General features: G+C 65.1%; 57 protein-coding genes and 1 pseudogene (1 of these 58 only partly in view). 40 read left to right on the forward strand and 18 right to left on the reverse strand.

Annotated elements, in window-relative coordinates:
- From DTS01S_RS09955 to DTS01S_RS10000, 10 genes are all read left to right on the forward strand, one after another.
- Window positions 1-413, forward strand: partial view of a PDDEXK nuclease domain-containing protein gene (locus DTS01S_RS09955; protein WP_026062901.1) — the 3' portion only. 724 nt of this gene lie to the left of the window's left edge; only the last 413 of its 1,137 coding nucleotides appear in the window; its start codon lies off the left edge, out of view; its stop codon occupies window positions 411-413.
- Between the two features lie 231 nt (window positions 414-644).
- A complete protein-coding gene (locus tag DTS01S_RS09960) occupies window positions 645-968 on the forward strand; it encodes a HigA family addiction module antitoxin (RefSeq protein WP_043855156.1) in 324 nt (107 codons plus the stop codon).
- Window positions 969-1,040: 72 nt separating this feature from the next.
- Entirely contained in the window at window positions 1,041-2,036 is a 996-nt protein-coding gene (locus DTS01S_RS09965) for a restriction endonuclease (RefSeq protein ID WP_017407438.1), read from the forward strand.
- Entirely contained in the window at window positions 2,033-3,121 is a 1,089-nt protein-coding gene (locus DTS01S_RS09970; protein WP_017407439.1) for an ABC-three component system protein, read from the forward strand. The genes DTS01S_RS09965 and DTS01S_RS09970 overlap by 4 nt, the downstream gene beginning before the upstream one ends.
- The gene (locus DTS01S_RS09975) at window positions 3,118-3,615 is read left to right on the forward strand and encodes an ABC-three component system middle component 2 (RefSeq protein WP_026062902.1); all 498 of its coding nucleotides are present in this window, start codon (window positions 3,118-3,120) and stop codon (window positions 3,613-3,615) included. The genes DTS01S_RS09970 and DTS01S_RS09975 overlap by 4 nt, the downstream gene beginning before the upstream one ends.
- A complete protein-coding gene (locus tag DTS01S_RS09980) occupies window positions 3,612-5,489 on the forward strand; it encodes an ATP-binding protein (RefSeq protein ID WP_017407441.1) in 1,878 nt (625 codons plus the stop codon). The genes DTS01S_RS09975 and DTS01S_RS09980 overlap by 4 nt, the downstream gene beginning before the upstream one ends.
- Window positions 5,490-5,833: 344 nt before the next feature.
- A complete protein-coding gene (locus DTS01S_RS09985; RefSeq protein WP_017407442.1) occupies window positions 5,834-6,223 on the forward strand; it encodes a hypothetical protein in 390 nt (129 codons plus the stop codon).
- A gap of 793 nt (window positions 6,224-7,016) precedes the next feature.
- A complete protein-coding gene (locus tag DTS01S_RS09990; RefSeq protein ID WP_035884634.1) occupies window positions 7,017-7,841 on the forward strand; it encodes a DUF932 domain-containing protein in 825 nt (274 codons plus the stop codon).
- Window positions 7,842-7,916: 75 nt separating this feature from the next.
- Window positions 7,917-9,968, forward strand: coding sequence for a ParB/RepB/Spo0J family partition protein (locus DTS01S_RS09995; protein WP_035884633.1), 2,052 nt, complete (start codon window positions 7,917-7,919; stop codon window positions 9,966-9,968).
- A gap of 62 nt (window positions 9,969-10,030) precedes the next feature.
- The gene (locus tag DTS01S_RS10000) at window positions 10,031-10,240 is read left to right on the forward strand and encodes a hypothetical protein (protein WP_017407760.1); all 210 of its coding nucleotides are present in this window, start codon (window positions 10,031-10,033) and stop codon (window positions 10,238-10,240) included.
- Between the two features lie 129 nt (window positions 10,241-10,369).
- Here the strand turns inward: DTS01S_RS10000 and DTS01S_RS10005 are convergent, their stop codons facing one another.
- Window positions 10,370-10,888, reverse strand: a complete 519-nt coding sequence (locus DTS01S_RS10005) for a GNAT family N-acetyltransferase (RefSeq protein WP_017407759.1) — start codon at window positions 10,886-10,888, stop codon at window positions 10,370-10,372.
- Window positions 10,889-11,696: 808 nt separating this feature from the next.
- Here DTS01S_RS10005 and DTS01S_RS10010 point away from each other — a divergent pair.
- On the forward strand, window positions 11,697-12,017 hold the full coding sequence (locus DTS01S_RS10010) for a DUF736 domain-containing protein (RefSeq protein WP_017407758.1): 321 nt from the start codon (window positions 11,697-11,699) through the stop codon (window positions 12,015-12,017).
- A 367-nt stretch (window positions 12,018-12,384) separates the two neighbouring features.
- Here DTS01S_RS10010 and DTS01S_RS10015 read toward each other — a convergent pair whose 3' ends face one another.
- Window positions 12,385-12,678 carry a helix-turn-helix domain-containing protein gene (locus DTS01S_RS10015; protein ID WP_016452551.1) on the reverse strand — a complete coding sequence of 98 codons (294 nt, stop codon included), beginning with the start codon at window positions 12,676-12,678 and terminating at the stop codon, window positions 12,385-12,387.
- Between the two features lie 223 nt (window positions 12,679-12,901).
- Here DTS01S_RS10015 and DTS01S_RS10020 point away from each other — a divergent pair, with 223 nt between their 5' ends.
- The 9 genes from DTS01S_RS10020 (at window position 12,902) to DTS01S_RS10065 (ending at window position 20,346) form a co-directional block, all read left to right on the forward strand.
- The gene (locus DTS01S_RS10020; RefSeq protein ID WP_017407756.1) at window positions 12,902-13,249 is read left to right on the forward strand and encodes a DUF2958 domain-containing protein; all 348 of its coding nucleotides are present in this window, start codon (window positions 12,902-12,904) and stop codon (window positions 13,247-13,249) included.
- Window positions 13,250-13,594: 345 nt separating this feature from the next.
- Window positions 13,595-14,344 carry a DUF2285 domain-containing protein gene (locus DTS01S_RS10030; protein WP_035884631.1) on the forward strand — a complete coding sequence of 250 codons (750 nt, stop codon included), beginning with the start codon at window positions 13,595-13,597 and terminating at the stop codon, window positions 14,342-14,344.
- 83 nt (window positions 14,345-14,427) lie between these two features.
- Window positions 14,428-14,718 (forward strand): helix-turn-helix transcriptional regulator, encoded by a 291-nt coding sequence (locus DTS01S_RS10035; protein WP_026063033.1) that lies wholly within the window; start codon window positions 14,428-14,430, stop codon window positions 14,716-14,718.
- A gap of 26 nt (window positions 14,719-14,744) precedes the next feature.
- On the forward strand, window positions 14,745-15,605 hold the full coding sequence (locus tag DTS01S_RS10040) for a replication initiator protein A (RefSeq protein WP_017407915.1): 861 nt from the start codon (window positions 14,745-14,747) through the stop codon (window positions 15,603-15,605).
- Between the two features lie 265 nt (window positions 15,606-15,870).
- A complete protein-coding gene (gene parA, locus DTS01S_RS10045; RefSeq protein WP_035884630.1) occupies window positions 15,871-16,509 on the forward strand; it encodes a ParA family partition ATPase in 639 nt (212 codons plus the stop codon).
- The gene (locus DTS01S_RS10050; RefSeq protein WP_035884638.1) at window positions 16,506-16,769 is read left to right on the forward strand and encodes a hypothetical protein; all 264 of its coding nucleotides are present in this window, start codon (window positions 16,506-16,508) and stop codon (window positions 16,767-16,769) included. Before parA ends, DTS01S_RS10050 begins: the two co-directional genes overlap by 4 nt.
- Entirely contained in the window at window positions 16,766-17,290 is a 525-nt protein-coding gene (locus tag DTS01S_RS10055) for a DUF2840 domain-containing protein (RefSeq protein WP_026063021.1), read from the forward strand. Before DTS01S_RS10050 ends, DTS01S_RS10055 begins: the two co-directional genes overlap by 4 nt.
- A complete protein-coding gene (locus DTS01S_RS10060) occupies window positions 17,287-17,886 on the forward strand; it encodes a S26 family signal peptidase (RefSeq protein ID WP_035884629.1) in 600 nt (199 codons plus the stop codon). Before DTS01S_RS10055 ends, DTS01S_RS10060 begins: the two co-directional genes overlap by 4 nt.
- Before the next feature lie 477 nt (window positions 17,887-18,363).
- Window positions 18,364-20,346: a relaxase/mobilization nuclease domain-containing protein gene (locus tag DTS01S_RS10065; RefSeq protein ID WP_035884628.1), complete on the forward strand. Its 1,983-nt coding sequence runs from the start codon at window positions 18,364-18,366 to the stop codon at window positions 20,344-20,346.
- On the opposite strand, the gene DTS01S_RS10070 is transcribed toward DTS01S_RS10065, so the two are convergent.
- From DTS01S_RS10070 to DTS01S_RS10140, 15 genes are all read right to left on the reverse strand, one after another.
- Entirely contained in the window at window positions 20,339-20,644 is a 306-nt protein-coding gene (locus DTS01S_RS10070) for a thiolase family protein (protein ID WP_017405997.1), read from the reverse strand. The two genes, DTS01S_RS10065 and DTS01S_RS10070, sit on opposite strands and share 8 nt — an antisense overlap.
- A 9-nt stretch (window positions 20,645-20,653) precedes the next feature.
- Window positions 20,654-21,649 (reverse strand): branched-chain amino acid ABC transporter permease, encoded by a 996-nt coding sequence (locus DTS01S_RS10075; RefSeq protein ID WP_227472656.1) that lies wholly within the window; start codon window positions 21,647-21,649, stop codon window positions 20,654-20,656.
- 11 nt (window positions 21,650-21,660) lie between these two features.
- Window positions 21,661-22,533 (reverse strand): branched-chain amino acid ABC transporter permease, encoded by an 873-nt coding sequence (locus DTS01S_RS10080; RefSeq protein ID WP_016452539.1) that lies wholly within the window; start codon window positions 22,531-22,533, stop codon window positions 21,661-21,663.
- A 20-nt stretch (window positions 22,534-22,553) separates the two neighbouring features.
- The gene (locus tag DTS01S_RS10085; protein ID WP_026062538.1) at window positions 22,554-23,270 is read right to left on the reverse strand and encodes an ABC transporter ATP-binding protein; all 717 of its coding nucleotides are present in this window, start codon (window positions 23,268-23,270) and stop codon (window positions 22,554-22,556) included.
- Window positions 23,267-24,034, reverse strand: a complete 768-nt coding sequence (locus DTS01S_RS10090) for an ABC transporter ATP-binding protein (RefSeq protein ID WP_017405994.1) — start codon at window positions 24,032-24,034, stop codon at window positions 23,267-23,269. The genes DTS01S_RS10085 and DTS01S_RS10090 overlap by 4 nt, the downstream gene beginning before the upstream one ends.
- Before the next feature lie 16 nt (window positions 24,035-24,050).
- Window positions 24,051-25,217 carry an ABC transporter substrate-binding protein gene (locus tag DTS01S_RS10095; protein ID WP_227472655.1) on the reverse strand — a complete coding sequence of 389 codons (1,167 nt, stop codon included), beginning with the start codon at window positions 25,215-25,217 and terminating at the stop codon, window positions 24,051-24,053.
- Between the two features lie 84 nt (window positions 25,218-25,301).
- A complete protein-coding gene (locus DTS01S_RS10100; RefSeq protein ID WP_017405992.1) occupies window positions 25,302-25,910 on the reverse strand; it encodes a 2-hydroxychromene-2-carboxylate isomerase in 609 nt (202 codons plus the stop codon).
- A 45-nt stretch (window positions 25,911-25,955) separates the two neighbouring features.
- On the reverse strand, window positions 25,956-26,678 hold the full coding sequence (locus tag DTS01S_RS10105) for a glutathione binding-like protein (protein ID WP_017405991.1): 723 nt from the start codon (window positions 26,676-26,678) through the stop codon (window positions 25,956-25,958).
- A gap of 147 nt (window positions 26,679-26,825) precedes the next feature.
- On the reverse strand, window positions 26,826-27,608 hold the full coding sequence (locus DTS01S_RS10110) for an SDR family NAD(P)-dependent oxidoreductase (RefSeq protein WP_026062537.1): 783 nt from the start codon (window positions 27,606-27,608) through the stop codon (window positions 26,826-26,828).
- 29 nt (window positions 27,609-27,637) lie between these two features.
- The gene (locus DTS01S_RS10115) at window positions 27,638-28,423 is read right to left on the reverse strand and encodes an enoyl-CoA hydratase/isomerase family protein (protein ID WP_223301378.1); all 786 of its coding nucleotides are present in this window, start codon (window positions 28,421-28,423) and stop codon (window positions 27,638-27,640) included.
- 11 nt (window positions 28,424-28,434) lie between these two features.
- Window positions 28,435-29,616 carry a thiolase family protein gene (locus DTS01S_RS10120; protein WP_017405988.1) on the reverse strand — a complete coding sequence of 394 codons (1,182 nt, stop codon included), beginning with the start codon at window positions 29,614-29,616 and terminating at the stop codon, window positions 28,435-28,437.
- A gap of 44 nt (window positions 29,617-29,660) precedes the next feature.
- Window positions 29,661-31,328, reverse strand: a complete 1,668-nt coding sequence (locus tag DTS01S_RS10125) for a long-chain fatty acid--CoA ligase (RefSeq protein ID WP_017405987.1) — start codon at window positions 31,326-31,328, stop codon at window positions 29,661-29,663.
- 11 nt (window positions 31,329-31,339) lie between these two features.
- Complete coding sequence (locus tag DTS01S_RS10130; RefSeq protein ID WP_035884637.1) at window positions 31,340-32,392, reverse strand: CaiB/BaiF CoA transferase family protein; 1,053 nt, start codon at window positions 32,390-32,392, stop codon at window positions 31,340-31,342.
- 11 nt (window positions 32,393-32,403) lie between these two features.
- Window positions 32,404-33,549, reverse strand: a complete 1,146-nt coding sequence (locus DTS01S_RS10135; protein ID WP_016452528.1) for an acyl-CoA dehydrogenase family protein — start codon at window positions 33,547-33,549, stop codon at window positions 32,404-32,406.
- 147 nt (window positions 33,550-33,696) lie between these two features.
- Window positions 33,697-34,728, reverse strand: a complete 1,032-nt coding sequence (locus tag DTS01S_RS10140) for a helix-turn-helix domain-containing protein (RefSeq protein ID WP_017405984.1) — start codon at window positions 34,726-34,728, stop codon at window positions 33,697-33,699.
- Window positions 34,729-35,014: 286 nt separating this feature from the next.
- Between DTS01S_RS10140 and DTS01S_RS10145 the strand changes: the two genes are divergently transcribed.
- On the forward strand, window positions 35,015-35,785 hold the full coding sequence (locus DTS01S_RS10145; RefSeq protein WP_026062536.1) for an SDR family NAD(P)-dependent oxidoreductase: 771 nt from the start codon (window positions 35,015-35,017) through the stop codon (window positions 35,783-35,785).
- 22 nt (window positions 35,786-35,807) lie between these two features.
- Here the strand turns inward: DTS01S_RS10145 and DTS01S_RS10150 are convergent, their stop codons facing one another.
- Window positions 35,808-36,836 (reverse strand): AraC family transcriptional regulator, encoded by a 1,029-nt coding sequence (locus DTS01S_RS10150; RefSeq protein ID WP_016452525.1) that lies wholly within the window; start codon window positions 36,834-36,836, stop codon window positions 35,808-35,810.
- Between the two features lie 294 nt (window positions 36,837-37,130).
- Here DTS01S_RS10150 and DTS01S_RS10155 point away from each other — a divergent pair, with 294 nt between their 5' ends.
- The 19 genes and pseudogenes from DTS01S_RS10155 (at window position 37,131) to DTS01S_RS10245 (ending at window position 55,073) form a co-directional block, all read left to right on the forward strand.
- Complete coding sequence (locus DTS01S_RS10155) at window positions 37,131-37,832, forward strand: nitroreductase (RefSeq protein WP_016452524.1); 702 nt, start codon at window positions 37,131-37,133, stop codon at window positions 37,830-37,832.
- Window positions 37,833-37,989: 157 nt separating this feature from the next.
- A complete protein-coding gene (locus DTS01S_RS10160) occupies window positions 37,990-39,771 on the forward strand; it encodes an acyl-CoA dehydrogenase (RefSeq protein WP_016452523.1) in 1,782 nt (593 codons plus the stop codon).
- Between the two features lie 24 nt (window positions 39,772-39,795).
- Window positions 39,796-40,545 carry an electron transfer flavoprotein subunit beta/FixA family protein gene (locus DTS01S_RS10165; protein ID WP_035884627.1) on the forward strand — a complete coding sequence of 250 codons (750 nt, stop codon included), beginning with the start codon at window positions 39,796-39,798 and terminating at the stop codon, window positions 40,543-40,545.
- Window position 40,546: 1 nt separating this feature from the next.
- Window positions 40,547-41,491 carry an electron transfer flavoprotein subunit alpha/FixB family protein gene (locus DTS01S_RS10170; RefSeq protein ID WP_026382503.1) on the forward strand — a complete coding sequence of 315 codons (945 nt, stop codon included), beginning with the start codon at window positions 40,547-40,549 and terminating at the stop codon, window positions 41,489-41,491.
- A 17-nt stretch (window positions 41,492-41,508) separates the two neighbouring features.
- A complete protein-coding gene (locus tag DTS01S_RS10175; protein WP_016452520.1) occupies window positions 41,509-42,423 on the forward strand; it encodes a LysR family transcriptional regulator in 915 nt (304 codons plus the stop codon).
- 25 nt (window positions 42,424-42,448) lie between these two features.
- Window positions 42,449-42,676: an EexN family lipoprotein gene (locus tag DTS01S_RS10180; RefSeq protein ID WP_016452519.1), complete on the forward strand. Its 228-nt coding sequence runs from the start codon at window positions 42,449-42,451 to the stop codon at window positions 42,674-42,676.
- Between the two features lie 217 nt (window positions 42,677-42,893).
- Complete coding sequence (locus DTS01S_RS10185; RefSeq protein WP_035884626.1) at window positions 42,894-44,891, forward strand: conjugal transfer protein TraG; 1,998 nt, start codon at window positions 42,894-42,896, stop codon at window positions 44,889-44,891.
- Window positions 44,888-45,334, forward strand: coding sequence for a CopG family transcriptional regulator (locus DTS01S_RS10190; RefSeq protein WP_017407929.1), 447 nt, complete (start codon window positions 44,888-44,890; stop codon window positions 45,332-45,334). The genes DTS01S_RS10185 and DTS01S_RS10190 overlap by 4 nt, the downstream gene beginning before the upstream one ends.
- Window positions 45,331-46,369 (forward strand): annotated as a pseudogene (gene trbB, locus DTS01S_RS10195) (P-type conjugative transfer ATPase TrbB). The gene DTS01S_RS10190 and the pseudogene trbB overlap by 4 nt, the downstream one beginning before the upstream one ends.
- Window positions 46,366-46,749 (forward strand): TrbC/VirB2 family protein, encoded by a 384-nt coding sequence (locus DTS01S_RS10200; protein WP_035884625.1) that lies wholly within the window; start codon window positions 46,366-46,368, stop codon window positions 46,747-46,749. Before trbB ends, DTS01S_RS10200 begins: the two are co-directional and overlap by 4 nt.
- Window positions 46,746-47,018, forward strand: coding sequence for a VirB3 family type IV secretion system protein (locus DTS01S_RS10205; protein ID WP_017407881.1), 273 nt, complete (start codon window positions 46,746-46,748; stop codon window positions 47,016-47,018). Before DTS01S_RS10200 ends, DTS01S_RS10205 begins: the two co-directional genes overlap by 4 nt.
- Before the next feature lie 9 nt (window positions 47,019-47,027).
- Window positions 47,028-49,466, forward strand: a complete 2,439-nt coding sequence (gene trbE / locus DTS01S_RS10210; protein ID WP_035884624.1) for a conjugal transfer protein TrbE — start codon at window positions 47,028-47,030, stop codon at window positions 49,464-49,466.
- Window positions 49,463-50,191, forward strand: a complete 729-nt coding sequence (gene trbJ / locus DTS01S_RS10215; protein WP_035884623.1) for a P-type conjugative transfer protein TrbJ — start codon at window positions 49,463-49,465, stop codon at window positions 50,189-50,191. The genes trbE and trbJ overlap by 4 nt, the downstream gene beginning before the upstream one ends.
- Before the next feature lie 11 nt (window positions 50,192-50,202).
- Window positions 50,203-50,526: an EexN family lipoprotein gene (locus tag DTS01S_RS10220; RefSeq protein ID WP_017407589.1), complete on the forward strand. Its 324-nt coding sequence runs from the start codon at window positions 50,203-50,205 to the stop codon at window positions 50,524-50,526.
- Entirely contained in the window at window positions 50,523-51,866 is a 1,344-nt protein-coding gene (trbL, locus tag DTS01S_RS10225) for a P-type conjugative transfer protein TrbL (protein WP_035884622.1), read from the forward strand. The genes DTS01S_RS10220 and trbL overlap by 4 nt, the downstream gene beginning before the upstream one ends.
- An 18-nt stretch (window positions 51,867-51,884) precedes the next feature.
- Window positions 51,885-52,589: a conjugal transfer protein TrbF gene (gene trbF / locus DTS01S_RS10230; protein WP_035884621.1), complete on the forward strand. Its 705-nt coding sequence runs from the start codon at window positions 51,885-51,887 to the stop codon at window positions 52,587-52,589.
- Window positions 52,586-53,578 carry a P-type conjugative transfer protein TrbG gene (gene trbG / locus DTS01S_RS10235; RefSeq protein ID WP_035884620.1) on the forward strand — a complete coding sequence of 331 codons (993 nt, stop codon included), beginning with the start codon at window positions 52,586-52,588 and terminating at the stop codon, window positions 53,576-53,578. The genes trbF and trbG overlap by 4 nt, the downstream gene beginning before the upstream one ends.
- A 2-nt stretch (window positions 53,579-53,580) precedes the next feature.
- Complete coding sequence (locus DTS01S_RS10240) at window positions 53,581-54,843, forward strand: TrbI/VirB10 family protein (RefSeq protein ID WP_017407700.1); 1,263 nt, start codon at window positions 53,581-53,583, stop codon at window positions 54,841-54,843.
- Window positions 54,840-55,073 carry a DUF2274 domain-containing protein gene (locus DTS01S_RS10245; RefSeq protein WP_017407699.1) on the forward strand — a complete coding sequence of 78 codons (234 nt, stop codon included), beginning with the start codon at window positions 54,840-54,842 and terminating at the stop codon, window positions 55,071-55,073. The genes DTS01S_RS10240 and DTS01S_RS10245 overlap by 4 nt, the downstream gene beginning before the upstream one ends.
- The last annotated feature ends 484 nt before the right edge of the window (window positions 55,074-55,557 follow it).

Raw genomic sequence — 55,557 nt, forward strand, 5'->3', positions numbered from 1 at the left:
AGCTGGGAGAGGGATTCACCTTCATCGGGCGGCAGCGCCGGTTGCGTATCGACCAGACCTGGTATCGGGTGGACTTGCTGCTGTTCCATCGCCGGCTGCGCTGCCTGGTCATCGTCGACCTGAAGCTGGGCAGCCTGAGCCATGCGGACGTGGGCCAGATGCACATGTACTGCAACTACGCCAAGGAGCACTGGGCCTACCCCGAGGAGAACCCGCCCGTGGGCCTGATCCTGTGCGCCGACAAAGGCCATGCGCTGGCAAGGTACGCGCTGGAGGGCTTGCCCACCAAGGTGATGGCGGCGAACTACCGCATGGTGCTACCGGATGCCGAGCTGCTGCAGCAAAAGCTGGAGAGCACGCGGCTTTTGCTCGAATCTCGCGCGGCACTTTCCCACAAAGAACGCAAGCCATAGCTGAGCGTCCTCGCGTTCCTCCGTCGGGCTTCGCTGGTTGCGTCCGAGCCTCGTGCCGAGTCACGGCCATTCGCCTTGATTCCTGACGCCTCCGGCCCTTGCCGAACCGCATGCGTTGCCCCAAGTAAGCAAAAGTAATGTACGATTGACGTACATCGTCAATTCTCTCGCGCCAACGCTGATGAATCACGGGAAGCGAGGGGGCGATAGCCTGTTCATTTTGAGGTCAATATGACTGCGGCAGTCCATCAACCGGGTGAAGTTCTCGCACAAAGGCTGGAAGCCATTGGCGTGTCACCGACTGAGTTGGCGCGCCAGCTTAGCGTCCCCGCCAATAGGATTACTCAGATCATCAATGGCAAGCGAGGGATTACTGGCGATTCAGCGTTGCGGCTTGCCCACTGGTTCGGGGACACCCCGCAATTCTGGATGAGCCTGCAAGTGCAATCCGACCTTGAACTGGCGGAAGCTGAGTCGGGGCTAGCCATCAGAGCGCTCCCTACTGGTCCGGTCGTTCGCGGCCATAAGGCCCACAAGCAGGTGAAGACTGCATAGGAAAGGACTTATGACGGGGGAGAACAAAACCTTATCTCACGGTGGTGGGTGTGTTTGTAAGGAGAGCATCGCGTGACCGATGCCGCTACAGACATCACGTTCCACTATCCGCCGGAGCTGTTCAATCTCCTGGTGGATGTTGTCCCATTGCTCAACCGATCCAAACAAGATGTGCTTGTCTTCTTTCGTGGCGCAGGTGTGTCTGACACCACGACTGCGGACATAGCCGCTCATTTGAGAAGCGCGCCAAAGGACGTCAACAAGTACCAAATGGTGCGCACCGTGCTGGAGCGCCTCAACGCGAAGGGGGAAGCCGCTCTTCGCGAGCGACGTGAGGTGCTGCGGCGTGTCGTGGACTTTGCAAACTTCGATTCGTGCTGGCCCGACGATCAGCTCAAGGCCAAGGGCCTTGTCGCCAGCATCCGTGAAGTCGTCAATCAGAAGGATGCCTTCACACGAATGAACAACGCTCGTGAAGAAGAACGGCGAGCGCGCCTCGCTGAGACGCAGCGAATCGCTGCGGAGAAGCGCGAGCGCACTTCCAGGATCGAGAATGCCAAGCAGGGTTTGTATGCGCTGTTTGGTACTTCAGCGACGGCACAGGAACGCGGCAAGATGCTGGAGACCGCTCTCAACAATCTCTTCCAAGCCTATGGCGTTCTCATTCACAAAGCCTTCCATTTGGTCGGCAATGCTGGGGAGGGGATCGTTGAGCAGATCGACGGCGTGATTGAGCTTGGTAGCACCTTGTACTTCGTTGAAATGAAGTGGTATCGCAACCCGGTGGGAAAACCCGAGATATCAGAGCATCTTGTTCGTCTCATGTCGCGCGCAGAGGTTCGAGGCATTTTCATCTCTGCCAGTGACTACACCGATCCCGCGTTTCACACGGTACGTGAGTTCCTGCAACACAAGGTCTTGATTCTTTCGACTCTGCAAGAGCTGGTGCATCTACTCGAACAACAGGACGACCTCGCAGAGTTCTTCACGAAAAAAGTCCAGGCGGCGCAGATACACAAGAACCCGTACTTCCGTCCTCATGATGGCCAAGGAGAAGGTGCGTTATGACGGCGAGTTGGAAAAACATCAACAAGCCGTCGAGTCCCACGACCGCGGTCACCGCAGCGCAGGTGGCGAACGGTCCCGTCATTCCACCACAGCAAAGGCTGTTGACCTACTCGCCAGACGAGTGGGAAGGCTTCGTCGAAGAGTGGGCCTACTACTGTCTCCCGGCGAAGTACAAACATGTCCAACGCTTCTCGGGTGCTGGCGACATGGGAATTGACATTGCCGGATTCGCCGACGACAAGCGCCTCAAGGGTGTATGGGATAACTACCAGTGCAAGCACTATGACCACGCCCTTAGGCCCGGCGATGTCTGGGTTGAGTTCGGCAAGGTCATCTGGTACTCGTACAGCGGTGAGTACGCCGCACCCCGTCATTACTACTTTGTTGCCCCCCGAGGCGCGGGCACATCGCTCAGTCGCCTGTTGGCGAACGCTGCGAAGCTGCGCGAAGAGCTGATTGCCAACTGGGACAAGCACGTAAAGGACGAGATCACGGGCACACAAGCGGTGCCGCTCGATGCAACGCTCCGCGCCTATGTGGATGCCTTCGACTTCTCTATCTTCGACGCCAAGACAGCGCTCCAACTTGTTGACGATCACCGCGCCACGCCGGTTCATACAGCGCGCTTTGGCGGTGGGTTACCAGCGCGGCCTGCTTCCGAAAAGCCGCCCCAGGAAGTCGCCGCCACCGAGAGCCGTTATGTGACGCAATTGCTCGGCGCATATGGCGAGCACACGGGGTCGATCGTGACCCATCCCTCGGCCCTGTCCGTACCAAAGCTCAAGGATCATTTCCGTCGCCAGCGCGAAGCGTTCTATGAGGCGGAGTCGCTGCGCGTCTTTGCCCGCGATAGTGTGCCGCCTGGCACCTTTGAATCCTTGCTCGATGACATCCACGGCGGCGTCATCGACACGCACGACGCGAACCATGCTGATGGCTACGAAAAGGTCTGTGCCGTCACCAAGGCTGCTCGCGATATGCAAATCACGGCGAACGCCCTCATCACCTGTACGAACCCCAAAGATAGAGATGGAATCTGCCATCAACTCGCGAATGAGGATCGCCTGCGGTGGACACGATCATGAGCCTGGAACGCAAGCCGATCACATTCAATGGGCCGCTTGAGGCCGGTATCCGCGCGGTGTCAATTCTGGCAGCCGCCTTTCCGCAGACCTACGACCTTCAGCGACTTGTCGCCCTTGACTACCTTCTTGTCCACACAGGCGATATCAACGGCCCGGACAATTTGCATCCACCGACGCCGATGCACTCGGCTGAATTGCTGGTGCGCCGCAAGCTGGTCGAGCAATCGCTACTTCTCATGATGACCCGAGATCTCGTAGAGCGCGAAGTCACACCCGATGGCATTAAATATGGTGCGGGCGAAAGCGCTGAAACGTTCCTTTCGTCAGTTTCGTCGAGCTATCTGTTGGCCCTGAAGGATCGAGCCACCTGGCTTGTCGAAACCCTCGGCGGCCTCACTGACGAACAATTCAAGGGTGTCATGCGCCGCTTCTTTGACAAGTGGGTCGAGGAATTCCAACAGGTCGAGCGGAGCTTGGGGGGCGAAAAAGCATGACGGCCGCTACTCCCGGCATCCGCTTGCGATTTCTCGGCTTTTTCGGCCCGCAGAAGCCGCCCGCAACCGTGACTTTCGGCCCCGGTCTGAATGTCATATATGGCGCATCGAACACTGGAAAATCTTTCATCGTCGAAGCCATCGACTTCATGCTCGGCGGCAAGCCGCCCTTGCGCGACATTCCTGAGCGTGTCGGTTACGACCTCATTCTTCTGGGTCTTGAGACGCTGGACGGGAAGGCCTTCACGCTCTGGCGCAGCATGGACGGTGGTGGATTTCGACTCTACGAAGACTTACATCAGACGCCACCTGCGGCCGATGTTCGGTACAAGCAGCTTGATGAACAGCACAGCGACAAGAATGACGAAAACCTGTCTTCGTTCTTGTTGGGCTTGTGCGGCCTTGGTGGCAAGCGTGTCCGCAGGAACTCCAAGAACGAAACCAACAGCCTGAGCTTTCGCAATATTGCGCGCCTGATGATCGTCAACGAGACGGAGATCACACAACAAAGCTCACCGCTCTTTGACGGCAATCCCATCGCCAACACGCCGAATCTCGCAACGTTCAAGTTGCTTTTGACTGGCACGGATGACTCTGCGCTGGTCGCCAGCAATAAGCGTGAGCCAGAGGAACTGTCGCGTGAGGCGCAACTGAAACTTCTTGACCAACTGCTCGACGATTACCGTGAGCGGCTCAAGGAATTGACCAAGAGTCCGAAGGAGTTGGAGGAGCAGCTAGAGAAGATTGATGCCTCGCTCCGTCAGCAGGCAGTCCAGGTAAATACCACTGAAGCCGAATTTCAGGAGGCCGCTGGGAAGCGGCGCGAACTGCGCAAGAAGCTGGAAGAAAGCCGTGAGCGACGTGCAGAGGTCGGGGCGATGCTTGAGCGGTTCAGCCTTCTCGATAAGCACTACGCATCCGATATCGAACGGCTGCGCGCTATCGAGGAAGGCGGAACCTTATTCAACGTACTGGGCTCCGGGTACTGCCCCCTCTGCGGTGCGGAGCCCACACATCACCGCACCGACGCTGAATGCAATGGAGACATTGACGCCGTTGTTCAGGCAGCACGACAGGAGATTTACAAAATCGAGGTCTTGCGCGCTGAGCTTGCAGCGACTGTGCATAGCCTTGAACGCGAGAGCGGCAACTTTGACCGCAAGATGCCCAACGTAGTCCAAGAACTGGCATCAATCTCTTCGGCGGTTGAAGAGCTGATCGCACCAAAGCTTTCAACCCTTCGAAAATCCTATTCCGATTTTGCCGACAAGCGCGCCGAGGTGCGCGAGGCGCTGGGACTCTATGCCACGGTGCAAGATATGGAACGACGCCGCGCCGATCTTGAGAAGGGCGCCGACGATGAGAAGGCCGGAACTCTCACCAACGCTGACATCCCCACTACCGTAGCTCATGGCTTTGCCAAGACTGTCGAGAGCATCCTGACGGGCTGGCATTTCCCCGAGGCCGGAGATGTGTACTTCGACTCCAAAACGCGCGATCTTGTCATTGCGGGGAAGTCTCGCAGCGCGTTCGGCAAGGGCCTTCGTGCCATTACACATGCGGCATTCACTCTCGGGTTGTTCGCCTTCTGCCGCGCGCGTCAGACGCCGCACACAGGATTTGTCGTTCTCGACTCTCCCTTGCTTGCGTATCGAGAACCCGATGGAACAGAAGATGATTTGACCGGCACGGACCTTCAGGAGAAGTTCTACGCCTACCTTGAAGCATTGCCCAACGACACACAGGTCATCGTGGTCGAGAACACCGACCCGCCTGATTCGATCATGAAACGCGAGCAATCACTGATGTTCGGTAAGAACCCTCATCATGGTCGGTACGGTTTGTTCCCGCATGCAACGAGCCCTGCACCGTAAGTAATTCGGGGCGCCATGTTTCTGTGCGTCCCCGCGTCGCGGGCCGGGCTTCTCCAGGTTCGCTTTCCGCTCATCCCTAAAGGGACTGGCTTCGCCAGCCTACCGCATCCCTGACGCCTCCGGCCCTTGGGGCCTGCGCGCTGCGCTTGCCTGTCCGTGCCTTCGATGGAGGTCGGTAGGCGGCCTTGCTGTCTCCTTCACCGTATCACGGCGTTCTCGCCGTCAAGGGCGGCGCGCGCCTTGCGCGCTTGCGTCCTGGCGGCCGTCTGCGACCCCTGACTGCTTGCACTGCGCCGTGCTGACGACGGTTCCGGGCAATTCCGCCCGAGCAACCGGAGATCGTCATGAACGACAAATCACACGTTTCGATGGAACAACACGTCTGCCTGGTCTGCGGCGTGGCCTTCGACACCGGCGCCATCCTGCTCGACAAGCGCCTGCGCGCGAGCATGGAGCGCCACACGACGACAGGCTGGGGTCTGTGCGCCGAACACCAGAAGCTGGCCGACGATGATTTCGTCGCGCTGGTCGAATGCGACCCGCAGCGCAGCGGCTCGCCGAATGGCAGCGTGAAGCCCGAGCAGGCTTATCGAACGGGCCGGCTGGCGCACCTGAAGCGTCACGTGTTCTCCAAGATGTTCAACGTCCCGATCGAGGCTAACCAGCCTTGCGTCTTCGTCGAGCCGGGCGTCATCGAGCAGCTTGAAGCGATGGTGTCGCCGGCGGCGAACTGATCGCGCGTTGGCAACCTGGCGCGTCGCCCGAGAGGACGACGCGCCTTTTTCTTTTGCTGCGTCCGATGCCGATGCCTTCGCGCCTGCGGCGCTACGCGCTTCGCTTGCCTCCAGGGGAAAGCCCTGCGGGCTATCCCCGCCGCGCGATGCTTGGCGCCCCTCGAAGACCGCCGAACCGGCTGCGCCGGATCGGCCAGAAACCAACCGCAGTTTCAACAGCAGAGCCAACTCCCTCTATGCCTTGTGCATAAAGTTCGTCCTGGGCGTGGTTTTCATCGAGCATTGAAGTCAGGGCGTCCCCGGCCAACTGGGAGATGGCCGGTCGCGCTGTCGTGCTGCGCATCGAGCCGCCTTCGGCGTCTCGCCCCTATCGGGCTTCCATCGTTCCCTCGCGCTGCTCGACTGACGCCTCCGGCCCGGCTTCCAGATCCGGGCCTGCGCGCTTCGCTTGCCGTGCGGTCGGCACACAAGGATGGCCGTTGCCTTGTTCAGCCGTCTTTCCTGACTCCATCACCTTGCTCGCGACTGTAGCCCGCGGCCATGTGCCGTCAAGGCGCGCAGGGCCGTGTCCTCGGCTGCGCCTGCGGGCCGCACCAACCCTGCGCTTGTCTCCTTGACGGCCCCCGTCCGCGCGCTCCTGACCGTCGCGGGCGATGAACTCAGGAAGGACGGTGGCAACAGGGCCAACCGGGTTCCTCGTGCCGACCGCACCGAACAGCCGAAAGGCTGGGCTCCGAATCTAGGAATCCGGTGTGCGGTTTTCTTCAACAGCCTTTTTGTTCAGGAGAACGACATGCTTGCAACCCGTTTTGCTTCCCACTCCCCCGCGCAGCGCAGCGAAACCCCTCTGTCCGATGACCAGATTCGCAAGGTGGCCCCGTCCATCTTCGCGGATGCCCCGCATGAGAGCCGTTCCGAGCGATACGCCTACATCCCCACGGCTGCCGTGTTGACCGAGCTTCGAAAGGAAGGGTTTCAACCCTTCATGGTGTGCCAGACCCGCGTGCGCAACGAGGGCCGGCGCGAGCACACGAAACACATGCTGCGCCTGCGCCATGCCAACCAGATCAACGCTCGCGAAGCCAACGAAATCATCCTGCTGAACTCGCACGACGGCACGAGCAGCTATCAATTGCTGGGCGGCATGTTCCGCTTCGTGTGCAGCAATGGCCTTGTATGCGGCGACACCGTGGGCGATGTGCGCGTGCCCCACAAAGGCGACGTAGCCGGGCATGTCATCGAGGGAGCCTATCAGGTGCTGGGTGGCTTCGAGCATGCGCAGGAATCGCGCGAATCCATGCAGGCCATCACGCTGGACGCCGGTGAATCGGAAGTGTTCGCCCGCGCCGCGCTGGCCCTCAAGTACGACGACCCGACCAAGCCCGCACCGATCTCGGAATCACAAATCCTGATGCCGCGCCGCTTCGACGACCGCCGCCCCGACCTGTGGAGCGTGTTCAACCGCACGCAGGAGAACTTGACCAAGGGCGGCCTGTCCGGGCGCAGCACCAACGGACGCCGCCAGCAGACCCGCCCCGTGCAGGGCATTGATTCGGACATTCGCCTGAACCGCGCCCTGTGGCTGCTGGCCGATGGCATGCGTGCTCTCAAAGCCTGACCCCCTCTGGCGCTTTTCCCGCCGGAGGGGCGGTTTCCCCTCCATTCCCTTGTTTCACTTGTTTGGAGATTCACCATGAACGCCGTTACCACCACCACCGAAGCCCGCGCCGTCCAGACCGCAGCCAACAGCGCCGCGAACGTGCTGCAAGCCGCCGACCCGAGCAAGCACATGATCCTGGTGCCGCTGTCGCGTCTGGTGCTGCGCCCCACGGGCCGCAACGTGCGCAAGACCCCGCGCATGTCCATCCCTGAACTGGCCGCATCCATCCAGCGCGTGGGCCTGCTGCAAAACCTGATCGTGATTCCCGCCGCCGATGGCCTGCAATACGAGGTGGTGGCCGGTGGCCGTCGCCTCGCAGCTTTGAAGCTGCTGGCGAAGAAACACCGCATCGCCAAGGATTGGCAGGTGCCTTGCCTGCAAGTGGCCGATGGCACGGCCCGCACTGCCAGTCTCACCGAGAACGTGCAGCGTGAAGCCATGCACCCGGCTGACCAGTTCGAGGCGTTCGCCGCGCTGGTGGCCGAAGGCCGTCCCATCGAGGACATTGCAGCGGATTTCTCCGTCACGCCGCTGGTGGTGCAGCGCCGCTTGAAGCTGGCGAATGTCTCGCCGCGCCTGATGGAGGACTATCGCGCCGATGCCGTGAGCCTTGACCAACTGATGGCCCTGGCCGGGACGGATGACCACGCGGCACAGGAAGCCGCCTACTACGACGCCCCACAGTGGCAGCGTCACCCCTCGCACTTGCGCGAGCGTCTGACCGAGCGCGAGATTGACGCCTACCGGCATCCGCTGGTGCGCTTCGTTGGGTTGGACGCCTACGAGCAGGCGGGCGGTGGTATCCGGCGTGACCTGTTCGCGGAAGGAGATGCGGGCGTGTATCTGACCGACGCCGCACTGCTGGAACGGCTGGCGCAAGACAAGCTGACCGGCATCGCCGCCGAGGTGAAGGCCGAGGGCTGGGCTTGGGCCGATGCCACGCCGGGCATGACCCATGCCGACCTGCACGCCTTCCAGCGCGCCCCGAGGGAGCGGCGCGAACCCAACAAGCGCGAAGCGCAGCGCATCGAGAAGCTGCAAGCCAAGATGCAGGAGGTGGCCGAAGCGGTGGATGCCGCGATGGACGCCGACGACGAGGACAAGGCCGATGCCTTGCAGGAGGAAGGCGAAGCCCTGAGCGAGCAGTTGCAGGCACTGGAAGAAGGCTTGCAGGGATACGGCGCGAATGTGAAGGCCGCAGCCGGTGCCATCGTCACCATCGACCGCAACGGCGAGGCCGTGATTCATCGAGGGCTGCTGCGCGAGGCCGAGGCGAAAGCCCTTCGCACGCTGGAGAAGTTGCGCCAAGGCTTTAGCGACCCGGACGCCGCGAACGATGACGAAGGCGAGGAAGACGTGCAGCCCAAGGCCGCAGCGATTTCCGACCGGCTGGCCCAACGCCTGAGCGCGCACCGCACGGCGGCGCTGCAAATCGAGGTAGCCCAGCATCCACAGGTGGCGCTGGCCGTGCTGGTGCATGGCATGGTGCAGACCGTCTTTCAGGGCCGCTACTACGGCCACGATATGCCGCTGGGCGTGAGCCTGAAAATTCAAGACCGGCTGGAAGGCATGGCACCGGACTGGCCCGAGTCTCCCGCCGCCGTAGCGCTCCGCGAATCGCAGCAGACGTGGGGCGGCAAGTTGCCCGAGGACAGCGCCGCACTGTTCGCCGCGCTGCTGGCGATGGGGCAAGGCGAGTTGGTCAAGCTACTGGCCGTGTGCGTGGCATCCACGGTGGATGTGGTGACGCTGCGCGCCACGGCGCAGCAGCCGGGCGAAGAACTGGCGCAGGCCGTGGGCCTCGACATGGCCGCGTGGTGGCAACCGACTGCGGAAGGCTATTTCAAGCATGTCCCGAAGGCGGCCGTTCTGCAAGCCGTGGGCGAATTCGCGCCCGAGAGCGTCAACCGGCTGGCGAAGCTCAAGAAGGCCGACATTGCCCGCGAGGCCGAGCGGCTGGTGAACGGCAAGGGTTGGATGCCCGTCATTTTCAAGATGGATGGCGTGCCCGAGCAAGGCTCGCAGGACGGTGCGGAGGCAGTCACCACCGTGGCGGGTGAACCCGCCGAAGCGTTGGCCGCTTGACCCGTGCCGAAGGCAAGCGCCCCGGCCTAAACCGGGGCGCTTCGCTGCAAGGAGAAATTCCCATGACCCGCACCACCACCAGCCACCCGCGCATGGCGGCGATCTACGCTCCCGGCACGGTGCGCGCCCGCCGCTGGCACGGCGATGGCGACGTGCGCGGCTACCGCCCGCCCTCGGGTTGGACGGCCCATGCCGACCTCACCGACATTCACCCCATCACGGGCCGCGCCTTGCAGCGCGCCGTGTGGTGGATCATCGAAACCAAGGAATGACGCCAGCACCGGCCCCAGCGTTTCGCGCTGGGGCCGGTGGATTCAAAAATCCGGGCACGGCAGTGGCCGCGCCCGGTGTTGAATCCGAACAGCCCATCAAGAACACCACGCCGCCGCCTTCGTTGGCACTCAGGCGGCGGCGTTGAAGGCATCGCTGTACTGCGCGATGCCTTCGGGCATTGGCCCGTGGAAGGCCAGTGCCATGAAATAACCGGGCGGCACGCCCGGCAGTTGCAGGCCCGCATGGGCCTGAAAGCCAAAGCGCGCGTAGTACGTGGGTTCTCCCAAGAGCACGCAGCCTGCGGCCTGCATGTCCCGCAGTTCGGCCAGCGCCTGTTCCATCAGGCCCGCGCCGATGCCTTGTCCTTGCTTTTGCGGTAGCACGGAGATCGGCCCCAGGCCGTACCAGCCTTTGGCCTTGTGGCGGTGGCCGTCGGTGATGGCCACGGGCGACAGTGCGACGTGGCCGATGACCTGGCCATGTTCTTCGGCCACGATGGAAAGCGCCAATTCGTTAGCGTCGCGCAATGCACGCACGATGAATTGCTCCGTGTGGCTGGTGTGTGGTGCATTGGCGAAGGCGGCAATGGTCACGGCCTCGATGGCCGCGATGTCGTCCGGGGTTTCGTGTCGGAGCTGGATGGTCATGGTGTTCTGCGTTCCCTTCTCAGAATATAGAACGGCCTGGGCGTGTCGGCGCATAGCGCCGCCGGGCTCTCGGGCTGCGCCCCGTGCCGACTTCGCTGTCACGGCCATTCGGCTTTGATCCCTCACGCCTTCGCGCCTGCGGCGCTGCGCGCTGTGCTTGCCTCCAGGGGAAAGCCCTACGGGCTATCCCCGCCGCGCGGGCTTGGCGCCCCTCGATACCGTCGAACCGGCTGCGCCGGATCGGCCCGGCCAGCGTCCCGCCGCATGTGCAGTGCTCGGTGGGTGCGCCGTGGCTTGCTGCGGCAAGTTGTGCGAATACGTGCCGTCCTCAACGCTGGCGGTTCTCGCCCATCACGTCACGAAGGACGGTTCACGGACATCCCGCCCGGCATCGCTATGGAGCTTCTGCGCCACGCCCGAAGACCGGCGCCGCAAGGTGCGGCAGGGGCGTTCTCGCTTGTCGTCGGGTGGTTGACCTGGCCTACGTCAGTGGGCGAGCCGGTGCAGCCTTCGTTCGGGGATGCCGAGCCGGCCTGTCTCCTTTCGATGCGGTTCGGCCCAAGGCGTCCTTGTGTTGTTGTGAATCCTGGCGGTGGCGCGGCTGCGCCTCGGGCTTCATGGCTGCAACCGTCCGGCGAAAACAATTTCCCCTCTGCTGCGCAGATTCCTCGCGGGCCAAATTCTTTTCGCCTCCCGGCTCTCCACTGCGTTGCGACCGCAAGCGGTGCAGCCCGCCCGTCCCCCGCCGGCCGGATCACAACAAGGACGCGATGGGCGCGAACCTTGTTCCACCAAAAGGAGATCCATCATGGCCAACATCGGCAGCTTCACCGCAGACAAAGACGGCTACACCGGCACGCTTCGCACCCTGACGCTCAACGTCAAGGTCAAGCTGGTGCCCAACGACAAGGGCGACAACGAGAAGGCCCCGGACTTTCGCCTGCAGGCCGCCAGCCACGACATCGGCGCGGCATGGAAGAAGACCAGCGAGGCCGGGCGGGAATACATCTCCGTGACCCTCGACGATCCTTCATTCCCGGCCACGGTCTATGCCCGCCTGATCGAAGGCGAAGGCGAGGACGGGACACACGACCTGATCTGGTCGCGCAGCAAGCCCCAAGCGGCGTGACGGCTGCCAGCGCCCCGCCCATTGCGGCGGGGCGCTGTGCTGCTTTCGCGGCACTTCAAGGAGGCGACACCACCGCCTGGGCTGCGCCGTGTCGAGTTGCTTCCTGAACGTTGCAGCCTTCGGTTTGCAAGAACGGCCGGGCGTGTCGGTGCCGTGCACCGCCGGGCTTTACGGGCTGCGCCCCGTGCCGACTTCGCCGTCACGGCCATCCGGCTCCAATCCCTCACGCCTTCGCGCCTGCGGCGCTGCGCGCTGCGCTTGCCTCCGGGGGAAAGCCCTGCGGCCTATCCCCGCCGCGCGATGCTTGGCGCCCCTGCAATCCCCCGAACCGGCAGCGCCGGATCGGCCACGCCAGCGACGTCGCACGCTATGGCGTGTCACTCTTCTTCGCCACAGTCTCCAACTCCTGGCGCACCTGCACCAGAAGCTGATCGACCTGCTGCAGATCGTCGCCGGCATAGGCCAGCGTCAGCAGCGTGAGCGGGTGCACCTCCATGACCTCGCACAGCTCGGCCAGCTTGTTCAAGGTGGGGCTTTTGAGGTCGCGCTCCAGCGTGCTCATGTAGGTGCGGCTGGACACGTCGGAGAACGCCTCCTGGCTCAATCCACGCGCTTTCCTGATGGTCTTTAGTGCCTCCGACAATGTATGTTTCGCTGCCAACCCTGGATCTCCCCAAAATCCAAGATGACAGCCGATTGCGCCCTATAGGACTACAATCTATAGTGTTCAACCATGCCCGCCTGCCGCTTTCGTGCTTTTACGGAAATCCGTATCTGCGGCTTCTCACAGAAGCGCAAAGCCGCGTCCGTGCCTTTCCACAAACCCGCCAATGCGGTTTTGCGCTTTCACGCTTCGGCGGTTTTGTGCGAATGAGGGGACGCTCATGAACCAGCTCATCACCGAGGACGAGCGCAGGCTGTTGCTGGAACACGGCCAGGCCCGCGCCGCTGGCCGGGTCATCGACCCGCTGCCCGTGGTGCGGCTGTTCACGCCGGATGCACACGCCACCTGGCTGCTGGTGTCGCTCGACCCCGCCGACGGCGATACGGCCCATGGCCTGATCGACTTGGGGATCGGCATGCCCGAGCTGGGCAAAATCAAGCTGTCCGATCTCGCATCCATCGTCGGGCCGAGCAAACAGCCCGTGATGCGGGACCGGTATTTCCGGGCGGTGCGCCCGTTGTCGGAGTACCTACGGCTGGCCCAGGAGAACGGCTCCATCCTCGATTGAGCCGTTCGCGCCCAGGCCAAGCCGGGCGCATTGAGACTCTTTCGGTCTTGCCCCGGACCCGTCCGGCCTTAGTCCGCACTATTGCAACAAATCGGTGCCATCGTGACGCAAACGGTCATGATGCCGGCCGTGGCATCGGGCACGGTGGATATCGCAGGAGGCGCGTATGTCCTCGCGTGCCACCGTCGCATTCAGACGATCCATGCAACCCATCCGATGCATTTCGTCTTGACACGCAAGTTACTAATCTACCAGCTTATTCACGATTGGATGCTGGTTCGACGCGGTGAAGTTTGCATGTGAAATCTGTGACGGCAGTCCTGCGGTTATATGGGAGCTTGCGTCATGGCCGAGCTGCGCCACTTCGCGCCCTGGTATCCGACTGCCGCCTACCTCTACGTCCTGTGCCTGGACACGCTCGCACTGGCCTGGGAGTACCTGCGCCGCCATCCCGACTACCGGATCGACTGGCTGCGCCGTGCGCGCCGCCCCGACGCTGCGCATCATTGGGGCTTGCGTTTGTTGGAAGACCCGACCCTGGATGCGCGTGACGCGCATCCTGCCTGGCTCCCCGGCCATGAGGCCGTGGTGCAGCTTCACCCGGATGCCGACCCGCCTCCGGAGGCCACCGCCTTCGCGTTCTGGCGCATCCCCGGCCACAAGCAGCTGCTGCACGACGGCAAGGGTCTGGCGCTGATCGCGCGCAGCCCCGGCCTTTGCCAGCGCTATGCGCTGGCGCCTGGCCTCGAGGACGGCATGGCGGTGGCTTACGCCCACCGCGATCGCAGCACCACGCACGCACCCGACACACCTACGCCCATGGCGCGGCCCCGGCCACCGCCTGCGGCGCTGCTGGAGCTGCACACCCTGCAGGCGCTCGACGCCACCCTGGCGGGCGCGTCCTTGCGCGACGTGGCCGAGGGCTTGTTCGGTGCGGACGCCGCGGCCGGCTGGTACAGCGACGGCGGCCTGCGCTCCAAGGTGCGCCGCCTGGTGCGGCGCGGCGATGCGCTGATGCGCGGCGGCTATCGCCGCCTAGCACAGCTCCCGCCGCTTGAGAAGGGTCGTTTTGAAGAGGACGCAAAACGACCCTGAGCAGGATCGCTTCGTTTTCTGAGACTGCCTCCATCCGGTTGCGCTGTGTGGCCGGAGCCCTGCAACCGATGGAGGTTCTCACCATGCGTCCTGCTCCCTTGCGGCCTACCGCCGCACCCGCAGCTACCCCGGCCACTGCTGCACAGCCGCAACGTTATCTCACCAACGACGAGGCTGCCGAGTACCTGCGGCTGTCGCCGCGCACGCTGGAAAAGCAGCGCGTGCTGGGTGGCGGCCCCAAGTTCCGCAAGTTCGGCCGCCGCGTCATGTACGCAGTGGCCGACCTCGATGCCTGGGCCGCCGAGCGCAGCTTCGAGAGCACGTCCGATCCCGAATACGCCGAGCAGCACTCGGCGGACAGCCGTGCGCGCTGATCACTGGCGCGCGGGTGGCCTTCGCCATGTCCAGCCCTGCGCTGCCCATGCGGCAGCGACCGATGCAGGAGCGCGAACAGCTCGACCTGTTCCGCGCCTTGCCGGGCGACATGGCGCCGCGCGACAGCCAGGACTTGATGGCCTTTCCGTTCTTCTCGCTGACGAAGTCGCGGCGCGTCGCGCCGATCGACTTTCGCGCCAGCGGCATCACGATCCGCGTAGAGGGCACGCAGGAGCACGGCATCGCCACGATCTGGGATGCCGACGTGCTGATCTGGGCGGCCAGCCAGATCGTGGAAGCGCGCGACGCGGGCTTGCGCCCGTCGCGGCTAATGCAGGCCACGCCCTACGAGATCCTGCGCTTCATCGGGCGCGGCACGTCGCTGCGCGACTACCAGCGCCTCAAGGCAGCCCTAGATCGCTTGCAATCCACCACGGTGGCCACGTCGATCCGCGAGACGACTGGGCGGCGCCTGCACCGCTTCTCGTGGATCAACGAGTGGAAGGAGCTGGCCGATGCCAAAGGCACGCCCTTGGGGCTGGAGCTGATCCTGCCGGACTGGTTCTATGCGGGCGTGCTCGATGCCGCTCTGGTGCTGACCATCGACCCGGCGTACTTCCGCCTCACGGGCGGGATCGAGCGCTGGCTGTACCGCCTGGTGCGCAAGCACGGCGGCCACCAGCCTGGCGGCTGGCAGTTCGACTTCCGGCACCTGCACCGCAAGTCGGGCAGCACGGCCAAGCCCTACGACTTTGCCTGCGACCTGCGCGCGCTGGTAGCGCGGCAGTCGCTGCCGGGCTACGTCTTGGGGATCGAGCGGCTGGATGGCGCCGAGCTGCTGACCTTCCGTCCCATGCGTCCCGTGCCGCCCACGGCACGGGGATAAACGGTGCGCGTCCTGTGGACGGGCTCGTGCTATCAGGCGTGCCCGGTATCGTGCTATCAGGCGTGGGACTATCGTGCTATCAGGCGTGTCCATCGGCCGCAAAGCCAATGCTGGCGCGGGTTTCGGCTTCCCTTAACTTCCCTAACTTAAATTCTCTAACTGGTAGTAGCAGCGCCGCGTTTCGGTGGACAACCACCCAACCGGCGAACGAGAGCCACGAAAACCAGCAGCGACAGCCAGGTTCTCCAGCAGGGAGGTCCAGGCCATGATCGTCGCGCTGCTCAACCAAAAAGGCGGTGTGGGCAAGACCACGCTCGCCACCCACATCGCCGGCGAGCTGGCGATGCGCGGGCAGTCGGTAATCCTGCTGGATGCCGATCCGCAGGGCTCCGCGCTGGACTGGACACAGCGCCGCAGCCAGCAAGGCTTGCCAAGGCTGTTCAGCGCTGTGGGCCTTGCACGCGAAACCCTGCACCAGGAAGCGCCAGAACTCGCCAGGCGGGCCGATCACGTCGTCATCGACGGGCCACCACGCATCGCGGCGCTGGCGCGCTCCGCGCTGCTGGCGGCCGAGCGCGTGCTGATTCCCGTGCAGCCCAGTCCCTACGACCTGTGGGCCAGTGCCGAGATGGTGGCGCTGATCCGCGAGGCGCAGGTGTTCCGGCCGCTGCTCGGCGCGGCCTTTGTCATCAACCGGCGCGTCAGCACCACCGTGATCGGACGGGAGGCACGCGGCGCGCTGGCCGAGCAGCCGCTTCCTGCGCTGCGCGCGGAAGTGCATCAGCGCATCGTGTTCGCCGACAGCGTGGCCGCTGGCCGGCTCGCACGCGAAACGGCGCCTGGCAGCGTCGCCGCCCGCGAAATCACCGCGTTGGTCGATGAACTGCTGCGGTGGCCGTCATGAGCAGTACCGCCAGCAAACGCTCGGGCAAGCGCATCGGCATCGGTGCGCGTCCGCCCGCGAATCCGCACGCCGAGGCGTGGATTCGCCAGGGCAGCGCCGATGACCTCCAGAAAGGCGACCTCTACACGGCCCGCCTGACCCTCGACATTGCGCCCGCCATGCGGGCGCGCATCAAGGTATCGGCCTTCACGCAAGGCGTGACGGTGGCCGATCTGTTGCGCGCGCTGCTGGAGCGGGAATTTCCGGAGAAGTCTCCATGACCACACCAGTTTCGACAGCATTGCCGCCTTCATCTGCCCCGCCGATCGGCCAAGCCGACGGCGTGCCGCTGACGCGCGTTGCACTCGCCTACATCGACCAACGCTTCGACCTCTATCTGCGCTTCGGCGATCCTGCGCGCATCATCCGGTTCGACCGCTGGCGTCGCTGCGCGGTGTTCACGCCGAACGCGGTTCTCTGCCGCATTCGCTGGCAGGCCAATGACTACGGCACGATCCGCTGGCAGCTCATGGTGATGCAAGCGTGCATGCCGATGGATGGCGCGCAGCGCATCCCCGGTGTGCAGCCGGGCGCGCGCTTGTTGCTGCACATCGAAGGTGAACAGTCGGTGCGCGCCGTGCTGGAGCGCATCGACGGCATCGAGACGCTGGGCATCGCGCCTGCAGGCGCCTCGCCCGCGTACTGGCGCACGCTGGGCAACCGGCTCGCGGCGCGCTTGCCGCTGCCCGAGTACACCGCCGAGCGGCACGCCGCCTGGCTGGCCGGGAGGGCGCTGTCATGACGGTCACAACAGCATCCCTTTCTCGCTCGCCAGCGCACTCACGTTTGCGCGCTCGCCTCGTGCTGGCGGGCCTGTCCGCCTTCGGCCTCGCTGCGCTCGCCTGGGCGTCCTTCAAGCACCCGCTGCCGCGCCTGACTTACAACCCGTCGGACAGCGTAGCGGTCGGCTGGTATCGCGTCGATCCACTCGACCGTCGCACCAGCTCGCCGCTACGTCCGCTGCAACCTCCATTGCACGTGGGCAGCATCGTGCTGGTGCCGCTGCCCGCCGAAGCTGCCGCGCTCGCTGCGCAGCGCGGCTACCTGCCGACGCGCATCCCGCTGCTCAAGCGTGTGGGCGCGATGGCGCCACAAGAGGTGTGCATCACTAGGGGCTTTGTCCGCATCGACGGCGTGCCTTCGGCCGCCGTGCTGCCAGCTGATCGCTGGGGCCGGCCGCTGCTATCCTGGCCGCAGTGCCGCCGCCTTGAGTCCGGCGAGCTGTTCCTGCTCAGCGTCACCAATCCGGCGTCGTTCGACAGCCGGTATTTCGGGCCGGTCAGCGCATCCGCCGTGATCGGCGTTGCGCGCCCGGTCTGGCTGGAGTCGCGCCCATGATGGCCGCCGATTCGCTGCACGTCGCCGTGCATCTCATCGTGCCATCGGGCGTGTCGTTCTGCTGTTTGTCGCCGTGTCGTCGCGCGTGCAGTGCAGTGCAGGTGCCGATTTTGCGTATCCGGCACCGCACTTCGCGCTGCTTCCGGCGCAGCCGTCCCACGTGCAGGCGTCTTGCCTCAAACACGGCTGGCCTGCGGCCACCGCCGTGTTCGCCGGGGCGCTGGCTGCGGGTGCAGCAGCGCCGCCGGGCCGCACGTGCCGGAAGCGAGAGCCTGGGGTGCAAGGGGCGGCAAATGCGGAAGGCAAGACAAAAGGACGCGGCACCGGGCCGCGTCGAAAGCCTGTCTGCACGTGGGGGCGGCGCGGCACGCAGCGGCTTCGCCGCCGTGCTGCTTGTGGCGCGTGGCCCGCGTCGATATGGGCTTGTCCGCGTGCTTCGCACGACGGACTACGCCCCAGCTTTCAGGGAGAGAAGTCATGATCAACCGCCGCGACGACGATTTCCGCATCCGCCCCAGCGCTCCAAAAAACCGCGGCCAGGGCTTCGTTTCCAAGGTGCTCCAGCAGGCCGGCAAGGCCAGTGGCGGCAAGTCCTCGGTGCGCCGTCCGGCATCGGCCATCGGCGGCAAGGCCACCGGCCAGCGGCCCGGCTCACGCCTGGGGCGCGGCCATACGGCGGCGCGGTTTGCGGGCGCGAAGCTCACGCCCATGTCGCGGCGTGTGACTATCAAAACCTTGCTGGTCAACCAGCAGCGGGCCAGCCCGCAATCGCTCGCCAAGCACCTGCGCTACATCGAGCGCGATGGTGTGGGCCGTGATGGCGAGCCAGGCCGGGCCTATGGGCCGCAGACCGACGAAGCCGATCTGGATGCTTTCAAGGAACGCTGCGCCGACGACCGGCACCATTTCCGCTTCATCGTCTCGCCCGAGGACGGGGCCGAACTGGACGACCTGCGCACCTACACGCGGCATCTGATGAACCGCATGGAAGCTGACTTGGGCACGCGGCTGGATTGGGTGGCGGTGGATCACTGGAACACCGACAACCCCCACACGCATTTGATCGTGCGCGGGCGCGACGACACCGGCAAAGACCTCATCATCGCCGGCGACTACATCGCTGATGGATTCCGCCATCGTGCCGCTGAACTGGCGACCGAATGGCTGGGGCCGCGCACCGAACTGGAGATCCAGCAGACCTTGCAACGCGAGGTGGAGCAGGAGCGGTGGACGAGCCTGGATCGCACGCTGCAACGCGAGGCCGGCGAAGACGGCCGGGTGCAGATCGAACGCTTCAACGAACCGAAGCTGCAACGCCAACGCCTGCTGCTGATCGGCCGCCTGCAACGCTTGCAGCGCCTGGGACTGGCCGACGAGGCGCAGCCGGGCACCTGGGCCGTCCATGCCGATGCCGAGAAGACCTTGCGCGCCCTGGGCGAGCGTGGCGACATCATCCGCACCATGCAGCGTGCCATGCGCGGCGAGCCGCGCGAACTGGCGGTGTTCGAGCCGGGCGACGATAGCCGAACCATTCTCGGCCGCGTGGCCGCGAAGGGGCTGGCCGACGAGCTGCGCGACCGCGGCTATCTGGTCATCGACGGGGTGGACGGCAAGGCCCACTACGTCGCGCTCAACACCCGCGACGAGCTGGCGAACTATCCCACCGGCGCCGTGGTGGAGGTGAAGGGATCGGCCGACGTGCGCGCGGCTGACAAGAACATCGCCGTGCTGGCGAGCGATGGCCTGTACCGCACCGACCACCACCTTGCTATCGCGCAGGGCCAGGCCGTACCGGGCCGCGATCCGCAGGAAGTCGTCGCGGCCCACGTCCGGCGCTTGGAAGCCCTGCGCCGGGCAGGCATCGTGGAGCGCGTGGCCGAAGGGCTATGGAAGGTGCCGGGCGACCTGCCCGATCAGGGCCGTCGCTACGACGCGCAGCGCCTGGGCGGCGTGGCCGTGGAGCTGAAATCGCACCTGCCCATCGAGCGGCAGGCCCGCGTGATCGGGGCCACCTGGCTTGACCAGCAGTTGATCGGCGGTGGCTCTGGCCTGGGCGACCTGGGCTTTGGCGGCGAGGCCAAGCAGGCAATGCAACAGCGCACCGACTTCCTGGCCGAACAGGGGCTGGCCGAGCGGCGCGGCCAACGCGTCATCCTGGCGCGCAATCTGCTGGCAATGCTGCGCAGCCGGGATGTAGCGCATGCCGCGAAGGACTTGGCCGCCGAAACTGGCCTGGAGCACCGGCCCGTGGCCGATGGCCAGCGCGTGGCGGGTATCTACCGCCGCAGCGTCATGCTGGCCAGCGGGCGCTACGCCATGCTCGATGATGGCATGGGGTTCAGCCTGGTGCCATGGAGGCCTGTCATCGAACAACGACTCGGTATGCCGATTTCTGCGCAGGTACATGACGGCCGCGTATCCTGGCAAATCCGACGGCAACAGGGCTTATCTGTTATCTGAAGCCAGCAGCATATCGAGCACCCACTGCAAGGATGCGTCTACAAGCGTTCTCGATGTTGACGACCGGAATGCGCCCGATGCCCATGCCGCGCAGCGCCACCTGTCCGGGGATCAGCACCTGGTCGGCCATGACACCAGCAGCGGCGTTGCCCATGTCGGCGGCCTGCAGCTGGGACGGGGTGATGCCTGCATCGGCAATGGCTTCGCCAATCGCCTCGGCGGCGAGCGATTTGAGACCGCAGTCAATGTGCTTGCCGAAACGGGTCATGCCCGTGCCAGCGACGAAGACGGGCTGCATGGAAAGCGTCTAAGACTGGGCGGATGAGGAATTTGCACGCCTGCGCCAGAGGCTGGTGATCCAGCCGCTCAAGCCATTAGGGGCCAGGAAGACCACCGCGAGCAGTGCGAAGCCGAAGATCATCCACGGCGCGGATTGCGACACGCTCTCGGCCAGGTTGGGCGTGAGCACGATGAAGGCAGCCCCCAGGAAGGCGCCCCACAGGCTGCGCACCCCGCCCACGAAGCTGCCCACCAGCAGGGACACCGAGAGCAGGAAGGGAAAGTTCTCGGGCGCGACGAACTGGCCCGCCACCACGCTCAGGGCACCGGCCAGGCCGGTGAACGCCGCGCTGAGGCCGAACATCTGCGTGCGCAGGGCGGTGATGTCGAGTCCGCCCGCCGCCGCCGCGAGCGGCTGGTCGCGCGAGGCGTCCACCAGGCGGCCGAACTGCGAGCCGAGAATCCGCCGCGCCAGCAGGAAGGCGCAGAGCGCGCAGGCCGCAACGCAGGCCATGATGGCCCAGTCCGCCCGGTCGGCCAGCACCCCTGGGAACACAGGTTTTTCCAGGACGATCCCCGCCACGCCACCGGTCAGCCACTCGATCTTTTTCCACTTGAGCGCCTGCGGTGTCACCACCGCCACCGCGAAGGTGGACAGCGCCAGATAAAGCATGGGCAGCCGCAGCGCCGGGAAGCCGAAGAGGAAACCCGCCACGAAGCACAACAGCGCCGCCACCGGCACGCCCACGTAGAACGGCCAGCCCAGGTGATGCGAGAGCACCGCCGCGGTATAGGCACCGATGGCGAAGAAGGCGCTGTGGCCGAGCGAGATCTGGCCCGTGTAGCCGGTGAGCAGGTTCAGGCCCATGATGGCGATGCCATAGATCAGCACCTGCGTCATCACGTACAACGGATAACTTTGCCAACTAAAGGACCAGGCCAGCAGCGCGAGCCCGACCACCGAGGCCGTCCAGCGCAACCAGGTGGGCGATGCCACCGGGCGGATGTTGAGTGGGGCGCTCATGGTACTCATGCTCACACCCTCACCTGGGCCGTCTTGCCGAAGATACCGGCGGGCCGCAAGACCAGCATCGCGATGATCAACAGCATGATGCAGGTCAGTTTCAGGTCGTTGCCGACCACGTAGGCGCCCAGCAGGTTCTCCAGTACCCCGACGGCGAAGCCCCCGGCCACGGCGCCCACAGGGCTGGCGATGCCGCCCAGCAGCGCGCCCGCCAGTGCGTAGATCAGCGGCCCCATCATCATCGACGGCTCCAGGAACACGATGGGCGCGGCCATCAGCCCCGCCACGGCACCGGCCACCGCTGCAAGACCCCAGCCCACGGCCAGCACCTTGTTGGTGCTGATGCCCGACAGTTCCGCCGACGGCGCGTTCACCGCCACCGCACGCATCGCCAGGCCGAACCGGGTGAAGCGGAAGAACGCGAATACCGCCGCCAGTTCGGCCAGGGTGACGAGCAGAACGCCGACCTCGTGGGCCGACAGATAGGGTTCGGCACGGCTGAGGACTCCACCGAACGGCGTGGCGAACTCCAGCATCTCATGCCCGAACAGCCAGCCGACCAGGCTGTTCAAGATGATGAGCAGCGCGATGCTGGCCGCCACGACCGAGAGCACCGGCTTGTGCCGCAGGGGCTGGAAGATGACCCGCTCCAGCGCCAGCCCGAGCAGGAAGGAACCCACGACCACAACGGCGAAGGCCACCCACCATGATGCGCCCGCCTGAACCAACGCCCAGCTCATATAGGTGGAGAACATCGCCAGTTCGCCCTGCGCGAAGTTGACGGACGAAGTGCAGCGATAGATGAGCACGAGCGCGATGGCGAGGCTGGCATAGATGCCGCCCGCCGCCAGGCCCGAAGCTATCTGGTGAAGGAATGCTTGCATGGTGATGAACCTCTTTTTGATCAGTGGCCGAGGTAGCTGCGGCGCACGGCGTCGTCTTCGCGCAGCTCGGCTGCGGTGCCCTGGGCAGTGACGCGCCCGCTTTCGAGCACATAGGCCCGGTTGACTAGGTTCAGCGCGACCTGGGCGTTCTGCTCCACGATGAGCGCCGTGAGGTGCTCGGTTTCGCGCAACTGGTGCAGGAGTTCGTAGATCTCCTGCGTCACGCGCGGCGCGATGCCGAACGAAGGCTCGTCCAGCAGCAGCATCTTGGGGCGCATCATCAGCGCGCGCGCGATGGCCAGCATCTGCTGCTCGCCGCCGCTGAGCGTGCCCGCCGCTTGCTTCGCGCGGCTGGACAGCTTGGGAAACAGCGTCTGCATCCGGGCGATGTCCTGCTCGATGCCGTCCTTGTCGCGGCGGTGGATGGCGCCCACGCGCAGGTTCTCCAGCACCGTCAGGTCGCCAAAGGTGCCGCGCCCTTCGGGCACGTGGGCGATGCCCAGCGAGGCGATGGCGGGCGCGGCCATGTCGATGATGTCCTGGCCCTCGAAGCGCAGCGTGCCCTTGGCAGTCACCTGCTGGTGGCTGATGGCGCGCAGGATGGAGGTCTTGCCCGCGCCGTTGGCGCCGAGCAGCGCCACCATCTCGCCGGCCTGCACGTGCAGGTCGATGCCATGCACCACCGCCGTTCGGCCGTAGGCCACCGCGAGGTTGCGGATTTCAAGCCGTTGGGTCACAGCACACCTCCCAGATAGGCATCGAGCACGGCGTCGTTGTTGGCCACTTCCTCGGGCGAGCCCTGGGCGAGCTTGCGGCCAAAGCTCAGTACCGCGAGGTCGGAGCAGGTCTTCATCACGAAGCGCATGTTGTGCTCCACGACCACCATGGTCAGCTTCAATTCCTCGTGCAGGCGCAGCAGCACGTCGCGCAGTTCATCGACCTCGCCAGCGGTGAGGCCAGCGGCGGGCTCGTCGAGCAGCAGCAGCTTGGGCCGCGTCACCAGCGCCCGCGCGATTTCCACGCGGTGCTGGATGCCCACTGGCAGTTCCGCCACGCCCCGGTCGGCATAGTCAGACAGCCGCAGCGTGGCCAGGGCCGCGTCAGCCGAGTGCGCGATTTCTTCCTCGGCGGCACGGACGGCGCGCGAGCGCAGCGCGGCACCCAGCATCGACACCGGCAGCCGCGCGTGCGCACCCACCATCACGTTTTCGCGCACCGTGAGCGAGGGGTAGAGCGCCACGTTCTGGAAGGTGCGGCTCAGACCCAGCCGTGCCACGCCGTGGCGCGGCAGGCGCGTCAACTCGGCCTGGCCGAAGCGCACGCTGCCGTGGGTGGGCCGGTACAGGCCGCTGATGCAGTTGAAGCAGGTCGTCTTGCCAGCGCCGTTCGGCCCGATCAGGCCGAAGATGCAGCCCTCGGGCACGTCCATCGAGAAGGCGTCCAGCGCGACGACACCGCCGAAGCGGATCGTCAGGTCGCGTACGGAAAGAATGGGTTCCATCGCTGCGCTCGCCCCGTCAGGACGGCATCACCTTCCAGCTCGTGCCGTCGAACTGCTGGATGCGCATGTCCGGTATCGGGTGAGGGCGGGCGTCGCTGGTCTTGACACGCAGGCCCGGCAGCATCATGGGCAAATCCATGTCCAGGCGGCGCGACTGCCGCATGATGTTCTCGCGCGAGAGGTCGTTGCCGCACTGCTTGAGCAACTGCACTGTCACTTGCCCAAGGCAGGCACCGAGCACGGTGAGGTATTCCTTGGCCGCGCCTTTGTTGTATTTGTCCATGAAGGCATGCCAGGCCAGGACACCAGGGTCGTTCTTCCAGGTCGGATCGCTCGGATCCTTGAGGAACGCGGCGCTCATGATGCCCTTGACCTTGTCCAGCCCCACCGGAGTCAGCACCGCGGGCACCGAAGATGCGCTCGGGTTGATGTAGATGGCCGGGCGCCAGCCGATGTCGTGGGTCTTGCGCAGCGACTGGAGGGTGGCTTTGGGCGAACCCCACGCCACCAGCACGTCCGCGCCCGAGGCATGCATGGAGACGATCTGCGAGTCCACCGTCGGATCCGACACCTCATGCGACTCTTCGCTGATGAGCTTCTTCCCGGCGGCAGCCAGAACCTCCTTCACGCCACGCAGCACATCCTTGCCGGCGTCGTCGTTCTGGTAGAACATGGCGATCTTCGCGTTGGGCCGCGTCTGCAGGATGTGCCTGGCCAGGATGCGCCCTTCGTCGGTGTACAGGGGCAGCCAGCCCATGCTCCAGGGGAACTTAGCCGCATCATCCAGCCACGTGGCGGAGCCGGACGAAACGAAGAGTTGCGGTACTTTGGCGTTGTTGAGATAGCTGCGCGACGCCAGCCCAGTGGACGAGCCTATCTGCGCCGCGAGAAAAGCCACCTGATCGCGCTCCACCAGGCGGCGCGATTGCTCCAGGGTTTTCGGCGGGCTGTAGCCATCGTCGGCCAGCACCAGCTTGAGCTGGCGCCCATTCACGCCGCCCTCGGCGTTGACCAGGTCAAACCATGCAGACATGGTCTTGCCGACGATGCCATAGCCTGCGGCCGGGCCGCTGAGCGGTCCGGTCGAGCCGATCTTGATCTCGCGATCCGTCACGCCCGGGGTGCCCGCGCCCTGCGCGCGGACCAGGCCAGAAACGCCGGTCAGCATGGCGCCGGAAAGCATGGTGATGAATTGTCTTTTTTGCATGGTGTCTCCTGTGGTGGTGGTGAGATGAATGGATGGATGGGTGAACCCTGGCCTGCGGCATCAGGCCGCCTTCCCTTGCAAGCGCAGCACGGCTTCGCGGATCAGCGGCATGCGGTCGTTGCCGAAATACATGTCCGTCTTGTCCACGAAGATGGTCGGTGAGCCAAAGCCGCCGCGCGCGACCACCTCATCGGTGTTGGCCCTGAGCTGGTCTTTGATCGCCTGCTCGCCGATGCCTGCAAAGAATTGGGCGGGCTCGATGCCAACGCGCTGGCACACCTGCGCCAGCACCGCGTCCTGCGAGATGTCCTGGTCGTCGCCCCAATAGGCTTCAAATATGGCGCGGGCAAACGGCGCCATGTCGTTGCCGAGCCAGATGCAGCCGCGCATCGCCTTCACGCTGTTGACGGGAAACACCGTCGGCGGCATCTTGATCGCAAGCCCCGTCGAGCGGGCCCAATCCGCTAGGTCCTTTTTCAGGTAGCGGGCCTTCTGCGGCACCGGCGTCTCGCGCGAGGCATAGACGGTGGGATTGATGGTGTTGAAGATGCCGCCGACCAGGATCGGCCGCCATGTGATCTCAACGTCAAGCTCCTTGGCGAGCGGCTGGATGTTATGAAAGGCGAGATAAGTCCAGGGGCTGGAGCAGTCGAAGAAGAATTCGATCATGGTGTTTCCTGTGTTTTTGGGGCGTCACTGGATTCCGGAATCGCGCTACTCGCGCCCCGGAATGGCGCTCCGTTCCGCCAGCTCCCTGGCCTTGTGGCCGAACATGTTCTTTCTCGCTTCGTCGTCCAGCGGCTCTTGCTCGAATTTGCCGACCGCCAGCCCCGCTTGCACCTGGGGCCGGCCGCGCACGCTGGCGTACCAGCGCTTGAGGTGGGGAAAGTCGTCGAGCGTGAAGCCTTGGGCCTTGTGGGTCATGGTCCAGGGAAAGCAAGCGATGTCGGCGATGCCGTACTCGGTGCCAGCGACATAGGCGCCGGTCTTGCCGAGCTGGGTATCGAGCACGCGATACAGCCGTGCCGCTTCGTCGCGGTAACGCTCAATCGCGTAGGCGATCTTTTCCTGCGCATACAGCGCAAAGTGACCATGCTGGCCGAGCATGGGCCCCAGTCCGCTCACCTGCCACATCACCCATTGCATGGTTTGGGTGAAGCCGCGCAGATCCGTGGGCAGGAAGCGGTTGGTTTTCTGGGCCAGATAGACCAGGATGGCGCCGGTCTCGAACACCGAAAGCGGGCCGCCGCCGTCGAGCGGCGCATGGTCCACTATGGCCGGAATGCGGTTGTTCGGGCTGATCGCCAGAAATTCCGGCCTGAATTGCTCGCCAGCGCGGATGTTGACCGGAGTCACCGTATAGGGAAGTCCGAGTTCCTCCAGCAGGATGGAGATCTTCCAGCCGTTGGGTGTCGGTGCGTAATGCAGGTCAATCATGGCGAATGACGCTCCTGCCGAGCTGCGGATCGACATCACGCCATGACTTGCAGGCACCCGTGGCCGACCCCCTGACATTCCAGGCTCCCGTTGCGTGGCTTTCTCGGGTTGACGACATCATGCGCAGCTCTTCGAGGGTTCAAGGCGTCAGCGCGGCGCCATGCGGAGGGCCCCATCCACGCGGATGGACTCAGCGTTCATGTAGCCGCAAGTGACCAGAAACTCGACGGCCTGCGCGAATTCATCGGGGTCGCCCAAACGCTTGGGAAAGGGCACGCTGGCCGCCAGCGCCTGCTTGACGTTGTCCGGCAGGGCCAGCAGCAAGGGGGTGCCGAAGATCCCCGGCAGGATGGTGTTGACGCGAACGCCTTCGTCCATCAGGTCGCGTGCGATCGGCAAGGTCATGCCCATGACGGCGGCCTTGCTGGCGGCATAGCTGGCCTGGCCGACCTGGCCGTCCACCGCAGCGGCCGAAGCGGTGTTGACCACGACGCCGCGGTCGCCGTCGGCCAGCGGTTCCAGCGCCAGCATGCCCGCCGTCGATTTGGCAATGCAGCGGAACGTGCCCACCAGGTTGATCTGCACGATGCGGTTGAAGCGATCCACCGCACTCGGGCGGATCTCGCCCGTTTTCCGGTCGCGACTGACGGTCTTGACGGCGTCGGCCGTGCCGGCGCAGTTGACCAGAATGCGTTCCTGCCCGATCGCGGCACGGGCTTTGGCGAAGGCCGCGTCCACCTGCTCCTCGGACGTCACGTCCACGTTGCAGTAAACACCGCCAAGCTCGCTGGCCAACGCCTGGCCGACGGCTTCGTTCATGTCGAAGATGGCGACCTTGACGCCATGGCTGGCCAAACGCCGGGCCGTGGCGGCCCCCAGGCCGGAAGCCCCCCCGGTGATGACGGCAGAAATGTCGGAATTGAGTTGCATGGTTTTTCCTTGAAGATGACAGACAGGCGTTATTGGCCGGTGAATTTGGGGGTGCGCTTGCCCAGGAATGCCGCTTGCCCTTCGAGGTTGTCGGCCGAACGCAAAGCGACAACGAAATTGCGCTTCTCATGCTCCAGGCCCTGCGCGAGCGGGGTTTCAAAGCTGGCCAGGGCCGCATCTTTCGCCAGCGCCACGGCCAGCGGCGAATTGGCCGCAATCCGGCAGGCCATCGCCAGCGCCGTCGGCAGGGCCTGGCCATCAGCCGTCACTTCGGCGACGATGCCAACGTCGCATGCCTTGCGGGCGTCCATGAAATCGCCGGTCAGCAGCAGCGCCATGGCCTTGGACTTGCCGATGGCGTGAACCAGGCGCTGGGTGCCGCCGGCACCGGGAATGGCGCCCAGCTTGACTTCCGGCACGCCGAACTTGGCGGACTCGCCAGCAATCACGATGTCGCAGGCCAGCGCCAGTTCCATGCCGCCGCCCAGCGCGACCTTTTCCACCGCCGCGATGACGGGCTTGGGGAAGCGCCCCAGCGCCGCAAAAAAGTCCCAGCCCGTTGCCGAGCGGTCGCCCAGCAGCGGCGCGGCACGCAGCACTTCAAAGGCCGTGATGTCGGCGCCCGCGCAAAACACGTCCTCGGCGCCGGTGATGATGACGGCTCGCACGGCATCGTCGTCGCGCAGTTGCGCAAGCTGCGCGCGCAGGCCATCGAATACCGCGCGGTTCAGGCTGTTCTTCGCACGCGGGCGGTTGATGGTCAGGGTGACGACGGCGCCGTCACGGCTCACGAGCACTTCACTGGCTTCGCTCATGGTGGCCCCGCTCATGCAAGCCGCTCGATGATGGTGGTGTTGGCCGTGCCCGAAGCCTCGCAGATGGTCTGCAGGCCATAGCGGCCGCCCCGGCGCTCCAGTTCATACAGCAGGTCGGTGAGCATGCGCGCGCCGGTGGAGCCCAGCGGATGGCCGATGGCCATCGAGCCGCCATTGACGTTGAGGCGGTCGTCCGGGATGCCGAACTCCTGCTGGAACATCAGCGGTACGCCGCCGAAAGCCTCGTTGACCTCGAACAGGTCGATGTCGTTGATGGTCAGGCCCGATTCCTTCAGTGCCTTGCGGGTGGAGTCGAGCACGGCGGTGAACTGGATCACCGGGTCGGCGGCGGCCACTGCCGTGCTGACGAAGCGCGCACGCGGCTTCAGGCCATGCTTCTTGGCATAGGCGCGGCTGGCGATCAGCAGCGCGGCGGCACCATCGCTGACCTGCGACGAGTTGCCGGCGGTGGTGGTGCCGTTGGCGGCAAACACGGCTTTCAGCGTGGCCATCTTTTCGGGGTCGGGGTTGGCGCGCACGCCCTCGTCGGCGGCGACGACCGGACTGTTCGGGTCGGCCGGGTCCTCGGTCAGATGCACCAGTTGGTCCTTGATGCGACCGGCCTGAATCGCCTCGGTGGCGCGCTTATGGCTCCGCACTGCGGAGGCATCCAGGGTTTCACGCGTGAGGCCGAAGCGCGTGTTCAGCAACTCCGACGAAACGCCTTGCGGTATCAGCGGGTTGTCCTGGTAGCGCGCCAGTTCGCGCGGGCTGTATTGCGAACCGAGCGGCGCGCCGGGCTTGAACGACGGCGGCAGTGGCGCCTGCGACATCGACTCCACCCCCCCGCCGATGGCCAACTGGTAGGCACCCGCCTGGATGCCATGCACGGCAAAACTCACCGCCTGCTGGCCCGAGCCGCATTGCCGATCGACCGTCACCGCCGGCACGGATTCGGGCAGCCCCGCCGCCAATACGGCATGTCGGCCCAGGTTGCCGTGCTGCTGGTCCCACTGCAGCACGCAGCCGATGATCACGTCGTCCAGATCGGCGGGGTTGACGCCGGACCGCTCGACCAACTGGCGCAGCGTCTCGGCCATCAGATCGACGGGATGCCACTTGTGCAGGCGCCCGCCGCGCTTGCCCACGGGGGTGCGCAGCGCACCGACGATAACGGGTTCATGGTCATTCATCTGGTTCTCCTGTGTAAGAAACTGGGTGTCACGCAAAGTGGCGTTCAGGCGGCGTAGCGCTCTGCCTGCTCGACGCGGATGCGCTTCTTGTCGATCTTGCCGACGCTGGTCTTGGGGATGGTCTCGACGAACAGGATCTGATCCGGCAACTGCCACTTTGCGAAGGCGCTGGTCAGGTGTTCCTGCAATTGCTCCTGGGTCGCCTGCTGGCCGGGCCTCAGCACCACCAGGGCCAGCGGCCGCTCCTGCCACTTCGGATGCGGAACCCCGACCACCGCGGCGTCGCGCACGGCCGGGTGGCCCATGAGCAGGTTTTCCATGTCGATGGAAGAGATCCATTCGCCACCGCTCTTGATCACGTCCTTGATGCGGTCGGTAACCTTGAGGTAGCCGTTCTCGTCCACCGTGCCGACATCGCCCGAGCGCCACCAGCCGCCCTCCAGGAAGCGATCGCCCGAATCGGGCATGTCGTGGTAACTGGTCGTGATCCAGGGGCCGCGCAGGCAAATCTCGCCGGCCGACTGGCCGTCGTGCGGCAGATCCTGGTCGTTGGCATCGAGGATGCGGATGTCCACGCCGGTCAGGACCAGGCCCTGCTTGCGCTTGAGATTCCACCGCTCGTCCTGAGTCAAGCGCTTCCTCAACGTGGGCTTGAGGCGGTTGACGGTCACCAGCGTCGTGGCTTCGGTGGCGCCGTAGCCGTGCACCACCTCGGCACCCGTGAGTTCGTGGAAGCCGATCATCATCGACAGCGGCGGCTCGCTCGCGCCGGACAGCATGCGCATGCGGCTGAAGTCCGGCTTGACCGGCAGCGTCTCGATGTACTGCAGCATCGGTTGGAAGATGGCCGGTGCGCCGTTGGTGATGGTCACGCCCTCGGCAATCATGGTGTCGACCAGCGGCTTGGTGTCCTCGGCAGCGTAGCGTCCCGGCAGCACGATCTTGTCGGCCAGCAGCGTGGCGGCCTGTGGTAAGCCCCAGCACTGCCCGTGGAACATGGGCGTGATGAGCATGACGCAGTCGTCCAGCGTCATGCCCATGTTGGTGGCCATGCCCGTGGAGTGCAGGTAGATGCCGCGGTGCGAGTAGTACACGCCCTTGGGTTTGCCCGTGGTGCCGGTGGTGTAGCAGGCGCTGTAAGCCGAGGTTTCGTCGATCTCGGGCCAGTCGATCTTGGCATCAGCAGCGGCCAGCAGGTCTTCGTAGTGCAGCAGCGGTTTCAGCGTGGTCTTGATCTGGTCCAGCGGCTTGTCGGTCATCACGATCCAGCCCTTGATCTGGGGCGAGTTCGCTGCGACGGATTCGGCGATCGGCAGCAAGGACTCGTCCACGCAAACGTAAGACACCTTGCTGTGGCCGACCACGTAGCCCAGGTCCTCGGCGCCCAGGCGCAGATTCATCTGCAGCATGACCGCGCCCAGGCCGGGGATGGACCAGTACAGCTCGAAGTGGCGCCGGCTGTTCCAGTCCAGCACACCGACGCGGTCGCCCGGCTCGACACCGAGCGCGCGCAGCGCATTGGCGCTGCGGCAGACGCGCGCGTAGCAGTCGGCATAGGTGTAGCGATCCCAGCCGCCATCGGGTGTGCGGTAGACGATCTCCTGGTCCCCGTGGGTGCGCGCGGCGTGCCGGATCAGCGTCGTGGTGTTGAGCTGGCGTTCGTTGCCCGTGGTGGACGGGCAGCCGCGGATGGGCTGGGTGGTGCTGGTCATTTTCTGGTCTCCTAAGTAATTGCGTTGAGTGCCTGGAACCGTGGGGCCGGGGCCGCCTCGATGGCGCCGGAGGGGGTGGTCTGGTAGATACCCCGTGCCGCGTTGTGCGGATGCCGCGCCGCCTCGGCCAGGCTGAGCACGGGCGCGAAGCAGGCGTCGCTGCCTTCGAGCAACGCGCACCAGTGCGCCCTGGGTTGGCTGCGGATGAGGGCCGCAATGCGCTCCTTCAGCGCTGGCCACGTCGTCGTGTCGTACTGGTCGGCAGGGTTCACGTCCGTCAGGCCCAGCTTCGACAGCAGCAGTGCGTGGAACGCGGGCTCCACCACCGCGAGGCTGATGAAGCCGCCGTCGGCACAGGCGTACACGTCATAGAACGGCGAATCGTGAAACGGGCTCGGCTTCGTGCCGTCGATCTGCCCATTGGCGCGAATCCAATGCACCAGCGTGCCCATCATGGCCACGATGTCGATGATGGCGGCATCCACGACCCGGCCGCGGCCACTGCCCCTACCGTTACCGCGCGCATCGACCAGCGCGCAGGCGACACCGAAGGCCATGCCCAGCGCCCCGGCCGCGTCCCCGAGCACCGAGGGCGGCACGATGGGCATCTGCCCCTTGCGGGCCGACAGCGACAGCAGGCCCGTCAGCGCCACGTAGTTCAGGTCGTGGCCAGCGGCCCGGGAGAGCGGGCCGTCCTGGCCCCAGCCCGTCATCCGGCCATAGACCAGCTTGGGGTTGCGCGCCGCGCATTCGGCGGGGCCGAACCCCAGCCGTTCCATCACGCCGGGGCGAAAGCCTTCGATCAGAACGTCGGACTGGCCGATCAGATCCAGGGCGCGCGCCTTGCCGCCGGGCGACTTCAGGTCGGTGATCTCGACCGTCTTGCCCCGGTGCAGCGGGTTGGCCGCCGCCCCGCCCAGCGGCTGCGCCCCGGCGGCCTGCTCGGCCCGTGTCAGCGCAATCACCTCGGCACCCATGTCGGCCAGCATCATGGCGGCCAGCGGGCCCGGCCCGATCCCTTCGAACTCCACCACACGGACGCCGTGCAGTGGCTTTTGCAGCATGTGCGAGGCGTTCACAGCTTCCTCGCAATCAGTTCTTTCATGACCTCGTTCGCGCCGCCGTAGATCTTCTGCACGCGCGAGGTGGTGTACATGCGCGCGATCGGGTATTCGTACATGTAGCCGTAGCCGCCGAACATCTGCAGGCACTCGTCCACCACGCGGCACTGCTGCTCGCTGCACCACCACTTGGCCATGTACGCGGCTTCGGCGTCGAGCTTTCCGTCCAGCAGCCGCTGGATGCAGTCGTTGACGAAGGTGCGCACCACGTGAGCGGTGGTGGCGATCTCGGCCAGCTTGTGGCGCGTGGTCTGCATCTCGAACAGCGGTGCGCCGAAAATCTTGCGCTCCTTCGTGTATTCGACGGTGAGTTCCAGGGCCCGGTCGATGATGGCCGCCGCAGGCACGGCGATGGTCATGCGTTCGTAGGGCAACTGGCCCATCAACTGCTTGAAACCAAGCCCTTCGACGCCCCCCAGGACTTGATCGACCGGCACGCGCACCCCGTCGAAGAAGAGTTCGGCGGTGTCCGACGCATGCAGGCCGATCTTGTCGAGCAGGCGGCCCACGCGGAACCCTGGCAGGTTCTCGGTCTCCACCACGATCAGCGAAAGGCCTCGGCTGCCCGCCTCGCCGGTGCGTGCGACCACAATCAGCAGATTGCAGGTGTAGCCGTTGGTGATGAAGGTCTTGGCACCGTCGATCACGTAGTGGTCGCCATCACGGCGCGCGCGGGTGGCGATGGCCTTGAGGTCCGTCCCGCAGCCGGGTTCGGTCATCGCAATGCCGAGCAGCATCTCGCCGCTGCTCAGCTTGGGCAGCCAGCGCTGCTTCTGCTCCTCGGTGCCGTAGTCCATGATGTAGTGCGCAGCGATGCTGTTCACCTGGACGTTGTTGGGCATTTCCGCTCTGGTCAACTCATCCTGTACCACCAGCTGGTAGGCAATGCTGGCCCCGGTGCCGCCGTAGGCTTCGGGCATTTCGGGCAGCATGAACCCCATCTCGCCGAAGGGCCGCCAGGTCTCGCGCGGGACGTAGCCCTGTTCGCGCCAAGCGGGCAGGTGCGGAGCCATCTCGGCGGCGATGTAGCGGCGCACCTGGTCGCGAAAGGTCTCGATGTCGCTGTCCATCCAGGGTTGACGGTGCAATTGCGGCAGCATGGGAGCGCTCCTCAGAAGGTTTGTACGATGAAGGTTTGAAAACTTGGCCAGCGATGCGGCCCCGGGTCATGCCCGCATACCCACAACGGGGCGGGCGAAGCGTCGAATCTCTGCGTTCTCAGTCTGTCCAGGGCATATGGTCGGCATTCAGCCCGTGCGCGTCTTGCCCGCCAGTGCATGGCAAGTTGACTTTGCGTGTGCAAGGGAAAGCCCGGCTGACTCGACCGGGCCGATGGCGGAGCCGTGAGCAGTCATGCCGCGTGCATCGCTGGGCGACACTCCAAAGCGTTGTTTGAATGCGCGGCAGAAATGGCTGGTGGAGTTGAAGCCCCAGTGAAAGGCGATCGCCGAGACCTGCAGATGCCGGCAGACCGGGTCAACGAGTGTCCGCCAGCACGCTTGCAATCGGCTTTCCAGGATGTGGCCGACCACCGTGGTATCGCCCTGCGCAAACAGCGCATGAAGGTAACGCAGTGAAATACCGTGCGCCGCGGCGATGCGTGCCGGACTCAGGTCATCCTCTTGAAAATGCTGGGCGATGTAGGCAAGTACTCGTTCGCGCAACGCGGCCATGGCCGTGAATCGAGTGGCGCTCTCCGGCTCTGGCAGCGCAATGTCCAGAAGCCCGATCACCGTGCGGCAAAGGGCGACGTGGGCGGAGGGCGGCACGGCGCCGATCTCCTTTGCCAACCCCATCAGGTGTTGGCTGAGCAGTGAGCCCACGCCTGTGTGACTGTCAATGCGGCAGGCTGCGGGCGGCTGCTTGCGGCCCGGTAGATGCTCGCGCATGAGCTGCCAGGGAATCATCAACGACACGCTGTGGGTTCGTTCCAGCACCTCATAGTCTTGCCGCTGATCGGTACGCCAGAGGAACATGTCGCCCTCGCAGATTGGCGTGTCCCACTGCTGCAACTGTACTCGGCCGCTCAGGTTCAGCTGCAGCCCCAGGCAGAACTCATCGTCGAATGACGAATGTCCAGGAGGAGACTGCTCGACGCAAGCACCGGTCACGGTGCATACCAAGGAGGCTCCGGCGAGTTCGTGTCGCCGCAACTTCGCCTGGAATGCAGCAGGCTTCGCCGGGGAGGAAAGACTCCAGCGCTGGAAGGAGTCCTTGAGGATCGCTTCCGTCGCATCTATCCTGCCCTCGATGGGCGCATGGTCGATGGACCATTCCATGGGTGACTGTTGCAGCACTTGTCGTCTCCTGAATCTGCCCCCAGACGCCGCAGCCCATCGGGACCGGAGCGTCGACACCGTGGCGTGCTTTCGTGCGGCGCTCAGGGTACCCAAGGCATACAGGCAATCGTAGGCAGCGGTGCTTGGCGCGGCAATGACGGATGGTCTCGATCAACTGACAAGGCACCTCTTTCGACGGATGGGGGAGCGAGGCAACCCCGCAGCCGAGCGGCCCTGCGCTAACCTCCCGGCATCGACGGCGAACTGAAGATGCAAGGAGACGATGATGGATCTGGGTGCAATGCTGGCAGGCAAGCGGGTGCTGGTCACGGGGGCCTCGTCGGGCCTGGGCGAGAACTTCGCTCGGCTGGCTGCTGGTTGCAAGGCCAAGGTAGTGATTGGGGCGCGGCGCAAGGCGCGGCTCGACAAACTCGCCCAGGAACTCGAAAAGCTCGGTTCGCCTCAGGTCACGGTGCTGGAAATGGATGTGGCTTCCGAGCAGTCCATCGACGACGCCTTCGCCGAGATAGACGCCTCGGGCACCATCCTCGACGTGGTGGTTAACAACGCCGGGGCTTCCAACGACGCCTTGTCGCTCACGCTGCCTGCGTCCGACTTCGACTCGCTGATGGAGACCAACGTGCGCGGCGTGTGGCTGGTGGCCGCGCGTGCCGCGCAGCGCTGGGTGGATGCGGGGCGGGGAGGCTCAGTCATCAACATCGCATCGATCCTGGGCGAACGCGTGATGCCGGGCGCCATGCTGTATGCCACGTCCAAGGCTGCAGTCGTGCACATGACCAAGAGCCTGGCGCTCGAATGGGCGCGCCACGGCATTCGCGTCAATGCCATCGAGCCGGGCTACATCGACACCGAGATGACCGATGCCATGTGGGATACCGACCATGGCAAGGCGCTTATCAAGCGCATCCCGATGCGCCGCCTGGGTAAGCCGGAGGAGCTCAACGGTCTGTTCCTGCTGTTCGCGACCGAGGCCGGGTCGTGGATGACCGGCGCCTGCGTGCCAGTGGATGGCGGGCATCTGTGCTCGTCGCTTTGAGTGCGACCGCGTCGAAGCAGCGCTACGTTTTTTGGGTGCGCGAACGATAGACGCCTGGCGTGCTGCCGGTCCATGACTTGAAGGCCCGCTGGAAGGCGGTGCCGTCGGCGAACCCCAACTCGGCGGCGATGGCGCTCAGCGCGGCATCGGTGCTGGTCAACCGAACGATCGCCATGTCGCGCCGTAACTCGTCCTTCAGCACCTGAAAGGACTTGCCCTCCACGGCCAGATGCCGCTGCAGTGCGCTGACCGACATGTGCAAGCGCTGCGCGGCGACAGTCAGATCGGGCCACTCCGGGCACGCTTGCTGCAATAGCGCGCGCACCCGCGCGCTGGCTGTCCGCTCGATTAGACGCGGGCCGATCAGGTTGCCCGGTGTGGCACGCAAAAAGGTCTGGAGCGCGGCGGTGTCACGGCGCATCGGCTGCGTGAATGCGGATGCCTCGAACCAGACCGCCGACCGCGCCTGCCCGAACCGCAACGTGCCCGAGAAGATTTGGGCATAGTCTGCGGCACGCGGCGGTGGCTCGAAGGCAAAATCGAGCCCTCTGGGCACCAGTCGGCCGCCGTGCAGCCATACCAGCAGACGCCAGAAAACGCGCAACAGCAGCCCGTGCAGGAAGTCTGAATGTTTGCCCAGGGCGTGGCGCACGTCCAGAGCAGCACCCTTGAGCAAGCCATCAGAGACGGGCACAAGCGCCACGTCGTCCTGCAGCAGGGCGAAGGATGCACTCACGCGCTGCAAGGCGGCTGCCAGCGTCTTGGCCCCGAGCGTAGAGCGAGCCATCAGCGCAAAGCTGCCGCAGCGCAACGGCCGACCGTGTAGATGGCCTAGGCATTCGTCGTCCAAGCTGTTCTTCACGGCACTGAAGAGTGCGATGTATTGCTCTATGGTCACACGCGACTGCTCCAGATGCAGCAGCGACTCGGCGATGCGGGCCTGCGCCAGAACGCCATCCAGCCAGGACTCGGTGGCCAGTCCTTTGCTGCGCGCGCCGTCGAGCAGGCCATGCACGGCAAAAACAGGAACAGTGACGACGGGTTTCAACATGGTCAAAGGGAGCAACGATAGCTGGCGCTGAATCCGAAATTACACCAAGAAAACGGCCCGCTAACGATGTAGCGTCCGGCTGCGGTCAACCGGATTTTGCCTTGTGCATACAAAGTCAACTCGCCATGCACTGGCGGGCAAGACGCGTATGTGCCGAGTGCCCAGAATACCGCTTGGTAGCACACCCAGGGACGACCCGTGGACGTTCGGCATCGATGCATTCGCATGAATGCTTCTTCGGCAACGGCATGTCGGTGTGCTCACCCGAATAGCCCAGCAACCAGGAGAGAGTGAATGTCTGTCTGCGCCGTGCCTTTGCGCAACATGCTGATTGATGCGGTGATGCGCGAACGTCGTTCCGTGCGCGCCTTTCTGCCGACCCCGGTGTCGCAAGAAGCGGTGGCCCAGATTCTGTCGGTGGCAGCCAGCGCGCCCAGTGGCACCAACACCCAGCCGTGGCATGTCATTGCCGTGGCGGGCGAGGCGAGGAAGCGCCTATGCGACCGTGTATTGCACGCCTTTCACCATGAAGAGGGAGAGCACCAGTCCGAATACGACATCTACCCGGCCGAGTTCTTCGAGCCCTACCTGACCAGGCGGCGTCGGTGCGGTTTCGCTCTTTATGCCGCAGTCGGAATCTCCAAGGGAGATACGGATGCCATGCGCGCTCAACATGCACGCAACTTTGCCTTCTTCGATGCGCCGGTCGGTTTGATCTTCACCTTGGACCGGCGCATGGTGCAGAGCAGTTGGGTGGACTACGGGATGTTCTTACAGAACATCATGCTGGCGGCCCGCGCACGAGGCCTGGATACCTGTTCGCAGATGGCGTGGACCCTTTACCCGCGCCTTCTGGCTGAAGCCCTGCAAATCCCGGACGGGCAGATGGTCCTGTGCGGCATGGCACTGGGCTATGCCGACCCGGCGGCCGTGGTGAACCGCGTGCGCACCGAGCGTGAGCCGGTCGAGAACTTCACACGCTTCAGCGGCTTCTAGAAATCTTGTCATACCAACTAATCGCGTCGTAAGCCGCCTGAGAAATTCAGCCGCCCTGAAGCGGTTGATCGACCGGGCCTTGTCCTGGTGGGTAGGGTCATGCATGGATGTATGCCCTATGGGGCAGACGGGTTGAACCCACAAAGAGGAGTAAGCAATGTCTACCTACGCCGCGCCCTTGCGCGACATGCTGTTCACGATGAAGGAAGTCGGAGGCCTGGATGCGATCTGTGCCCAGCCGGGCCATGAAGAAACCACGCCCGACCTGGTCGAGGCCATCCTGCAGGAGGCTGCCCACTACGCCACCGGCGTGCTTGATCCGCTGAACCGCACCGGCGACGTGCAGGGCGCGCGCTGGCACGACGGCCAGGTCACGCCAGCCGATGGCTTTCGCGAAGCCTGGGCCAGCTTCTGCGAGAACGGCTGGAACGGCATGCCCGCTGCCACCGAATGGGGCGGCCAGGGCCTGCCCACGCTGGTGTCCACAGCCGTGCTGGAGATGTGGAAGTCGTCCAACCTCGCGTTCAGCCTGTGCCAGATGCTCACGCTGGGCGCGGTGGAAGCCATTGCGCACCATGGCAGCGACGCACTCAAGCGCCGCTTCCTGGAGCCCATGGTCGCGGGCCGCTGGACCGGCACCATGAACCTCACCGAGCCCCAAGCAGGCTCCGACTTGGCCGCGCTGCGCAGTCGCGCCGTGCCCGAAGGCGACCATTACCGCGTCAGCGGAAACAAGATCTTCATCACCTGGGGCGAGCACGACATGGCCGAGAACATCGTCCACCTCGTGCTGGCGCGCCTGCCCGATGCACCGCCCGGCGTGAAAGGCATCTCGCTGTTCCTGTGCCCGAAGTACCTGGTCAACGACGACGGCTCCCTGGGCGAACGCAACGACCTGGCCTGCACCTCCATCGAGCACAAGATGGGCATCCACGGCAGCCCCACGGCGTCGATGAGCTTTGGCGACTGCGGGGGCGCGATCGGCTACCTGGTCGGCGAGCCGAACCAGGGGCTGGCCTGCATGTTCACGATGATGAACCATGCGCGGCTGAACGTCGGCCTTGAAGGCGTGGGCATCGCCGAGCGCGCCTACCAGCGCGCACGCGCCTACGCGCTGGAGCGGGTGCAGGGCAAGCCACTGCTCAGCGGCAGCACCACCATCGCCGGCCACCCGGACGTGCGGCGCATGCTGATGGACATGAAGGCCCGCACCGAGGCCATGCGCGCATTGGCCTATTTCTGCGCCGGCCAGATGGACCGCGCCGCAGGCCACGCCGACGCGCAAGAGCGCGAGCAGGCGCTGGCCCTGGTCGGCCTGCTGATCCCGGTGGTCAAGGGCTGGTGCACCGACAGCGCACAGGGCATCACGTCCGATGGTGTGCAGGTGCATGGCGGCATGGGTTACGTCGAGGAAACCGGCGCCTCACAGCACTTGCGCGACGCGCGCATCACGACCATCTACGAAGGCACGACGGGCATCCAGGCCAACGACCTGATTGGCCGCAAGCTGGCGCGCGAGGGCGGGCGCACGCTGAAGGCACTGCTGGGCCGCATCGACGGCGATGCGCGCCGGTTGGCCGAGATGCCCGATGCCGCGCTGGCGCAGATCGGCGGCGTGTTAGCGGCTTCGGCGCGTGCGCTGGGGGACGCGGCCGACTGGCTGCTGGCCCACGACGACCAACCCGCGCAGTGCGCGGCGGGCGCCGTGCCCTTCTTGCGGCTGGCGGGCACGGTGATCGGCGGCTGGCTGTCGGCGCGCATGGCCGAAGCCGCCACTGCGCAACTCGCGGCGAGATCTGGCGATGCGGGCTTTCTCGGCGCCAAGCGTGCCACGGCCAGCCACTACGCAGCGCATGTCCTAGTGCAGGCGCCGATGTTGCGCGACATCGTCACGGGCGGCGCCGCCAGCACGCTGGCCCTGGCGGATGATCAACTCTGAATGATCCTGAAAGGAAACCCTCCCATGAAAATCCTGGTTCCCGTCAAGCGGGTGGTTGACTACAACGTCAAGGTCCGCGTCCAGAGCGATGGCAGCGGCGTGGACATCGCCAATGTCAAAATGAGCATGAACCCCTTCGACGAGATTGCCGTCGAAGAGGCTGTGCGGCTCAAGGAGAAAGGCGCGGCAACGGAGATCGTCGCCGTCTCGTGCGGCGTGTCCCAATGCCAGGAGACGCTGCGCACCGCCATGGCCATCGGTGCCGACCGCGGCATCCTGGTCGAGACCAATGAAGAACTGCAGCCGCTGGCCGTGGCTAAGCTGCTCAAGGCCCTGATCGACAATGAACAGCCCGGCCTCGTGATCCTGGGCAAGCAGGCCATCGACGACGACTGCAACCAGACCGGCCAGATGCTGGCGGCGCTGGCCGACCTGCCGCAAGCCACCTTCGCCTCCAAGGTCGAGATCGCCGGCGACAAGGCAGCCGTGACCCGCGAAGTGGACGGCGGCCTGGAAACCCTCAGCCTTACGCTGCCCGCCGTCATCACCGCCGACCTGCGCCTGAACGAGCCGCGCTACGTCACGCTGCCCAACATCATGAAGGCCAAGAAAAAGCCGCTGGACACCGTCAAGCCCGAAGACCTCGGCGTGGACGTGGCCCCGCGCCTGAAGACCTTGAAGGTCAGCGAACCCGCCAAGCGCGGCGCCGGCGTGAAGGTGGCCGACGTGGCCGCCCTGGTCGAGAAACTCAAGAACGAAGCGAAGGTGATCTGACATGACCGTACTCGTAATCGCTGAACACGACAACGCGACCATCAAGGGCGCGACGCTCAACACCGTGACGGCCGCCGCAGCCTGCGGCGGCGACGTGCACGTGCTGGTGGCCGGCCACAACGCCGGCGCTGCCGCACAGCAAGCCAGCCAGATCGCCGGCGTTGCCAAGGTCATCCACGCCGACGGCGCCAGCCTGGCCCACGGCCTCGCCGAGAACGTGGCCGCCCAGGTGCTGGCACTCCATGGCAGTGGTGCCGGCAACTACAGCCACATCCTGTTCCCCGCCACCGCCAGCGGCAAGAACGTGGCCCCGCGCGTGGCTGCCAAGCTCGACGTCGCCCAGATCAGCGACATCACCAAGGTCATCTCCGCCGATACCTTCGAGCGCCCCATCTACGCCGGCAACGCCATCGCCACCGTGCAGTCTGCTGATGCCGTGAAGGTCATCACCGTGCGCACCACCGGCTTTGACGCCGCCGCCGCCACGGGTGGCAGCGCCGCTGTCGAAACCGCTGCTGCGGCCGCCGACGCTGGCAAGAGCAGCTACGTGGGCAGCGAGATCGCCAAGAGCGACCGCCCCGAACTCACCGCCGCCAAGATCATCGTGTCTGGTGGCCGTGCGCTGGGCAGCAAGGAAAAGTTCGACGAAGTCATCACCCCCCTGGCCGACAAGCTGGGCGCTGCCATCGGCGCCAGCCGTGCTGCCGTGGATGCGGGCTACGCCCCCAACGACCTGCAAGTGGGCCAGACGGGCAAGATCGTCGCGCCGCAGTTGTACATTGCCGCCGGCATCTCGGGCGCCATCCAGCACCTGGCCGGCATGAAGGACTCCAAGGTGATCGTGGCGATCAACAAGGACCCCGAGGCCCCGATCTTCAGCGTGGCCGACTACGGGCTGGAGGCGGACCTTTTCGCAGTTGTGCCGGAATTCGTCAAGGCCTTTTAAATTGGATGAGATACACCATGGAGCTTCGGCATTTACGTTGCTTTATAGCGGTGGCCGAAGAACTTCACTTCGGCCGCGCAGCGGAAAAGCTGCACATCGATCAGTCCCCTTTGTCGCGCACCATCAAGGAGATAGAGGAAGAGCTCGGGGCGCAACTGTTCACGCGAACCACGCGAAGCACCCGCCTGACCTTTGCCGGAATGGCATTCCTGGAGCGGGTGCCGCGAATCTTCGAAGCTCTGAAACAGGCGTGTGACGGCGTCAAGTCCGCCGCCAGTGGGTTTCAGCGACAGTTGCGCATCGCTTTGTCCGATGGCATCACGCCCTCGCGAATGCCGACGCTGCTGGCACAGTGCCGAGCGGAAGATCCAGAGATTGATGTTCGGCTATTTGAGGTGCCGTTGGATCAACAGATCAAGGGTCTGCACGATGACCTGTATGACGTCGGCTTTTCGATGGCCGAAGAGGTGGGCGACGGCATTGTGGTCAGGCCTGCATGGGAAGACGAACTGATGGTGGCGGTCCCAGCTCGCCATCCTGTTCTGGCCCACAAGCACGTGCCGTTGGAAGAAGTGTTGCGCTATCCGCTGGCGCTATGCGATCCGGCGATATGCGAAGGCCATGCACGCCAAGTTGATCGCGTTTTGCAGCGCTACGAGCAACAGCCACTGATCGCCCAGCGCGTGGCGTCCTATGAGGTGATGATGACCTTGGTCTCAGCCGGATTGGCGCTCGGTTTGGCGGGCGCCGCGCACATTGCATCCGGCCGTGGGCCAGGTGTTGTGGCCCGGCGCTTGGCGGGCAAGCCGCAGATGCTGGCCACGTATCTGCTGCACCGTGACGTGGAGCCCTCCGAAATGCTGGCCCGGTTCATCGAACGAGTGGCCTCCATTGATTCGGCGGATGGCTCCAGCGCCGCCGAGGACTCCTGATCCACCTGCTGAAAGGACCCAAGCCATGACCCGATTCCTGCCGCTGCTGATGGTTGCCGCACTGACGGGCTGTGGACCATCCCAACCGACGGAAACCGTGGACTTCCTCGTTGCCCATCCCGAGCGCCTCAAAGAAGTCCAGCGCCTGTGCAAGGAAGACCGCGCGAAGGCAGGAGAAGAACTCTGCCGCCGTGCGGCCGAAGCCGCCAACCGGCGTTTCTTCGGCGATCGGCCGGAACAGCAATCCAAATAGCGCCCCGCGCCGTCGCCTGGCCGCGACAGAGTTCTTGCTGTTACCTCATCACGCCGCAGCGCGCTCGCGCATGCGGCATTTTTATTGCCTTCGCCACAGCAAGAAGTCTGGCCATTTTGGCCTGAATCCCCGCTATAACGGTCTTTGACCGACCTGCACGCTCGCCTTGATCCTCGGCACTACGGCATGTCCCTGTGCCGTAGCGGGAGGTTGGCCAATGCAAGGAACGAACGTGCTGTTCGGTCAGATTGCCGTTGTCTTCGGCATCGTGATCGCTGGCGTATGGAGCGCCACGCAATGGACAGCAGCGGCGCTGGGCTACCAGCTACGCCTGGGTTCGCCCTGGTTCGATTTCCTCGGCACGCCGGTCTATCACCCCTGGCGCCTGTTCGAGTGGTGGTTCTTCTTCGACGCCTACGCGCCGCATGTATTCGACGTGGGCGGTGCCATTGCCGCAGGCAGCGGCCTGATCGCGGTGGTGGTTGCCATCGGCATGTCGATCTGGCGCTCGCGCCAGTCCAAGCTGGTCACGACCTACGGCACGGCGCGCTGGGCCAACGCGGAGGACATTCACAAGGCGGGCCTTGACCAGCCTGCAGGCGTGTTCCTCGGCCTGCATCGGCAGCAGTACCTGCGGCACGAGGGCCCGGAACATGTCCTGACCTTCGCGCCCACGCGCTCAGGCAAGGGCGTGGGCCTGGTGGTGCCAACGCTTCTTTCTTGGCCAGCGTCTGCCGTCATCCACGACATCAAGGGCGAGAACTGGAGCATCACCGCAGGTTGGCGTTCGCGCTTCTCGCATTGCCTGCTGTTCAATCCGACGGACAGCAAGTCGGCGGCCTACAACCCGCTGCTGGAAGTCCGGCGCGGCGCGCATGAGGTGCGCGACGTGCAGAACATCGCGGACATCCTGGTCGATCCCGATGGCGCGCTGGAGAAGCGCAACCACTGGGAGAAGACTTCGCACGCATTGCTGGTCGGGGCCATTCTGCATGTGCTCTACGCGGGCGAAGACAAGACGCTGCGCGGTGTCGCCAACTTCCTCAGCGACCCGGCTTGTCCCTTTGAGCTGACGCTGCATCGGATGATGACCACATCGCATCTCGGCGATGGCCCGCATCCGGTCGTTTCCTCGGCGGCGCGCGAAGTGCTCAACAAATCGGACAACGAACGCTCGGGCGTGTTGTCCACGGCCATGTCGTTCCTCGGCCTCTACCGCGACCCGACGGTGGCCGAAGTCACCTCGCGCTGCGACTGGCGCATTGCCGACCTGATCGCGGCCGAGCATCCGGGGTCGCTGTACCTGGTGGTGCCGCCTTCGGACATTTCGCGGACGAAGCCGCTGATCCGCCTGATCCTCAACCAGATCGGCCGGCGCCTCACCGAATCACTCGATGGCAGCGACGGCATCGAGCGTCGTCACAAGCTGCTGCTGATGCTCGATGAGTTTCCGGCACTCGGACGCCTCGACTTCTTCGAGACGGCGTTGGCCTTCATGGCTGGCTATGGCATCCGCAGCTTCCTCATCGCGCAGTCGCTCAACCAGATCGACAAAGCCTACGGCCAGAACCATTCGATCCTGGACAACTGCCATGTGCGCGTGACGTTCGCCACCAACGATGAGCGCACCGCCAAACGGATCTCCGAGACGCTCGGCACTGCGACCGAGCTGCGCGCGCAGCGCAACTACGCGGGCCACCGGCTCGCGCCGTGGCTCGGGCACTTGATGGTGTCGCGCCAGGAAACCGCGCGCCCGCTGTTGACGCCGGGCGAAGTCATGCAGCTTCCGCCCGACGAAGCAGTGGTGATGGTGTCCAGCGTGGCGCCGATCAAGGCCAAGAAGCTGCGCTACTACGCGGACAGCAATTTCAAGCGGCGCGTGTTGCCGCCGCCCGCGCTGGCGAGCGAGCGATACGCCGACGCGCCGCCATCGCGTCCCGACGACTGGAGCGGACTGGCGATTCCCGCCGCACCGGCCGCGGCGTCCGCTGATGGCCTGGAGAACTTGGGTTCGACCGACGACGGTGGTCCGCGCCGTCAGCCCGAGCTTTCCGAAACCGTCGCCTACGACCCCGAGCAGGCCGCACCCGTGGCCGACCTTGGCCTGCTCGATGACGACGACATGCCGCTTCCCCTCCCGCGCCGGTTCGATCCGGCCCTGCAACGCACGGCCCGGCTGGCTTCCCTCGACCCTGACGACGGAATCGACCTATGACCCAGCACCGCCTCAATGTGTTCATTCAGCCGGAGCACAGCAAACGGCTCGACGAACTGGCCGCCACCAAAGGCGTATCGAAGTCCAGCATCGTCGCGGCGGCACTCGCATCGTGGCTGTCGCCCGATGCCGCCGACCAGCGGGAGGCGGCCATTGCCAAACGGTTGGATCGGCTGTCGCGCCACGCCGAGCGCATGGAGCGCGACCAGAACATTCAGATCGAGACGCTGGCGCTGTTCATCCGCTACTTCCTCACGGTCAGCACACCCGTGCCCGAAGCACATCAGGACGCCGCTCGCGCCCAGGGCAAGGCCCGCTTCGAGCAGTTCGTGGAGCAGTTGGGCCGCCACCTGCTGCGTGGGCGCAGTCTGGTGCGCGACGTGGTGGAGGAACTGCATCCCGACCCTTCGCGCATGGGTGAAGTGCAGGAGCGTACGTCATGAGTACCACGCCTTCTTCCTTCACCGCCGTTTCGCTAGATCGCCGCATCCAGATGTTGCGCACAGCGATGGGGCCGCTGATCGCCGCTGCGCTCGAAGACCCGGACGTGGTGGAAATCATGCTCAACCCCGACCGGACGCTCTGGGTGGATCGGCTTTCCACGGGCCGCGCGCCGATGGGCGTGGAGCTGTCCGAAGCGGACGGTGAACGCATTATTCGGCTCGTGGCGGCCCATGTCGGTGCCGAGGTGCATCGGGGCCAGCCGCTGTTGACGGCGGAGCTGCCCGAGACGGGCGAACGCTTCGAGGGCATCTTGCCGCCGGCCGCGCCGGGGCCTGCCTTCGCACTGCGCAAGCGCGCCTTTGGCGTGATCCCGCTGTCGCGCTACATCGAGGATGGAATGATGACCGCCGCGCAGGCGGGCTTGCTGGTGCGTGCAGTGCGCGAGCGCAAGAACATTCTGATCGCAGGTGGCACTAGCACCGGCAAGACCACGCTCGCCAATGCCTTGCTTTCCGAGATCGCCGCCACCGGCGACCGCGTGCTGGTGCTCGAAGACACGGTGGAGCTGCAATGCGCGGCCCGCGACCACGTGCCGCTGCGCACACGCGCGGGCGTGGTGTCCATGACCGAGCTGGTGCGCTCGTCCATGCGCCTTCGGCCGGATCGCGTGATCGTCGGCGAAGTGCGCGGCGCCGAGGCGCTGGATCTCATCAAGGTGTGGGGCACCGGCCATCCGGGCGGCATCGCCACGATCCACGCCGGCTCCGCGCTGGGCGCACTGCTGCGCCTGGAGCAACTGATTCTCGAAGTGGCGGTGAACCCGCCCCGTGCGCTGATCGCGGAAGCGGTCAACGTGGTCATCCACATCGCCGGGCGCGGACGCAAGCGCCGCATCGAGAGCATCGCTCGCGTCGTCGGCTTCGATGGCGTTGGGTATCACCTGGCGGACGCGCTGGAGGCTCCATTCCCGGAGTTGCTGCCGCAGTCCGACTTTTCCCCCCCTGTCCCCTGACCACTCTGGAGAACTGCCATGACGCAGATGATCGTTCCTGCTTTCCGTTTTTCCGCGTATCCGCTTCCTCGGCCACCGCGGCTGGATAGCCTGGCTCGCCCGGCCATGCAGGGCTTGATGCTCGCGGCGCTGATGCTGCTGCTTGCGGGCGCGGCTCAGGCCGCCGGTTCGTCGATGCCGTGGGAAGGCCCGCTGCAATCCATCCTGGAGTCGATCCAGGGACCTGTGGCCCGGATCATCGCGGTCATCATCATCATTGCCACGGGCCTGGCGCTGGCCTTCGGCGATACCTCGGGCGGCTTCCGCAAGCTGATCCAGATCGTCTTTGGCCTATCGATCGCGTTCGCGGCTTCGAGCTTCTTCCTGTCGTTCTTCAGCTTCTCCGGTGGGGCCGTCGTATGAACGGCCCGCACGATGGGATGCCTGGCTTCGAGGTGCCGCTGCATCGGTCTTTGACCGAGCCGATTCTGATGGGCGGTGCCCCGCGCACCGTGGCCATCACCAACGGCACCTTGGCCGCTGCCGTGGGCCTGGGCTTGCAGATGTGGATTCCGGGCGTGGTGCTCTGGATCGTCGGCCATGCGCTGGCGGTCTGGGGCGCTCGTGTCGATCCGCAGTTCATGCAGGTCTTCGCCCGCCACATCAAGCACCGGCCGCTGCTGGACGTGTGAGGTGATGCCATGCTGAACCTTGCCGAATACCGCCAGCGGCCCGCGCTGCTGGCCGACTGGCTACCCTGGGCCGGGCTGATCGCGCCCGGAGTCGTGCTGAACAAGGATGGCTCCTTCCAGCGCACTGCGCGCTTTCGGGGGCCAGACCTCGACAGCGCGACACAGGGCGAACTGATTTCCACGTCGGCGAGGCTGAACAACGCGCTGCGCCGGCTCGGTTCGGGCTGGGCGCTGTTCATCGAGGCCGAACGGCGAGCTGCTGCCGGCTACCCACACTCGGACTTCCCGGAGCCCTTGTCCTGGCTGGTCGATGAAGAACGCCGCGCCGCATTTGAGGACTCGGGCAACCACTTCGAGAGCGGCTACCACCTGACATTGGTGTACCTGCCGCCGGAGGAAGCCCGCGCTCGTGCGGCCGGAATGCTGTACGAGAACCGTCCGACCGAGGGAGTGGACTGGCGTGAGCGCCTGACCGCCTTCGTCGCGGAGACGGATCGGATTTTCGACCTGCTCGATGGCGTGATGCCGGAGATTGCGTGGCTCGATGACAGCCAGACGCTGACCTACCTGCACTCGACCATTTCCCCACGGCGATACCGCGTGGGCGTGCCGGAAGTGCCATTCCACCTCGACGCGCTGCTGGCCGACGCGCCGCTGATCGGTGGTCTGGCGCCGATGCTGGGCGACCAGCACCTGCGCGTGGCGACGGTGCGGGGCTTCCCCACCTCGACCTGGCCGGGGATTCTGGACGACCTCAACCGCCTCAGCTTTGGCTATCGCTGGTCAACCCGGTTCCTTTGCATGGACAAAGCCGATGCGGAAAGAGAGCTTTCTCGCCTGCGCCGCCAATGGTTCGCCAAGCGCAAGAACGTCATCGCGCTATTGCGCGAAACCATCTTCCAGCAGGAATCCCCGCTGGTCGATACCGACGCTAGCAACAAATCGGCCGATGCCGATGCTGCCTTGCAGGAGCTGGGCAGCGACCAGGTGGCCTTTGGCTACCTGACGGCAACCGTCATCGTCATGGACGCGGATGCCGCCGTGGCCGACGAGAAGCTGCGCATGGTGGAGCGTGTCATCCAGGGGCGCGGCTTCGTCACCATTCCCGAAACGCTTAATGCGGTGGATGCGTGGTTGTCATCGATTCCGGGTCATGCCTACGCCAATGTCCGCCAGCCCATCGTCTCGACGCTGAACCTGGCGCATCTGGTGCCGGTGTCCGCCGTATGGGCCGGGCCAGAGAAGAACGCGCATCTCGACGGCCCGCCGCTGATCGTGACCCGCACCGAGGGCGCGACGCCGTTCCGGCTGGTCACGCACATCGGCGATGTGGGCCACACGCTGGTGGCCGGCCCCACGGGCATGGGCAAATCGGTGCTGCTCGCCACCTTGGCGATGCAGTTCCGTCGTTATCGCGGATCGCGCGTCTTCGCCTTCGACATGGGGCGCTCGATGCGCGCCACCATCCTGGGCCTGGGCGGTGAGCACTACGACCTCGGGATGGATGGCGAGATCGCCTTCCAGCCCTTGGCCCGTATCGACCGCGAGGGCTACCGCACTTGGGCGGCCGAATGGATCGAAGGCCGGCTACGGCATGAAGGCGTCGCGGTTGGCCCTGACGAGAAGGCAGCGATCTGGTCGGCGCTCGGCAGTCTCGCCGGTGCGCCCGTGGAGCAGCGCACGATGACAGGGCTTTCCGTCCTGCTGCAATCGAACGCACTGCGGCAGGCCCTCGCGCCCTATGTGCTCGGCGGCGCGCACGGCAAGCTGCTGGATGCCGACCATGACCGGCTGGGCATGGCCGACGTGCAGTGCTTCGAGATGGAGGAGCTGATGCACAGCAAGGCCGCCGTCATGGCGGTGCTGCATTACCTCTTTGCGCGCTTCGACGAACGCTTTGACGGCGCCCCCACGCTGCTGATCCTCGACGAGGCGTGGCTGTTCCTTGACGATCCGGTGTTTGCGGCGCGCATCCGCCAGTGGCTCAAGACGCTGCGCAAGAAGAACGTCAGCGTCATCTTCGCCACGCAGAGCCTCGCCGACATCAAGGATTCGAGCATCGCGCCGGCCATCATCGAGAGCTGCGCAAGCCGCATCTTCCTGCCGAACCCGCAGGCGACCGAGCCGCAGATTCGCACGATCTACGAAGGCTTCGGCCTCAACAGCCGCCAGATCGAGATTGTCGCCACCGCGCAGCCCAAGCGCGACTACTACTACCAATCGCGTCTCGGCAATCGCCTGTTTGACCTCGACCTGGGCGCCGCGACGCTGGCCTTCGCGGGTGCTTCCACGCCGCAAGACCAGCGCGACATCGACGCGGTGCTTGCCGCTGCGCATTCCGATTCCTCTCCCTTCGCAGCCGCGTGGCTGCGCCACCGTGGCCTGCATTGGGCCGCCGACCTGCTGTCCTCGTTCCTGTCCACCCACCCCCAGGAGAACCCATCATGAAAAAGCGTCTTCTCGCCGCCGCCGTCGCGGCCATGCTTTGCACCGCTACCGCCGTGCAGGCGCAATGGGTCGTGATCGACCCCACGAACCTCGTGCAGAACACGCTGACCGCGATCCGCACGCTGGAGCAGATCAACAACCAGATCAAGCAGCTCCAGAACGAGGCGCAGATGCTCATCAACCAGGCGCGCAACCTGGCCAGCCTGCCGTCCAGCGTGGTGGGCCAGTTGCGCGCCAATCTGGCGACCACCCAGCGGCTGATCGCGCAAGCCAAGGGCCTGGCCTATGACGTGACGAATCTGGATCGGGAGTTCCAGCGCCTGTATCCCGAGCAATACGCCGCCACCGTGAGCGGCGACCAGATGTACCGCGATACGCAGGAACGCTGGAAGAACACGCTCAATGGTTTGCAGACCACCATGCAGATGCAGGCCCAGGCCTCACAGAACCTGAGCGACGACGAAGGCGTGCTGGCCGACCTCGTGGGCAAGAGCCAATCGGCAGTGGGTGCCTTGCAGGCGATGCAGGCCATGAACCAGCTCTTGGCCCTGCAAGCCAAGCAGTCCATCCAGACGCAGCGCCTGAGCATCACCCAGGATCGCGCTGCGTCGCTGGAACTGGCACGGCAGGCCGCTGCTGTGGAGCGTGGCCGCGAGGTGAATCGGCGCTTCCTGGGCGAAGGCACGCCGTACACACCGCAGTCCGTCGATTTCTACGGCCGGTGACGGGTGCTGTCATGACCCGCGTGCCTGCTCTCTGCGGTTTCGTGCTCCTGCTGGCCGGCTGCGGCCAGCAGGAGGGGCCTTCGGTCGATGCGCTCTCGGCAGATCCGTCGCGGCTGCACTTGCTCAAGGAGCAATGCCGCGCGGGCCAGCTCGACGACGCGTCTTGCGCGCAGGTGGCCCAGGCCGATTTGCGCCGCTTTCTCTCCGGCAAGACCGGGCCAGATGAGTACCAGACGCTGGCCGATCTGCCGCCGATTCCGCCCAGCTTCGATGAACCCGCAGAGGACAGCAATGCGGTGGCCACGGCCTCGCCTGTGCAGGAGGACTCGCCATGAATGACATTTCGGTCATCGACCATTTTCTCGATGTCTTTTCGCGCTACATCGACTCGGGCTTCGGCCTGCTGCACGGCGAGGTCGCATTCCTCACGGCCACGCTGATCGTCATCGACATGACGCTCGCCGGGCTGTTCTGGGCGATGGGGCACGCGACCGGCCAGGGCGAGGACGTGATTGCCAAGCTGATCCGCAAGGTGCTGTACGTCGGTGCCTTCGCCTACATCATCGGCAACTTCAACATGCTGGCCGGTGTCCTGTTCCGCTCCTTCGCGGGTCTTGGCCTGACAGCCAGCGGCTCGACCTTGAGCATGGGCAACTTCTTGCAACCAGGTCGATTGGCCAAGGCCGGCATCGACACAGCGGCGCCGATCCTCGACCAGATCAGGGAGATGGCGGGCTTCCCCGAGGTGTTCATCCACATCGCGCCCATCGTCGTGCTGTTCCTCGCGTGGCTGGTGGTTATCGTTAGCTTCTTCGTGCTGGCGGTGCAGCTCTTCGTCACCCTGATCGAGTTCAAACTGACCACGCTGGCGGGCTTCGTGCTGGTGCCGTTTGCCCTCTGGAACAAGACAGCGTTTATGGCCGAGAAGGTGCTGGGCAACGTGGTGTCCTCGGGCATCAAGGTGCTGGTGCTCGCCGTCATCGTGGGTATCGGCTCGGGGCTATTCGCCGAATTCAGGATACCGCCCGGTTCCGAGCCGTCCATCGACCAGGCGCTGGTCATCATGCTGGCCTCGTTGTCCCTGCTGGCCCTGGGCATCTTTGGGCCGGGCATTGCGACAGGCTTGGTGTCCGGTGGGCCACAGCTCGGCGCGGGCGCGATGGCCGGTGCTGCCATCGGCGCAGCCGGAACCGCCGTGGCGGTCGGTGCCGCGGCTACCGGCGTCGGAAGCGCAGTGGCGGCCGGGGCACGCATGGCACCCGCCGCCGCCCGCTCGATGGCATCGACCGCCAGCAGCGCCAAGTCGGCGTACCAGGCGGGCTCCACTTCGGCCGGTGGCGGCCTGAAGGGTGCCGCCGCCGGCGTGGGCAATGTTGCCAAGACCGGCGCGCAGGCGGCCGGGCAGAAAGTCGCCGATGGGGCGCGGTCGATGAAGGAGCGCATGGCGGCGGCCTTTCGGCCCGATGACGCCGGATCGGCGTCGGGGGGCGGCGCCGCACAGGCCGCAAGCGAGGCTCCCGCCACAGCCCCATCCACCGAGCAACCCGCCTGGGCCAAGCGCCTGCACCGCAGGCAGCAACTCACCCATGCCGCGACGACCGCCGCCCACACGCTGCGCGGCGGCGACGGCGGCAGCTCCAGCCAGGGGCCAAGCCTGCGTGATTCCGATTCCTGATCTTGAAGGAGAACTTCCATGCGATTCAAAAGACCGCAGGTGCGCTATGCCAACACACCGCAGCCTGCTACCCCGTACCAATCCGCTGCCCAGGCCTGGGACGAGCGCATCGGCTCGGCCCGCGCACAGGCGAAGAACTGGCGGCTCATGGCCTTCGGCTGCCTCACTTTGGCCGTACTGATGGCCGGTGGCCTGGTCTGGCGTTCCGCGCAGTCCATCGTCACCCCCTACGTCATCGAGGTGGACAACTCGGGTCAGGTGCGCGCTGTCGGCGAAGCGGCCACGCCGTACCGGCCCAGCGATGCGCAGATTGCTTACCACCTCGGCCGCTTCATCGGTCTGGTGCGCTCGCTGTCCATCGACCCCATCGTGGTGCGGCAGAACTGGCTCGATGCCTATGACTACACGACCGACAAGGGCGCCGTGGTGCTCAACGAGTACGCCCGCGTGAACGATCCGTTCGCGCGCATTGGCAAGGAGTCGGTGACGGTGCAGGTCAGCAGCGTGACTCGCGCGAGCGATACGTCGTTCAACGTGCGCTGGACGGAGACCCGTTTCGTCAACGGTGCGCTGGACCGCACCGAACGCTGGAACGCTGTCGTGTCCATCGTGCAGCAGACGCCGCGCACCGAGCAGCGTGTGCGCAAGAACCCCCTGGGCATCTACGTCAACGGGCTGTCGTGGAGCCGCGAACTGGAAGCTAACGAAGGAGCAAAACCATGAATGATCTTTTCCGTAAATCCGTCTTGCCGATCATGCTGCTTGCCCTCGCGGGCTGCGCCACGCAGGGCAAGCCGCCGCCGTCCATTTCGCTCGACGAGCCGGTACAGGCGCAGCCGCTACCGGAGCCGCCTGCGCCGGTGGAGGTGGTGGCCATGCCGCAAGTGCTGCCGATGCCGGCTCAGATGAAGCCTGTGCCGGATGCCAAGCCCGCAGCAGAACCTGCCGATGAAACCGTGCGTGTGTCCCGCGCCAACGCCGAGGCGCGTATCGCGCCCACGCGCGAGGGGTACGTCAACGCGATTCAGGTGTGGCCTTTCACCGATGGCGCGCTGTATCAGGTCTATGCGGCCGTGGGTCGCGTGACGGTGATCGCGCTCCAGCCCGGTGAGGAACTGGTAACGGTGGCCGCCGGCGATACCGTGCGCTGGATCGTGGGCGATACATCGAGCGGCAGCGGCGATGCGCTGCGCGTCAATGTGATGGTCAAGCCGATCCGCTCGGGCCTCAAGACCAATCTGGTCATCACGACCAGCCGGCGCACGTACCTGATTGAACTGACTTCGACTGAGAAGACGTGGATGGCGTCGGTGTCCTGGGAGTATCCGAAGGACAAGATGCTGGCCTTGCAGCGCCAGGCGCAGGCGGCCAGCGCCGCCGCGCCGGTCGATGCTGGCCTGTCGCTGGAGAAGATCCGCTTTCGCTATGCGGTCAGTGGCAGCAATCCGCCGTGGAAGCCGCTGCGCGCTTTCGACGATGGCGAGAAGGTCTACATCCAGTTCCCGCCGGGCATCGCGCAGGGCGAGCTGCCGCCGCTGTTCGTGATCGGCGCGCAGGGCGATGGGCAACTGGTGAACTACCGATTCCGTGCGCCGTACTACATCGTGGATCGCCTGTTCGGTGCGGCCGAACTGCGCCTGGGCGGAGACAAGGGCGATGTGGTGCGGATCGAGCGCACCGATGGCGTTTCCGGTGGCACGCGGAGGAACTGACCATGAGCCAGGACGACACTCGCGATCTTGGCACGCCACAGGCGGGCAAGGTCGCGCCCGAGGCGGTGGCGCTGCGCGCCCAGCCGCGCCCGGTCACACGTCTGAATCGGCGCACCTTGGCCATGCTCACGGGCGGCCTGTCGGTCGCCGTGCTAGGGGCCACGATCTGGTCATTGCAGCCACATCGGCGCGGCGCAGGCGAGCAGACCGAGCTTTACAACGTGGATCGAGTCTCGAAGTCCGAGGGGCTGGATGGCCTGCCTTCGGATTACTCCAAGCTGCCGAAGGTGCCGGAGCTGGGGCCGCCGCTGCCGGGCGATCTCGGCCCTGCCATCGTGAAGGCGCAGCAGCCGGTGACACCCACGTATGCGCCACCGGGCCACGACCCGGAGGACGCTCGGCGCAAGGAAGCCGAAGCGGCAGCGGCTTCCTCGGTGTTCTTCCGTTCTGGTACGCCCGGCAAGACCGCAGCGCCAGCGAATGCGCAAGCGGCTGGCCCGGCATCGACCTTGGCGGGCTTCGACCCGCTGGCCGCTGGGCCGGCCTCGACGGCTGCCCTGCCTGCCGACCCGACCGCCGTGCAGAACCGGCAAGACCAGAAAGAGGCTTTCCTGAAAGGCGGTTCTACGGAAACCCGCAATTCCGGCAATCTGCAAATGCCGACCTCGCCGTACCAGGTGATGGCCGGGACGGTGATCGCCGGGGCGCTGGTGACAGGCATCAAGTCTGACCTGCCGGGCGACGTGATTGGCACGGTGACGGAGTCGGTCTACGACTCGGCCACCGGCAAGTTTCTGTTGATCCCTCAGGGCTCGCGCCTCATGGGCAAGTACAACAGCCAGGTGAGCTATGGGCAGAGCCGCGTGCAGTTGGTGTGGAACCGCATCATCTTGCCGGACACGTCTTCGCTGAAGCTCGACAACCTCGCGGGCACCGACCCGGCCGGCTACTCCGGCCTGGAGGATGGCGTCGATTGGCACTGGGATCGCGTCTTTGCCGGTGCGGCGCTGACGACACTGCTGGGCGTGGGCGCGGAGCTGGCCGCGCCGGAGAACCGGCAGAACGGCAACCGCATCGTGATTGCCGGGCGCGACAGCGCGCAGGACAGCATCAATCAGGTCGGCCAGGAGATGACCCGGCGCAACATGAACATTCAGCCGACCTTGACGGGGCGGCCGGGCCTGCCGGTGCGGATCATCGTCAACCGTGACCTGATGCTGCGACCGTACCAGCCGCTTTTCGTCCAGAGAGGAGCGGCGAAATGAACACCTCCAAGAAATTGCGGCTTGGGCCGCTACCCAAGACCGAGAGCACGAAGCTCACGTTTTTGTGCCCGGTCAGCCTAAAAGCTGATCTCGACCGCTATGCCGTGGCGCACTCGCAGGCGTATGGCGAGGCAGTCGATGCCACTACGTTGATTCCTCTTATGCTGGAGGCGTTCATGGCCGGCGACCGGGGATTCAGGAAGGGTGGCGGGAGCAAGGCCATACCCTGAAGTAGGGTTGACGATGTGGACGCATCCGCTACCCCTTCACGATGAAAGCGCAGTCCACTGACTGCGCTTTCGCTTTTGACGGGGCTTGCGGCAGGGCGAGACTATGATGGTGCGATCTTGCCCGCCGCGGCGCCCCCACGCTTACCGCCGCGAAGCGCCTATGCAGCACCTAGCTCGAAAAGCAGCAAGAGCACTCAGCGGCTGAAATCTAGCCTAACCTATTGCCCTGTAAGAGCTTTTTCCCCACTGCATGTCTGAATGAAGGACTTGACAGCGGACATTTTTCATGGGCGGGCGCAGGCACGCTTTTTGCCGCAGATCGGGCCTGAAGCTTTCCTCAAGCTGACGCTTGACCGAGTTTATTCATCGATGACAGCATACGCCTTGTGAATCATGGCCTCAATGCTCTCATTAATAGAGCAAATAATGGCCGGATTGCAACCCCCAAGGGCTTGAAACAGCCCAAAACAGGCCTTCTTCGGCT

The sequence above is a fragment of the Delftia tsuruhatensis NBRC 16741 genome (assembly GCF_001571325.1).
Lineage (GTDB): Bacteria > Pseudomonadota > Gammaproteobacteria > Burkholderiales > Burkholderiaceae_C > Comamonas > Comamonas tsuruhatensis.

Bases quoted from the DNA above. Each gene is read 5' to 3' on its own strand.
- DTS01S_RS10080 (WP_016452539.1), bottom strand. From the start codon at position 22,533: ATGCAAGCATTCCTTCACCAGATAGCTTCGGGCCTGGCGGCGGGCGGC.
- DTS01S_RS10220 (WP_017407589.1), top strand. From the start codon at position 50,203: ATGACCCGCGTGCCTGCTCTCTGCGGTTTCGTGCTCCTGCTGGCCGGC.
- trbJ (WP_035884623.1), top strand. From the start codon at position 49,463: ATGAAAAAGCGTCTTCTCGCCGCCGCCGTCGCGGCCATGCTTTGCACC.
- DTS01S_RS10175 (WP_016452520.1), top strand. From the start codon at position 41,509: ATGGAGCTTCGGCATTTACGTTGCTTTATAGCGGTGGCCGAAGAACTT.
- DTS01S_RS10240 (WP_017407700.1), top strand. From the start codon at position 53,581: ATGAGCCAGGACGACACTCGCGATCTTGGCACGCCACAGGCGGGCAAG.
- DTS01S_RS10010 (WP_017407758.1), top strand. From the start codon at position 11,697: ATGGCCAACATCGGCAGCTTCACCGCAGACAAAGACGGCTACACCGGC.
- DTS01S_RS10110 (WP_026062537.1), bottom strand. From the start codon at position 27,608: ATGCAACTCAATTCCGACATTTCTGCCGTCATCACCGGGGGGGCTTCC.
- DTS01S_RS10190 (WP_017407929.1), top strand. From the start codon at position 44,888: ATGACCCAGCACCGCCTCAATGTGTTCATTCAGCCGGAGCACAGCAAA.
- DTS01S_RS10020 (WP_017407756.1), top strand. From the start codon at position 12,902: ATGAACCAGCTCATCACCGAGGACGAGCGCAGGCTGTTGCTGGAACAC.
- DTS01S_RS09990 (WP_035884634.1), top strand. From the start codon at position 7,017: ATGCTTGCAACCCGTTTTGCTTCCCACTCCCCCGCGCAGCGCAGCGAA.
- DTS01S_RS10065 (WP_035884628.1), top strand. From the start codon at position 18,364: ATGATCAACCGCCGCGACGACGATTTCCGCATCCGCCCCAGCGCTCCA.
- DTS01S_RS10075 (WP_227472656.1), bottom strand. From the start codon at position 21,649: ATGAGCGCCCCACTCAACATCCGCCCGGTGGCATCGCCCACCTGGTTG.
- DTS01S_RS10055 (WP_026063021.1), top strand. From the start codon at position 16,766: ATGACCACACCAGTTTCGACAGCATTGCCGCCTTCATCTGCCCCGCCG.
- DTS01S_RS10205 (WP_017407881.1), top strand. From the start codon at position 46,746: ATGAACGGCCCGCACGATGGGATGCCTGGCTTCGAGGTGCCGCTGCAT.
- DTS01S_RS10005 (WP_017407759.1), bottom strand. From the start codon at position 10,888: ATGACCATCCAGCTCCGACACGAAACCCCGGACGACATCGCGGCCATC.
- DTS01S_RS09995 (WP_035884633.1), top strand. From the start codon at position 7,917: ATGAACGCCGTTACCACCACCACCGAAGCCCGCGCCGTCCAGACCGCA.
- DTS01S_RS09960 (WP_043855156.1), top strand. From the start codon at position 645: ATGACTGCGGCAGTCCATCAACCGGGTGAAGTTCTCGCACAAAGGCTG.
- DTS01S_RS10130 (WP_035884637.1), bottom strand. From the start codon at position 32,392: ATGCTGCAAAAGCCACTGCACGGCGTCCGTGTGGTGGAGTTCGAAGGG.
- trbF (WP_035884621.1), top strand. From the start codon at position 51,885: ATGCGATTCAAAAGACCGCAGGTGCGCTATGCCAACACACCGCAGCCT.
- DTS01S_RS09975 (WP_026062902.1), top strand. From the start codon at position 3,118: ATGAGCCTGGAACGCAAGCCGATCACATTCAATGGGCCGCTTGAGGCC.
- DTS01S_RS10165 (WP_035884627.1), top strand. From the start codon at position 39,796: ATGAAAATCCTGGTTCCCGTCAAGCGGGTGGTTGACTACAACGTCAAG.
- DTS01S_RS10185 (WP_035884626.1), top strand. From the start codon at position 42,894: ATGCAAGGAACGAACGTGCTGTTCGGTCAGATTGCCGTTGTCTTCGGC.
- DTS01S_RS10145 (WP_026062536.1), top strand. From the start codon at position 35,015: ATGGATCTGGGTGCAATGCTGGCAGGCAAGCGGGTGCTGGTCACGGGG.
- DTS01S_RS10090 (WP_017405994.1), bottom strand. From the start codon at position 24,034: ATGGAACCCATTCTTTCCGTACGCGACCTGACGATCCGCTTCGGCGGT.
- DTS01S_RS10120 (WP_017405988.1), bottom strand. From the start codon at position 29,616: ATGAATGACCATGAACCCGTTATCGTCGGTGCGCTGCGCACCCCCGTG.
- DTS01S_RS10155 (WP_016452524.1), top strand. From the start codon at position 37,131: ATGTCTGTCTGCGCCGTGCCTTTGCGCAACATGCTGATTGATGCGGTG.
- DTS01S_RS10000 (WP_017407760.1), top strand. From the start codon at position 10,031: ATGACCCGCACCACCACCAGCCACCCGCGCATGGCGGCGATCTACGCT.
- DTS01S_RS10100 (WP_017405992.1), bottom strand. From the start codon at position 25,910: ATGATCGAATTCTTCTTCGACTGCTCCAGCCCCTGGACTTATCTCGCC.
- DTS01S_RS10115 (WP_223301378.1), bottom strand. From the start codon at position 28,423: ATGAGCGAAGCCAGTGAAGTGCTCGTGAGCCGTGACGGCGCCGTCGTC.
- DTS01S_RS10125 (WP_017405987.1), bottom strand. From the start codon at position 31,328: ATGACCAGCACCACCCAGCCCATCCGCGGCTGCCCGTCCACCACGGGC.
- DTS01S_RS10200 (WP_035884625.1), top strand. From the start codon at position 46,366: ATGACGCAGATGATCGTTCCTGCTTTCCGTTTTTCCGCGTATCCGCTT.
- DTS01S_RS10135 (WP_016452528.1), bottom strand. From the start codon at position 33,549: ATGCTGCCGCAATTGCACCGTCAACCCTGGATGGACAGCGACATCGAG.
- DTS01S_RS10095 (WP_227472655.1), bottom strand. From the start codon at position 25,217: ATGCTTTCCGGCGCCATGCTGACCGGCGTTTCTGGCCTGGTCCGCGCG.
- DTS01S_RS09970 (WP_017407439.1), top strand. From the start codon at position 2,033: ATGACGGCGAGTTGGAAAAACATCAACAAGCCGTCGAGTCCCACGACC.
- DTS01S_RS10105 (WP_017405991.1), bottom strand. From the start codon at position 26,678: ATGATTGACCTGCATTACGCACCGACACCCAACGGCTGGAAGATCTCC.
- DTS01S_RS10180 (WP_016452519.1), top strand. From the start codon at position 42,449: ATGACCCGATTCCTGCCGCTGCTGATGGTTGCCGCACTGACGGGCTGT.
- DTS01S_RS10160 (WP_016452523.1), top strand. From the start codon at position 37,990: ATGTCTACCTACGCCGCGCCCTTGCGCGACATGCTGTTCACGATGAAG.
- trbE (WP_035884624.1), top strand. From the start codon at position 47,028: ATGCTGAACCTTGCCGAATACCGCCAGCGGCCCGCGCTGCTGGCCGAC.
- DTS01S_RS10050 (WP_035884638.1), top strand. From the start codon at position 16,506: ATGAGCAGTACCGCCAGCAAACGCTCGGGCAAGCGCATCGGCATCGGT.
- DTS01S_RS10060 (WP_035884629.1), top strand. From the start codon at position 17,287: ATGACGGTCACAACAGCATCCCTTTCTCGCTCGCCAGCGCACTCACGT.
- DTS01S_RS10070 (WP_017405997.1), bottom strand. From the start codon at position 20,644: ATGCAGCCCGTCTTCGTCGCTGGCACGGGCATGACCCGTTTCGGCAAG.
- DTS01S_RS10170 (WP_026382503.1), top strand. From the start codon at position 40,547: ATGACCGTACTCGTAATCGCTGAACACGACAACGCGACCATCAAGGGC.
- DTS01S_RS10035 (WP_026063033.1), top strand. From the start codon at position 14,428: ATGCGTCCTGCTCCCTTGCGGCCTACCGCCGCACCCGCAGCTACCCCG.
- parA (WP_035884630.1), top strand. From the start codon at position 15,871: ATGATCGTCGCGCTGCTCAACCAAAAAGGCGGTGTGGGCAAGACCACG.
- DTS01S_RS09985 (WP_017407442.1), top strand. From the start codon at position 5,834: ATGAACGACAAATCACACGTTTCGATGGAACAACACGTCTGCCTGGTC.
- DTS01S_RS10040 (WP_017407915.1), top strand. From the start codon at position 14,745: ATGTCCAGCCCTGCGCTGCCCATGCGGCAGCGACCGATGCAGGAGCGC.
- DTS01S_RS10150 (WP_016452525.1), bottom strand. From the start codon at position 36,836: ATGTTGAAACCCGTCGTCACTGTTCCTGTTTTTGCCGTGCATGGCCTG.
- DTS01S_RS09980 (WP_017407441.1), top strand. From the start codon at position 3,612: ATGACGGCCGCTACTCCCGGCATCCGCTTGCGATTTCTCGGCTTTTTC.
- DTS01S_RS10140 (WP_017405984.1), bottom strand. From the start codon at position 34,728: ATGGAATGGTCCATCGACCATGCGCCCATCGAGGGCAGGATAGATGCG.
- trbG (WP_035884620.1), top strand. From the start codon at position 52,586: ATGAATGATCTTTTCCGTAAATCCGTCTTGCCGATCATGCTGCTTGCC.
- DTS01S_RS10030 (WP_035884631.1), top strand. From the start codon at position 13,595: ATGGCCGAGCTGCGCCACTTCGCGCCCTGGTATCCGACTGCCGCCTAC.
- trbL (WP_035884622.1), top strand. From the start codon at position 50,523: ATGAATGACATTTCGGTCATCGACCATTTTCTCGATGTCTTTTCGCGC.
- DTS01S_RS10245 (WP_017407699.1), top strand. From the start codon at position 54,840: ATGAACACCTCCAAGAAATTGCGGCTTGGGCCGCTACCCAAGACCGAG.